General features: G+C 70.4%; 53 protein-coding genes and 1 other annotated feature (1 of these 54 cut by a window edge). Of the genes, 31 read left to right on the top strand and 22 right to left on the bottom strand.

The window, feature by feature from the left end:
• From SSMG_RS22435 to rnhA, 4 genes are all read right to left on the bottom strand, one after another.
• A protein-coding gene (locus tag SSMG_RS22435; protein WP_050788253.1) for an exo-beta-D-glucosaminidase crosses the window boundary here: on the bottom strand, positions 1-1,554 show its 5' portion. 1,086 nt of this gene lie to the left of the window's left edge; only the first 1,554 of its 2,640 coding nucleotides appear in the window; the start codon lies at positions 1,552-1,554; its stop codon lies off the left edge, out of view.
• Between the two features lie 148 nt (positions 1,555-1,702).
• A complete protein-coding gene (locus SSMG_RS22430; RefSeq protein WP_037714512.1) occupies positions 1,703-2,080 on the bottom strand; it encodes a YchJ family protein in 378 nt (125 codons plus the stop codon).
• A complete protein-coding gene (locus SSMG_RS22425) occupies positions 2,077-2,427 on the bottom strand; it encodes a DUF1801 domain-containing protein (protein WP_009079677.1) in 351 nt (116 codons plus the stop codon). Before SSMG_RS22425 ends, SSMG_RS22430 begins: the two co-directional genes overlap by 4 nt.
• A gap of 470 nt (positions 2,428-2,897) precedes the next feature.
• Complete coding sequence (gene rnhA, locus SSMG_RS22420; RefSeq protein ID WP_009079675.1) at positions 2,898-3,377, bottom strand: ribonuclease HI; 480 nt, start codon at positions 3,375-3,377, stop codon at positions 2,898-2,900.
• Positions 3,378-3,468: 91 nt separating this feature from the next.
• Here rnhA and SSMG_RS22415 point away from each other — a divergent pair, with 91 nt between their 5' ends.
• On the top strand, positions 3,469-4,254 hold the full coding sequence (locus SSMG_RS22415) for a DUF1684 domain-containing protein (RefSeq protein WP_037714509.1): 786 nt from the start codon (positions 3,469-3,471) through the stop codon (positions 4,252-4,254).
• A 9-nt stretch (positions 4,255-4,263) separates the two neighbouring features.
• On the opposite strand, the gene SSMG_RS22410 is transcribed toward SSMG_RS22415, so the two are convergent.
• Entirely contained in the window at positions 4,264-4,905 is a 642-nt protein-coding gene (locus SSMG_RS22410; protein ID WP_009079673.1) for a hypothetical protein, read from the bottom strand.
• Between the two features lie 160 nt (positions 4,906-5,065).
• On the opposite strand from SSMG_RS22410, the gene SSMG_RS22405 reads away from it, so the two are divergent.
• Positions 5,066-6,187: a hypothetical protein gene (locus tag SSMG_RS22405; protein ID WP_009079671.1), complete on the top strand. Its 1,122-nt coding sequence runs from the start codon at positions 5,066-5,068 to the stop codon at positions 6,185-6,187.
• 66 nt (positions 6,188-6,253) lie between these two features.
• Here the strand turns inward: SSMG_RS22405 and SSMG_RS22400 are convergent, their stop codons facing one another.
• Complete coding sequence (locus SSMG_RS22400; RefSeq protein ID WP_037717723.1) at positions 6,254-6,931, bottom strand: MBL fold metallo-hydrolase; 678 nt, start codon at positions 6,929-6,931, stop codon at positions 6,254-6,256.
• Positions 6,932-7,009: 78 nt separating this feature from the next.
• Here SSMG_RS22400 and SSMG_RS22395 point away from each other — a divergent pair, with 78 nt between their 5' ends.
• Entirely contained in the window at positions 7,010-7,840 is an 831-nt protein-coding gene (locus SSMG_RS22395; RefSeq protein WP_009079668.1) for a YwqG family protein, read from the top strand.
• A 297-nt stretch (positions 7,841-8,137) separates the two neighbouring features.
• Positions 8,138-8,326, top strand: a complete 189-nt coding sequence (locus SSMG_RS43680) for a DUF1963 domain-containing protein (protein WP_009079666.1) — start codon at positions 8,138-8,140, stop codon at positions 8,324-8,326.
• On the opposite strand, the gene SSMG_RS42520 is transcribed toward SSMG_RS43680, so the two are convergent.
• Positions 8,310-9,017 carry a hypothetical protein gene (locus SSMG_RS42520; RefSeq protein WP_050788252.1) on the bottom strand — a complete coding sequence of 236 codons (708 nt, stop codon included), beginning with the start codon at positions 9,015-9,017 and terminating at the stop codon, positions 8,310-8,312. The genes SSMG_RS43680 and SSMG_RS42520 overlap by 17 nt on opposite strands.
• 339 nt (positions 9,018-9,356) lie before the next feature.
• On the opposite strand from SSMG_RS42520, the gene uvrA reads away from it, so the two are divergent.
• Positions 9,357-12,218 (top strand): excinuclease ABC subunit UvrA, encoded by a 2,862-nt coding sequence (gene uvrA, locus SSMG_RS22385; protein ID WP_009079664.1) that lies wholly within the window; start codon positions 9,357-9,359, stop codon positions 12,216-12,218.
• 73 nt (positions 12,219-12,291) lie between these two features.
• On the opposite strand, the gene SSMG_RS22380 is transcribed toward uvrA, so the two are convergent.
• Positions 12,292-12,912, bottom strand: a complete 621-nt coding sequence (locus SSMG_RS22380) for a fibronectin type III domain-containing protein (RefSeq protein WP_009079659.1) — start codon at positions 12,910-12,912, stop codon at positions 12,292-12,294.
• A 115-nt stretch (positions 12,913-13,027) separates the two neighbouring features.
• Here SSMG_RS22380 and SSMG_RS22375 point away from each other — a divergent pair, with 115 nt between their 5' ends.
• Positions 13,028-13,492, top strand: a complete 465-nt coding sequence (locus tag SSMG_RS22375) for an SRPBCC family protein (RefSeq protein WP_009079657.1) — start codon at positions 13,028-13,030, stop codon at positions 13,490-13,492.
• Here SSMG_RS22375 and SSMG_RS22370 read toward each other — a convergent pair whose 3' ends face one another.
• Positions 13,493-14,929, bottom strand: a complete 1,437-nt coding sequence (locus SSMG_RS22370; RefSeq protein ID WP_037717718.1) for an MFS transporter — start codon at positions 14,927-14,929, stop codon at positions 13,493-13,495.
• Positions 14,930-15,045: 116 nt separating this feature from the next.
• Here SSMG_RS22370 and SSMG_RS22365 point away from each other — a divergent pair, with 116 nt between their 5' ends.
• Complete coding sequence (locus SSMG_RS22365) at positions 15,046-15,447, top strand: helix-turn-helix domain-containing protein (protein ID WP_009079653.1); 402 nt, start codon at positions 15,046-15,048, stop codon at positions 15,445-15,447.
• Between the two features lie 111 nt (positions 15,448-15,558).
• On the opposite strand, the gene SSMG_RS22360 is transcribed toward SSMG_RS22365, so the two are convergent.
• Positions 15,559-16,902: a cation:dicarboxylate symporter family transporter gene (locus SSMG_RS22360; RefSeq protein WP_037714504.1), complete on the bottom strand. Its 1,344-nt coding sequence runs from the start codon at positions 16,900-16,902 to the stop codon at positions 15,559-15,561.
• A 164-nt stretch (positions 16,903-17,066) separates the two neighbouring features.
• Here SSMG_RS22360 and SSMG_RS22355 point away from each other — a divergent pair, with 164 nt between their 5' ends.
• From SSMG_RS22355 to SSMG_RS22345, 3 genes are all read left to right on the top strand, one after another.
• On the top strand, positions 17,067-18,671 hold the full coding sequence (locus tag SSMG_RS22355; protein WP_037717715.1) for a sensor histidine kinase: 1,605 nt from the start codon (positions 17,067-17,069) through the stop codon (positions 18,669-18,671).
• Complete coding sequence (locus SSMG_RS22350) at positions 18,668-19,336, top strand: response regulator (RefSeq protein ID WP_009079647.1); 669 nt, start codon at positions 18,668-18,670, stop codon at positions 19,334-19,336. The genes SSMG_RS22355 and SSMG_RS22350 overlap by 4 nt, the downstream gene beginning before the upstream one ends.
• 95 nt (positions 19,337-19,431) lie before the next feature.
• Positions 19,432-20,199, top strand: coding sequence for an SDR family oxidoreductase (locus tag SSMG_RS22345; protein ID WP_009079645.1), 768 nt, complete (start codon positions 19,432-19,434; stop codon positions 20,197-20,199).
• Positions 20,200-20,267: 68 nt separating this feature from the next.
• Here the strand turns inward: SSMG_RS22345 and SSMG_RS22340 are convergent, their stop codons facing one another.
• The 8 genes from SSMG_RS22340 to SSMG_RS22305 all read right to left on the bottom strand — a co-directional run bounded on the left by SSMG_RS22340 (position 20,268) and on the right by SSMG_RS22305 (position 30,230).
• Positions 20,268-21,653: a beta-N-acetylhexosaminidase gene (locus SSMG_RS22340; RefSeq protein WP_086024989.1), complete on the bottom strand. Its 1,386-nt coding sequence runs from the start codon at positions 21,651-21,653 to the stop codon at positions 20,268-20,270.
• A 2-nt stretch (positions 21,654-21,655) separates the two neighbouring features.
• Positions 21,656-22,510, bottom strand: a complete 855-nt coding sequence (locus SSMG_RS22335; RefSeq protein ID WP_037714502.1) for a carbohydrate ABC transporter permease — start codon at positions 22,508-22,510, stop codon at positions 21,656-21,658.
• The gene (locus SSMG_RS22330) at positions 22,501-23,421 is read right to left on the bottom strand and encodes a carbohydrate ABC transporter permease (RefSeq protein WP_009079638.1); all 921 of its coding nucleotides are present in this window, start codon (positions 23,419-23,421) and stop codon (positions 22,501-22,503) included. The genes SSMG_RS22335 and SSMG_RS22330 overlap by 10 nt, the downstream gene beginning before the upstream one ends.
• 3 nt (positions 23,422-23,424) lie before the next feature.
• On the bottom strand, positions 23,425-24,708 hold the full coding sequence (locus tag SSMG_RS22325; protein WP_009079636.1) for an extracellular solute-binding protein: 1,284 nt from the start codon (positions 24,706-24,708) through the stop codon (positions 23,425-23,427).
• A gap of 75 nt (positions 24,709-24,783) precedes the next feature.
• Complete coding sequence (locus SSMG_RS22320) at positions 24,784-25,917, bottom strand: lactonase family protein (protein ID WP_009079634.1); 1,134 nt, start codon at positions 25,915-25,917, stop codon at positions 24,784-24,786.
• Between the two features lie 31 nt (positions 25,918-25,948).
• Positions 25,949-27,340: a GntP family permease gene (locus tag SSMG_RS22315; RefSeq protein WP_009079632.1), complete on the bottom strand. Its 1,392-nt coding sequence runs from the start codon at positions 27,338-27,340 to the stop codon at positions 25,949-25,951.
• Positions 27,337-28,932 carry an amidohydrolase family protein gene (locus SSMG_RS22310; protein WP_037714498.1) on the bottom strand — a complete coding sequence of 532 codons (1,596 nt, stop codon included), beginning with the start codon at positions 28,930-28,932 and terminating at the stop codon, positions 27,337-27,339. The genes SSMG_RS22315 and SSMG_RS22310 overlap by 4 nt, the downstream gene beginning before the upstream one ends.
• Entirely contained in the window at positions 28,932-30,230 is a 1,299-nt protein-coding gene (locus SSMG_RS22305; protein ID WP_009079629.1) for an amino acid deaminase, read from the bottom strand. Before SSMG_RS22305 ends, SSMG_RS22310 begins: the two co-directional genes overlap by 1 nt.
• A gap of 99 nt (positions 30,231-30,329) precedes the next feature.
• On the opposite strand from SSMG_RS22305, the gene SSMG_RS22300 reads away from it, so the two are divergent.
• Genes SSMG_RS22300 through SSMG_RS22290 form a run of 3 tightly spaced genes read left to right on the top strand, consistent with a single transcriptional unit; the run spans position 30,330 to position 32,472 of the window.
• Positions 30,330-31,334 carry a sugar kinase gene (locus SSMG_RS22300; RefSeq protein WP_286156970.1) on the top strand — a complete coding sequence of 335 codons (1,005 nt, stop codon included), beginning with the start codon at positions 30,330-30,332 and terminating at the stop codon, positions 31,332-31,334.
• Complete coding sequence (locus SSMG_RS22295; RefSeq protein WP_009079625.1) at positions 31,331-32,089, top strand: IclR family transcriptional regulator; 759 nt, start codon at positions 31,331-31,333, stop codon at positions 32,087-32,089. The genes SSMG_RS22300 and SSMG_RS22295 overlap by 4 nt, the downstream gene beginning before the upstream one ends.
• On the top strand, positions 32,089-32,472 hold the full coding sequence (locus tag SSMG_RS22290) for a RidA family protein (protein ID WP_009079624.1): 384 nt from the start codon (positions 32,089-32,091) through the stop codon (positions 32,470-32,472). Before SSMG_RS22295 ends, SSMG_RS22290 begins: the two co-directional genes overlap by 1 nt.
• A 73-nt stretch (positions 32,473-32,545) precedes the next feature.
• Here SSMG_RS22290 and SSMG_RS22285 read toward each other — a convergent pair whose 3' ends face one another.
• The 3 genes from SSMG_RS22285 to SSMG_RS22275 all read right to left on the bottom strand — a co-directional run bounded on the left by SSMG_RS22285 (position 32,546) and on the right by SSMG_RS22275 (position 34,923).
• Positions 32,546-33,544 (bottom strand): 1-aminocyclopropane-1-carboxylate deaminase, encoded by a 999-nt coding sequence (locus SSMG_RS22285; RefSeq protein ID WP_009079622.1) that lies wholly within the window; start codon positions 33,542-33,544, stop codon positions 32,546-32,548.
• Positions 33,541-34,191 carry a GntR family transcriptional regulator gene (locus tag SSMG_RS22280; protein ID WP_009079620.1) on the bottom strand — a complete coding sequence of 217 codons (651 nt, stop codon included), beginning with the start codon at positions 34,189-34,191 and terminating at the stop codon, positions 33,541-33,543. Before SSMG_RS22280 ends, SSMG_RS22285 begins: the two co-directional genes overlap by 4 nt.
• 372 nt (positions 34,192-34,563) lie before the next feature.
• On the bottom strand, positions 34,564-34,923 hold the full coding sequence (locus SSMG_RS22275; protein ID WP_009079618.1) for a DUF1844 domain-containing protein: 360 nt from the start codon (positions 34,921-34,923) through the stop codon (positions 34,564-34,566).
• 231 nt (positions 34,924-35,154) lie between these two features.
• Here SSMG_RS22275 and infC point away from each other — a divergent pair, with 231 nt between their 5' ends.
• The 6 genes from infC to pheT all read left to right on the top strand — a co-directional run bounded on the left by infC (position 35,155) and on the right by pheT (position 41,701).
• A complete protein-coding gene (gene infC, locus SSMG_RS22270; protein WP_009079616.1) occupies positions 35,155-35,760 on the top strand; it encodes a translation initiation factor IF-3 in 606 nt (201 codons plus the stop codon).
• An 80-nt stretch (positions 35,761-35,840) separates the two neighbouring features.
• The gene (rpmI, locus tag SSMG_RS22265; RefSeq protein WP_009079615.1) at positions 35,841-36,035 is read left to right on the top strand and encodes a 50S ribosomal protein L35; all 195 of its coding nucleotides are present in this window, start codon (positions 35,841-35,843) and stop codon (positions 36,033-36,035) included.
• Between the two features lie 64 nt (positions 36,036-36,099).
• A complete protein-coding gene (gene rplT / locus SSMG_RS22260) occupies positions 36,100-36,477 on the top strand; it encodes a 50S ribosomal protein L20 (protein ID WP_009079612.1) in 378 nt (125 codons plus the stop codon).
• Positions 36,474-37,274 (top strand): RNA methyltransferase, encoded by an 801-nt coding sequence (locus SSMG_RS22255; RefSeq protein ID WP_009079611.1) that lies wholly within the window; start codon positions 36,474-36,476, stop codon positions 37,272-37,274. Before rplT ends, SSMG_RS22255 begins: the two co-directional genes overlap by 4 nt.
• A gap of 801 nt (positions 37,275-38,075) precedes the next feature.
• Positions 38,076-39,131: a phenylalanine--tRNA ligase subunit alpha gene (gene pheS / locus SSMG_RS22250; RefSeq protein ID WP_009079609.1), complete on the top strand. Its 1,056-nt coding sequence runs from the start codon at positions 38,076-38,078 to the stop codon at positions 39,129-39,131.
• On the top strand, positions 39,131-41,701 hold the full coding sequence (pheT, locus tag SSMG_RS22245) for a phenylalanine--tRNA ligase subunit beta (RefSeq protein WP_009079608.1): 2,571 nt from the start codon (positions 39,131-39,133) through the stop codon (positions 41,699-41,701). The genes pheS and pheT overlap by 1 nt, the downstream gene beginning before the upstream one ends.
• 106 nt (positions 41,702-41,807) lie before the next feature.
• Here the strand turns inward: pheT and SSMG_RS22240 are convergent, their stop codons facing one another.
• Positions 41,808-42,494, bottom strand: coding sequence for a DNA alkylation repair protein (locus SSMG_RS22240; RefSeq protein ID WP_009079607.1), 687 nt, complete (start codon positions 42,492-42,494; stop codon positions 41,808-41,810).
• Between the two features lie 130 nt (positions 42,495-42,624).
• Here SSMG_RS22240 and SSMG_RS22235 point away from each other — a divergent pair, with 130 nt between their 5' ends.
• The 12 genes from SSMG_RS22235 (at position 42,625) to tyrS (ending at position 56,542) form a co-directional block, all read left to right on the top strand.
• The gene (locus SSMG_RS22235) at positions 42,625-44,226 is read left to right on the top strand and encodes an alpha/beta hydrolase (protein WP_009079605.1); all 1,602 of its coding nucleotides are present in this window, start codon (positions 42,625-42,627) and stop codon (positions 44,224-44,226) included.
• Positions 44,227-44,420: 194 nt separating this feature from the next.
• Positions 44,421-44,897, top strand: a complete 477-nt coding sequence (locus SSMG_RS22230; protein WP_037714492.1) for a hypothetical protein — start codon at positions 44,421-44,423, stop codon at positions 44,895-44,897.
• 1,480 nt (positions 44,898-46,377) lie between these two features.
• Entirely contained in the window at positions 46,378-47,406 is a 1,029-nt protein-coding gene (argC, locus tag SSMG_RS22225; protein ID WP_009079602.1) for an N-acetyl-gamma-glutamyl-phosphate reductase, read from the top strand.
• Entirely contained in the window at positions 47,403-48,563 is a 1,161-nt protein-coding gene (argJ, locus tag SSMG_RS22220) for a bifunctional glutamate N-acetyltransferase/amino-acid acetyltransferase ArgJ (protein ID WP_009079600.1), read from the top strand. Before argC ends, argJ begins: the two co-directional genes overlap by 4 nt.
• Positions 48,560-49,495 carry an acetylglutamate kinase gene (gene argB / locus SSMG_RS22215; protein ID WP_009079599.1) on the top strand — a complete coding sequence of 312 codons (936 nt, stop codon included), beginning with the start codon at positions 48,560-48,562 and terminating at the stop codon, positions 49,493-49,495. Before argJ ends, argB begins: the two co-directional genes overlap by 4 nt.
• Complete coding sequence (locus tag SSMG_RS22210; protein WP_009079598.1) at positions 49,492-50,697, top strand: acetylornithine transaminase; 1,206 nt, start codon at positions 49,492-49,494, stop codon at positions 50,695-50,697. Before argB ends, SSMG_RS22210 begins: the two co-directional genes overlap by 4 nt.
• On the top strand, positions 50,697-51,623 hold the full coding sequence (argF, locus tag SSMG_RS22205) for an ornithine carbamoyltransferase (RefSeq protein WP_009079596.1): 927 nt from the start codon (positions 50,697-50,699) through the stop codon (positions 51,621-51,623). The genes SSMG_RS22210 and argF overlap by 1 nt, the downstream gene beginning before the upstream one ends.
• Entirely contained in the window at positions 51,620-52,120 is a 501-nt protein-coding gene (locus tag SSMG_RS22200; protein WP_009079593.1) for an arginine repressor, read from the top strand. Before argF ends, SSMG_RS22200 begins: the two co-directional genes overlap by 4 nt.
• Positions 52,117-53,115 (top strand): argininosuccinate synthase domain-containing protein, encoded by a 999-nt coding sequence (locus SSMG_RS22195; protein ID WP_009079591.1) that lies wholly within the window; start codon positions 52,117-52,119, stop codon positions 53,113-53,115. The genes SSMG_RS22200 and SSMG_RS22195 overlap by 4 nt, the downstream gene beginning before the upstream one ends.
• A gap of 24 nt (positions 53,116-53,139) precedes the next feature.
• Positions 53,140-54,555, top strand: a complete 1,416-nt coding sequence (gene argH, locus SSMG_RS22190) for an argininosuccinate lyase (RefSeq protein WP_009079589.1) — start codon at positions 53,140-53,142, stop codon at positions 54,553-54,555.
• A 50-nt stretch (positions 54,556-54,605) separates the two neighbouring features.
• Positions 54,606-55,235 carry a DNA-3-methyladenine glycosylase gene (locus SSMG_RS22185; protein ID WP_199841082.1) on the top strand — a complete coding sequence of 210 codons (630 nt, stop codon included), beginning with the start codon at positions 54,606-54,608 and terminating at the stop codon, positions 55,233-55,235.
• A 32-nt stretch (positions 55,236-55,267) separates the two neighbouring features.
• Positions 55,268-56,542: a tyrosine--tRNA ligase gene (gene tyrS / locus SSMG_RS22180; protein WP_009079585.1), complete on the top strand. Its 1,275-nt coding sequence runs from the start codon at positions 55,268-55,270 to the stop codon at positions 56,540-56,542.
• 421 nt (positions 56,543-56,963) lie between these two features.
• Positions 56,964-57,230, top strand: a sequence feature (16S ribosomal RNA rRNA prediction is too short).

Raw genomic sequence — 57,230 nt, 5'->3', positions numbered from 1 at the left:
GTTCCACGCGCCGCCCGCGTCCTTGTGCGCCTTGTCGTACCAGTAGTTCGGCGGGACGTAGTCGTACGGGCCGTTCATCTTCATCCCGGACGGGCCGAGCTTCGGCGACGCCTTGGCCGAGGCCGCGGAGATCACCGCCGCGGGCCAGTCCGCCGCCGACAGCGCGTCGAGGTAGCCCTTTTCGATCCGCGCGTCGGGCGCGAAGTCGCTGCCGATGTGGAAGGACAGCACGCTCGGGTGGTCGCGCAGCCGCTCGGCCTCGGCGGTCATCGACGCCTTGGCGACCGGGTAGTCCGCCTCGGTCCACGGCTCGCCCTTCTCGTCGCCGTTGACCTGGCCTTCCCACTTGTCGCAGCATTCCCAGCCGGGCATGGTCAGCACGCCCATCCGGTCCGCGAGGTCGAAGAACGCGTCGGGTTCGATGTGGCCTTCGAGGCGCACCGTGTTGAGGCCGAGGTTCTTGACGTAGGCGAGCTTGTCCGCCGCCCGGCCCGCGTCCCAGCGCAGCAGCAGGTCGGGGGACCAGCCGCCGCCCTTGATCATCAGCGGCTTGCCGTTGACGAGGTACTGCCGTCCGCCGCTGGAGTTGAGCGGGGCCTTGACGTCGCGGATGCCGAAGCTGGAGTGGCTCGCGTCGGAAGTGGTCCCGCCGACGGTCGCGGTCAGGTCCAGCTGCTGCATCGGCTGGCCGCCCATGCCGGCCGGCCACCAGACCTGCGGCTTGTCGACGCCGATCACCGGGAACGAGACGGTCTTCTTCTCGTGCGCGGCAAGGGAAACGTCCTGGCTCACCGCTTTGCCCGCGACGGTGCCGGACACCGTGGCCCGGACCGGCGCGTCGGAGTCGTTGCGGACGTCGGCCTTCGCGGTGAGGCCGGCGTGGTCGAGCGCGGGCACGTTCAGCTTCGTGACGACGTGCGCGCCGCGGAGCGCGACCGGCCCGCTGTGCCGGACGACGATCTCGCGGGCGAGCCCCATGTTCTGGTCCGGCGGGGTCTGCGCCCAGTCGATCCAGCCCATCGAAAGGTCGTTGTTCGGGTCGTTCGGGTAGACCTTGAACGCGACGCTGTTGACGCCCTCGTGCACCTGCTTGGTCACGTCGAGGTCGTGGCGGGTGTAGGGGCCGTTGACCTCGTCCTTGGTCGCGACGCGCGTGCCGTTGACCCAGACGTCGGCCTTCGACAGCACGCCGCTGACGTCGAGGTAGGTGCGCTGCGAGGGGTCGGCGACCTTGATGTCGGCGCGGTACCACCACGGGACCTTGAAGTCCGCGGCGGGCACGTTCTTCATGTTCGTGGAGTAGAACGGGTCGGAGTAGCGGCCGTTGGCGAGCAGCCCGGCGTAGACCGTCGACTGCGAGCCGACCGGGTACCAGCCCTTCGCGTCGAAGCCGGGCTTCGACACCGAGGCGTCGTCGGGCACCTTGGCCGAGGACTGGATCAGATAGCCGGGGATCGCGGCCTGACCGGGCTCCGGCCCGGCCGAAGCGGCCCCGGCGACGCCGGGGATCAGCGCGGCGGTCAGGGCGGCGACTGCTAACAGCCGTCCGGGCATTCTTGGCCGGCGTGGGGTCACGAGCGGTCCTCCTCGGGCTCCTGGCGGCGGCGATTGTTAGTAAAGTTCCTTAACGATTGCCGGTGATGGTAGCCGCCCGGAGCGTCCGGGAACAGACCTCGGCGGGGTCTTTTCGCCCGATTTTCCCCTAGAGTTCCTCGCCGGCGTAGTACCAGCGCCCGCCCTCGCGGACGAACCGGCTGTTCTCGTGCTGGGCGTCGTCGCGGCCCTGGTAGCGGTAGTGCGCGCGGAACTCGACGGTGCCCTCGTTCTGCAGCAGCGAGCCGCCGGTCCGGCCGAGGATCTCCAGCCGGGTCCACTCCTGGGCGGGATCGAGGCGCAGCCGCTTCGGGCGGGTGTCCGGATGCCAGGTGTCGAGCAGGTATTCGGGCTCGCCGACGGCGAACGCGCAGTAGCGGGACCGCATCAGCCGCTCGGCCGTCGGGGCGTTCTGTTCGCCGCGGTGGAACCGGCCGCAGCAGTCGGCGTAGGGCTCGGGCAGCCCGCACGGGCAGGGATTCGTCACGCCGCTGATTCTGTCTCCAACGCGAGCGCCTGCCGCACCCAGGCGGTGATCTGCTTGGCGTCCACGTCTTCGGCACTGCGCAGCTTCACGTGCGCCATCTCGCGGGCGCTGGGTTCGAGGTCGCCGTCGAACAGCTGGCCGCGCCAGAACGCGAGGGTCACGTACGAGCTGTAGGCCTTCGCGAGGCAGACCGGGTTCTTGCCTGCTTTCCAGGTGGGCGCGCCGTGGTACAGCACGGCCGGGGCGGGCATCGCGTCGTCGAGGACGGGCAGGAGGGTGGCGTAGACGTCGCGGAGCGCTTCGGGCTGAGCGGCGACGTACTCGGCGACGGTCGGGAACTTCGGCATAGCCGGTCCTCTCGGCGTTCTTGGTGCTGCCGAGCTTGCCAACCGATCATTTGAATTGTCAAGACGAATTTTTTTGTCGGACGGGGTTCGACGCTGAACTTCTCCATCATGAACTGCGAGAAGAGCGGCACGGCAACTTCGCCGGACCGGCGAATCCGGTCGTCGTGGCCGGTCAGGGACCAAAGCTCGACAAGCCCCCGCCGGAACCCCTCGCCCGACGAAGGCGAGCGCACGACCACGGCCGCGATCGGCGGCTCGGCCGGGACCGGACGAGCCCCGACGACCAGTCGTGCATCGAGGTCAGCCCGGCCAGGCGGGCTCACCCTCGCAGGCGAGGACGCTGTCGACGACGTTCGCCAGAGGACAAACTCCGGATGCGCCGTCGCTGTCTGGTGAAGCCGCACGGCGGTCTCGGTTCGCGGAACCTCTTCGAACCAGTAAGGCCAAGTCCGGGATCCGCTCCGCACGGCTCAGCCGCGAGCCCGGCGCACCCCGGCCGCGGCGGCTTCCTGCGATCCCTTGACCGCGAGCTTGTCCGCGCGCTCGTTCTCCGGCAGCCCGGCGTGGCCCTTGACCCACAGCCATTCGACCTCGTGCTGCCGGCAGGCGGTGTCGAGGCGCTGCCAGAGGTCGGCGTTCTTGACCGGCTGCTTCGCCTGCGTCTGCCAGCCGTTCTTCTTCCAGCGCGGCATCCACTGGAGGATGCCGTTGCGGACGTACGTGCTGTCGGTGTAGATCCGCACCACGGACGCGCGGGTGAGGCTCTCCAGCGCGCGGATCGGGGCCATCAGCTCCATGCGGTTGTTGGTGGTGACGGTGTCCTCGGCGCCGTACAGCTCGCGCTCGTGCTTGCCGTACCGCAGCAGCGCGCCCCAGCCGCCCGGGCCGGGGTTGCCGCTGCACGCGCCGTCGGTGTAGATCTCCACCGCTTCTTCCGTCTGCTCCGCCACCCGGCGACCTTATCGTTCCCACGGGCTGGGAGCCGGAATGCCATGCCGGGGACGGTGTTGTGCCCTGCACACGGACGGAAGGGGCCCGGACATGGCAGTGGAGTTCGCGCAGGCGTGGCAGGACTGGAAGGCGGAGCGGGAAAAGACGCTGGCCGATCCGTACGGCTGGCTGGCGCTGGTGTCGCTCGACTGGCTCGAGAACGAGCCCCGCACCTACCCCGGTCTGCCCGGCCGCTGGTGGCAGGACGCCGAAGCCGCGTATGTCGATCCGGACGGCGGGGAGTTGCGGCACGAAGGCACTTTGCTGACCGACGTCCACCGCTTCGAGCTGGTGAACAGCGGCGCGGGCACCCGGGTCACGGCTGGTGCGGTGGAGATCGAGATCGCGCGCCGGTCGGGCTACTTGATCCGCGTGCACGACCCGAAAGCCCCGGTGCTGCACGACTTCCACGGGGTTCCCGCGTACGAACCCGACCCGGCGTGGGTCCTGACCGGCCGGTTCGAGCCGTTCGACGAACCGCGGCCGACGACGGTGGGTGCGGTCGTGGAAGGACTGTCGCATGTCTACACGGCGCCGGGCCGGGTCGTCTTCGAACGCGACGGAGTCGAGCACACGCTGACTGCGTTCAATGGCAAGACCGGCGGGTACAGCATTCTCTTCACTGACGCGACCAGCGGCGTGACCACTTATGCGGCCAACCGTTCCCTGCCGGTCGCGGAGGCTGCTGAGGACGGGACCGTGACGCTGGACTTCAACCGGGCGGTGAATCTGCCGTGCGCGTTCACGGACTTCGCTACCTGCCCGTTGCCGCCGGAGGGGAATCACCTGCCGTTCGCGGTGGAGGCGGGGGAGAAGATTCCTTACGAGAGGCAGTGACGTCGGCGGTCACGTGATCGGCTCGGCGGTGTCCCCGGCCAGGAGCAGCTGCGGCACTTGAGCGAGTGCCCAGCCGGACCCGACCGGGGTCAGCACCCAGACGACGTCGAACCGGTCGTCCGGCCACTTTTTCGGCGCGGTCGCGCCGAACGCGGCGGCCAGCGCCGGGATTTCCTCGTGCTGCCAGCTGATCAGCGTCGGCTCGGCGCGGCGCGAAACCTCGGCGGCGAGCTGGGATTCGCTGCCCTCGGCGTAGGTCGTGACGAGGCTTTTGCCGAGCCGTTCGGCCAGCGGCGTGACGGTTTCGCGCGGCCGGGTGCCCTCGCCGCCGTTTCCGCCCGCGGCGTAGACGGCTGTCGGCCGGGCCAGCCCGTCGCGCAGCGCGCCGGTCGACGGGGCGAACAGCTCGACGAGCGCGCCCGCCCGGGTCCAGCCCCGGACGGTCAGCGAATGCGAGTCGGCGTTGCCGTTCGCGTCGATGCCCTGCGGTCCGCCCGAACCGGCCGGTTTCTCGCCGTGCCGGATGATCATCACCCGCGCGCCCGGCAGCGGGGCGGCGGCCGCCCGGGCGCCCTGGTTCGCCGCGCAGCCGGCCACGAAGAGCGCCGCGCCGCCGAGCAGCGTCCGCCGCGACCACACCTGACTTGTCATGCCGTCTCCCCGCTCCGAAGTTGACCTCGAGGTGTCGTACCGGGTATCGCCTCTCCGGGCAATACTTCGCGGGCGACGTCGGCGAAATTCCCCTCCCGAAGCCGGGGATCTTCCGTAGCATCCCGGTCGACCGGGACGAATCGCACGGAAAGCAGGGCGGATGACAGCGGCGCACGGCGAGTTGACCCTCCGGCTCGTCCCGGCGGAATTCCTGGCCCCCGGCGACGCCACGACGCCGGAATTCGCGCCCGGCCTGTATGCCGTGCTGACGTTCGAGGTGCCGGCGGGCGCGGAGGTGGACGGCGAGTCCCTGACCCGCTCGCTCGACGATGCCCCCGGCACCCCGCTGGAGCAGGCGGAACGGAATCTGGCCGCGTTGCCGGTCGAACGGCACGAAATCGTGCACATCGCCGACGGCGGCGCCTTCCATCTGCTTTCCGGGGAATCCGGGTCCATTGCCAGCCAGGTGCTCGTTTTCGATCAGCTGTACCGGAAACTGACCGGAAAAGAGGTGCCGCCCGGCGGCTTGGTGTGCGCCATTCCCACCGACCATCATTTGCTGTTCTTCCCGCAGGCAGAGGGTTCGTACGGCACGCTCACCGGGATTGCCGAACGTGCGGCCGAACTGTTCGTCGAAGGCCCGCGCGAGCTGTCGCCGCACGTTTACCTGTGGCGTGCCGGGGAAATGACCCAGCTGACGGTTCAGCAGGGCGACGAGATCCGGTTCCGCCCGTCCGCCGAGGTCGCCGCCGACGCGACGGAAGGCCCGCTGGTCGACGACCCGTCGGTGCCGCCCGATCCGCACAATTTCGTTTTCGTGACCCGGATGCTGGGAACGGCCGCCCTGGACTACGGCGCCCTCCTGCTTTCCTCGATGCAGGAGGGAAACCAGAATCCCAACGAATTCCTGGCGAAAGGCTGGGCGGACATCGGCGCCTACCTGCCGGCCGAGCAGCGCCGCCCGCTGGACGTCCCGCACGGCCGGCTGACGGAAATCGACGGGCACCACCTGTTGTCGGTCACCTTCGCCGGAGCGATCGGACCCGCCGAGTCGTATTTCGCCGCGATCGTGCTCCCCGCCGGCTCGTCCGTCTGCCGGTTCTTCACCCTGGCGAACGACGGAGGGGGCGACGGGCGGACGGCACTGCTGGGGGAGTGGCTGGCGAGCGGGTACGTGCCTCGGCAGGAGGACATGCCGGTGGACGAGGACGCTTTCCTGCGCGGGATCGCGGATGTGCTGGGCCCGCCGAAACGCCGGGGGTTGTTCCGCCGCCGGCGGTGACTCGGTCAGGACGACTGCGAACGGGGCCGCCTCTGGGAGACAGCCCCGTTTCCGAACCCGGCTAGGTCACCAGCCGCGTTCGCGCCACTCCTTCAGGTGCGGACGCTGCTCGCCCAGCGTCGAATCGTCGCCGTGCCCCGGGTAGAACCACGTGTCGTCCGGCAGTTCGTCGAAGATCCGCTTCTCCACGTCGTCCAGCAGCGACGTGAAGTCCTCCGGCGACGAGGTCTTCCCGACCCCGCCCGGGAACAGCGAATCCCCGGTGAACAAGTGCGGGCGTCCGTTCGGGTCCCGGTACAGGAGCGCGATCGACCCGGGCGTGTGGCCGCGCAGGTGGATCACCTCCAGCGTCACCGCGCCGACCTTCAGGGTGTCTCCGTGCTCGACCAGGAAGTCCGGGGGGATCGGCAGCGGTTCCGCGTCCAGCGGGTGCGCCGCGGTGTTCGCGCCGTTCGCTCCGGCCACCGCGCCCAGCGCCTGCCAGTGGTCGGCGTGCTGGTGGGTCGTCACGACGGTGCGCAGCGCGGGACGGTCGGGCCCGTGGCCGATCAGGTCCGAGATGCGTTCCGGGTCGTTGGCCGCGTCGATCAGCAGCGCTTCGTTCTCCTCGCGGCACACGAGCAGGTACGCGTTGTTGTCCATCGGGCCAACGGAGAGCTTGGTGATGGTGAGGCCGTCCAGCGTCCGGCGGGCGGCGTCGCCGCCCGGTTCGACGTGTCCGGTGTACGTGTCGGCGATGTTCACGAGTCCCCACCGTAGCCGGATCACCCGCGCGTCGGCCACGCGGCCGTTTCTGTCGGCGCCTGCTGTCAAGATCTTCTCATGACCTCTTGGATCGACCCGCTCGCCAAGCTGGCGCGGGACAACCTTCCGCCGGACGTCGCCGAGGCGTGGGAAACCGTGTTCCGGCCCGCGGCGCGGCTGAACACCGGCGGGAACGGCGTGCGCGTCGGCTGCCTCGGCGGCAATCCCGCGCTGCCCGCGGACGTGGAATGGCCGGTCTGGCGCGGCGAGCTGCCGATGAACTTCGTCGCCTCGGTCGACTGCGCGGCGCTGCCCCGGGTGCCCGGCGGGATCGAGCTGCCCGCGTCGGGTTCGTTGCTGTTCTTCTACTGCGACGACTGGTTCGAGGCAGAAGGGCCGGTCGATCTCACCTCGCTCGGCGGGGTCGTGGTCGTTCCGGCCGGAGCCGAGACCGCGGAACGGGCCGCGCCGGAGGGCGTCGAGGTCTATCCGCGGCTGGACGTGTCCGCGGAAATCGCCGGCACCTTCCCGGGTTCGGAGCAGGAGGTGCTGCGCCGCACGCTCGCCCGAGACGGGCTTCCGCTCTCCGACCCGGCGAACTGGTCCGAGGAGTTCTTCGACCGGCTCCGGGAATCGTCGGCCGCGCCGTACCACCAGATCGGCGGCTGCTCCTGGCCGATCCAGGGCCCGCCGGAGGACGAGGTCGCGGCGGCGGTGCTGCCCGACGACGCGTCCGAATCGGACCTCGCCGACGAAGCGCTGCGCTGGGTCTTGCTCGCGCAGATCGACAGCGACGGTGACGCGGGCCTCTCCTGGGGTGATGTCGGTGTCTTGTACTGGCTGATCCGTGAGGACGATCTCGCCGAGGGACGGTTCGACCGGGTCCGGTGCGTCATGCAGAGCGGGTGAGGCGGCTGCGCGTATTCCGGTCCGGCCACTTGCCCGGTGGGGCAGGCTGGGTACGGGCGGCCGGGTTCTCGGCCGTCGGCCCGCGTTGCGCTGGGCGTTGCTCGTAGATCGAAGCCGTGGCGACGCGAGCCTCGCCTGGAGCGACGTGGGCGTCGTGCATTGGTTGATCGGCGAGGACGACGTCGCCGTGGGCCGGTTCGAGCGGGGTCGGCTGTCCGCCCGCGTTGCGCTGGATCGGCAGCGACGGCGACTCGGGTCTCGCCCGGGGCGGCGTCGGTGTCGTGCATTGGTTGATCCGTGAGGACGACGTTGCGGTGGGCCGGTTCGAGCGGGGTCGGCTGTCCGCCCGCGTTGCGCTGGATCGGCAGCGACGGCGACACAGGCCTCGCCTGGGGCGGCGTCGGTGTCCTGCACTGGCTGATCCGTGCGGACGACCTCGCCGTGGGCCGCTTCGACCGGGTCCGGTGCGTCATGCAGAGCGGGTGAGACGCCCGCGCCGATGCCAGCGCAGCCACTCCGGCGTGCAGCAGTGCTCGCACGGCGCGAGTTCGCCGGGGATCACCGACGCCCAGGCGATCCGGACGATCTCGTGCGTGTTGCGGCCCATCCGCTCCGACCGCTGCTGGCCCCTGCGCAGCCAGTAGCAGTCGGCGTCGTTGTGGTAGGCGCTGCCGCCCGCCGTGCGGTAGCCGGTGGGCAGCACTCCCGCGTCGAGCTGGCGGCAGTCGGCGCAGTAGGCCTCCGTCATGCCGTGGCGGCACTCGTCGTCCTCCGGCAGCGCGGGCGGTCGTCCGGTGGGGCGCGCCGCGGCCGCGAGGTCGGCCAGTTCGGCGAGCTGGGTGCGGGCATCCGGGTCGTCGGCCGTCTGCCAGGCGATCTGGTGGCGGTCGGCGCAGGCGCGGAGCCGGGAGAGGAGGTCGTCGCATCCCGGGGCGTCCAGCGCGGTGCGGAGATGCTCGCTGCAAAGCCGCACGCGGACGGGCCTTTTCAGGCTTTCGAGCGCTTCCGCCGCCGCGGTCAGCGCCATGCGGGCGGCGGTCGTCTCCGCCGCCCCGCCGGTGAGGGTTTTCCGATGGCCGCCGTAGGCCAGCAGCGCGGCCCAGCCGCCCGGTCCTGGGCTGTCGCCGCCTTTCCCCGCCGCGTAGATCCGCACCGCTCCGGCTTCGTCGCTCGCCACCCCGCGAACGTATCGGCAGGGACCGACAGTTTCCGCGAAACCCGGCGGAAGGCCGGGCTCCGCGCCGGTTCCCGGGGGCGTGCACCCGGGCCGGGCGGCCTTCGCCGACCTGTATCGTGGAACCGGGCCAGCCCGCGCATCCGCTCTGCCGCGCGGGGCCTCCGACAGCGTCCGGCGACCCCGCCGCGGGCCGCTTCCCCCGGTCCCCGGAGAGCGGAAAAGCCCAGGCAGAACACGTGCGGTCCGGTTTTTGTCGGTGGTCGTCCCTACCCTGGGCACGTCCGCCGGCACCGGATCTCCCGGCGGGCCACCGAGCAGAACGACGGAAGGAACGAAGGCGTGGCTGATCGCCTCGTTGTTCGCGGAGCGCGCGAGCACAACCTCCGCGGCGTGGATCTCGATCTGCCCCGCGACAGCATGATCGTGTTCACCGGCCTGTCCGGGTCGGGCAAGTCGAGCCTGGCCTTCGACACGATCTTCGCCGAGGGACAGCGGCGGTACGTGGAGTCGCTGTCGGCGTACGCGCGGCAGTTCCTCGGGCAGATGGACAAGCCGGACGTCGACTTCATCGAGGGCCTCTCGCCCGCGGTGTCGATCGACCAGAAGTCGACCTCGCGCAACCCGCGGTCGACCGTCGGCACCATCACCGAGGTCTACGACTACCTGCGGCTGCTCTACGCCCGCGCCGGCAAGGCGCACTGCCCCAAGTGCGGCGAGGCGATCAGCAAGCAGACGCCGCAGCAGATCGTCGACCAGGTGCTGGAGATGACCGAGGGCACCCGGTTCCAGGTGCTCGCGCCGGTCGTGCGCGGGCGCAAGGGCGAGTACCTCGACCTGTTCCAGAACCTGCAGCAGCAGGGCTACGCGCGCGTGGTCGTCGACGGCACGGTGCACCCGCTCACCGACCCGCCGAAGCTGAAGAAGCAGGAAAAGCACCAGATCGGCGTGGTGATCGACCGGCTCGCGGTCAAGACCAGCGCGCGCCAGCGGCTCACCGACTCGGTGGAGACGGCGCTGCGGCTGGCCGACGGCCTGGTCGAGCTGGAATTCGTCGACCTCGACGAGAACGACCCGCACCGCGTGCGCGGCTTCTCCGAGAACCTGGCCTGCCCCAACGGCCACCCGCTGGCGATCGAGGACCTCGAACCCCGGTCGTTCTCCTTCAACTCGCCCTACGGCGCGTGCCCCGAGTGCACCGGCATCGGCATCCGCAAGGAGGTCGACCCGGAACTGGTGGTGCCGGACGACGAGCTGTCGCTCGCCGAGGGGGCCATCGCGCCGTGGGCGGGCGGGCAGAGCGCCGACTACTTCCTGCGGCTGCTGGAATCGCTGTCGGAGGCGGTCGGGTTCCGCATGGACACGCCGTGGCGGCGGCTGCCCGCCCGCGTGCAGAAGGCGGTGCTGCACGGCGTCGACGAGCAGGTGCACGTCCGCTACCGCAACCGGTACGGCAGGCAGCGCTCGTACTACGCGGCCTTCGAGGGCGTCATCCCGTTCCTGGAGCGGCGCCTCGAGCAGACCGACTCGGAGTACATGCGCGAGCGGTACGAGGGCTACATGCGCGAGGTGCCGTGCCCGGCGTGCCAGGGCACGCGGCTCAAGCCGGAGATCCTCGCGGTCACGCTGGAGCACGCGACGCAGGGCGACCGGTCGATCGCCGAGGTCTGCGCGCTGTCCATCGCGGAGGCGTCGGAATTCCTCGACGAGCTGGTGCTCGGCCCGCGCGAGGCGATGATCGCGGGCGCGGTGCTGAAGGAGATCCAGGCGCGCCTGCGCTTCCTGCTCGACGTCGGCCTCACCTACCTGTCGCTCGACCGCGCGTCCGGCACGCTGTCCGGCGGCGAGGCGCAGCGCATCCGGCTGGCGACGCAGATCGGCTCCGGCCTGGTGGGCGTGCTGTACGTGCTGGACGAGCCGTCGATCGGCCTGCACCAGCGCGACAACCACCGGCTGATCGAGACGCTGACCCGGCTGCGCAACCTCGGCAACACGCTGATCGTGGTCGAGCACGACGAGGACACCATCCGGGCCAGCGACTGGGTGGTCGACATCGGCCCGGGCGCGGGCGAGCACGGCGGGCACATCGTGCACAGCGGCCCGTACAAGAAGATCCTGAAGAACAAGGATTCGATCACCGGGGCGTACCTGTCCGGGCGGCGGCGGATCGAGGTGCCGGCGATCCGGCGGCCGGTCGACAAGAAGCGGCAGCTCACCGTAGTGGGCGCGCGCGAGCACAACCTGCGCGGCATCGACGTGTCGTTCCCGCTCGGCTGCCTCGTGTCGGTCACCGGCGTGTCCGGGTCGGGCAAGTCGACGCTGGTCAACGACATCCTCGCGCAGGTGCTGGCGAACAAGCTGAACGGCGCGCGCCAGGTCCCGGGCCGCCACACCCGGGTCAACGGCCTCGGCAACGTCGACAAGCTGGTGCGCGTCGACCAGTCGCCGATCGGCCGCACGCCGCGCTCCAACCCGGCCACCTACACCGGCGTGTGGGACCACGTGCGCAAGCTGTTCGCGGCCACCACCGAGGCGAAGGTCCGCGGGTACCAGCAGGGCCGCTTCTCGTTCAACGTCAAGGGCGGCCGCTGCGAGGCGTGCGCCGGCGACGGCACGATCAAGATCGAGATGAACTTCCTGCCCGACGTCTACGTCCCGTGCGAGGTGTGCAAGGGCGCCCGGTACAACCGGGAGACGCTCGAGGTGCACTACAAGGGCAAGACGGTGTCCGACGTGCTGGACATGCCGATCGAGGAGGCGGCCGAGTTCTTCGAGCCGATCAAGGCGATCCACCGGCACCTGCAGACCCTCGTCGACGTCGGCCTCGGCTACGTCCGCCTGGGCCAGCCCGCCCCGACCCTGTCCGGCGGCGAGGCGCAGCGCGTGAAGCTGGCGAGCGAACTGCAGAAGCGCTCCACCGGCAAGACCGTCTACATCCTCGACGAGCCGACCACCGGGCTGCACTTCGAAGACATCAGCAAGTTGATCGGCGTGATCAACGGCCTGGTGGACAAGGGCAACACGGTGATCGTGATCGAGCACAACCTCGACGTGATCAAGACGTCCGACTGGATCATCGACATGGGCCCGGAAGGCGGCTCCGGCGGCGGCATGGTGGTCGCCGAGGGAACGCCCGAACAGGTCGCGGCCACCGAAGGCAGCTACACCGGCGAGTTCCTCACACAGGTGCTCAACCCGGCCTGACCCGCTCGAACCCGAGCCAGCAAGAGCCGTCCGGTCTCCGCGCCGGGCGGCTTTTCGCTGCGCGGAGGGCGGGTCAGTCCTTGCCCGTGGTGCGTTCGACGACAGGGGAGAGCGGGCCGTAGGACAGGGCGCGGACCCGGAAAGCCGAACCTTGTTCGCCGGGCAGGAGGGACAGCGCGCAGCGCGTCGTGTCGGGGTCGGTCACCTCGACCGGGGCGAAATCCGGCGTGCCGGGGCGGCGGATTTCCAGGAGGAAACCGGCTTCGTCGGCGGACCGGTCGGTCCAGGCGAAGTGCACGCTCTGGTCTGCAGCGGGCGTCGCGGTGAGATTGGCCGGGGCGGACGGCGGGACAGCGGCCTCGGAAGGAGACGCGCTGCCCGGCGTGACGGTCGCCGACACTGGACCTGCGAAAGAGCGGATTCGGTAGTAGAACGGCGTTTCCGGGATCAGGTTCGGGTGGGTATAAGAAGTCTGACCGCGCGGGAGGTACTGCAGCGCGGTCCACGGGCCGTCGGCGGCGTTGGCGTACTCGAGGAGGTAGCCCGCCGCGGCCGGGTCGGCAGGCCAGTGCAGGACGACGTTCGTGGGAGAGGTGAGGGTCGCGGTGAAGGCGGGTGCGGGCGGGGAGGACCCGCAGCCGGCGAGCGTCGCGGCCAGCAGCGCGGCCAGGGCGGTTCGCGCGATGATCGGCACGGCAGGCCTCCTCGAAGGTTCAGGCGGCGGCGTACCCAAGGAGTGGCCAGCCTAGGAAACGGCGGTCAAGATCGACAAGCGCGCGTTCCGCTGACCGGGAGAGGGAGGGGCGACTGTGGTCCTCGAGAACAAGAGGGACGCCGAATACGCGTTCCGCAGCGAATGGTGGCTGCCGACCGTCCCCGGGCGGGTGTTCGACGCGATCGTCGACCTCGAGTCGTACCCGCGGTGGTGGCCGGACGTCCGGTCGGTGCGCCAGGTCGACGACGACACCGCCCAGATCGTCTGCCGGTCCCGGCTGCCGTACCGGCTCGTCGTCGCGATGCACCGGGAGCAGCAGGACGCGGCGGGGCTGCGGGTGCGCGTCCGGCTGAGCGGGGACCTCGACGGGGTGCTCGCCGGGGCGATCCACGCTGAGACCGGGGGCTCCCGGCTGGAGATCACGCAGCGCGTCCAGGTGCGGAAACCGTTGCTGCGCAGGCTGGACGCGGTGGCCCGGCCGTTCTTCCGCGCCAATCACGCGTGGATGATGCGGCGGGGCCACCACGGGCTGGCCGGTTACCTCGCGGCCTCGAGGTGACTAGCGCGCGACCGGTTCGGCCGCGGCGGCCGGAGCGGCGGCGGCTCGGCGGCCCAGGAGCACCGCGGCGAGGATCGCGGCGAGCGCGGTCAGCCCGGCGCTGAATCCGTAGGCCACCCGGAAGCCGGACGCCAGAGCCTCCTTCTCCGGAGCGCCCGCGCTCAGCATCTCGGCCGTCCGGATCGCGGCGGCGGTGGCCAGCACGGCCGTGCCCAGCGCTCCGCCGACCTGCTGCGTGGTGGTGATCAAGCCGGACGTCACGCCGGAGTCGGCGGGCGTCGCGGCGGACATCGCCAACCCCATCAGCGCCGGGATCGCCATTCCCGCTCCGGCGCCCATCAGGATCAGCGACGGCAGCACGTGCGACGCGTAGCCGCCGGAGGTCTGGACTTGGGTCAGGTAAAGGAAAGCGACCGACGTCGTCAGCAACCCGGAGACCAGGACCGCGCGCGGGGAAAAGCGGGTGTTCAGCCAATCGGCCAGGCCGAGCGAGAAAGCGGCGATCACGACCGGGGTCGGGACGAAGGCGAAACCCGTGGTGAGAGCGTCGAAACCGAGCACCTGCTGCAGGTACAGCGCGGTGACGAACTGGAATCCCAGGAACCCGGCGACCATCACCACCATGGTCAGGTTGGCGCCGCTGATCGCGCGCACCCGGAGCAATCGCAGTGGCAGCAACGGAGTTCGCGTCCGGGCCTGGCGCACCAGGAACAGCACGAGCAGGACGACCGCCAGGACGAGCGTGCCGACGGTCAGGAAGGTCCAGCCGGCGTCGCCTGCTTGCACGATCCCCAGCACCAGCAGCATCACTCCGGCGGTGACCAGAAGTGCGCCCAGGACGTCGATGCCGGTGCGCAGGCCGAGCCCGCGATCGGAGGCGACGACCATCGGAGTCAGGACGAGCGCGGCGACGCCGATGGGCAGGTTGATGTAGAAGGTCCAGTGCCAGTCCAGGCCTTGGGTGAGCGCGCCGCCCGCGACCAGGCCGATCGACGCGCCCGCGGCTTGCGTGAAGCTGTAAACGCCGATCGCGCGGACGCGGGCGCGCGGCTCGGGATAGAGCGTCACGATCATGCCCAAGACGACCGCTGACGTCAGGGCCCCGCCGACGCCTTGGATGAAGCGCGCGACGACCAGCGTGGTGGCGTTCGGCGAGAGACCGGCGGCGAACGAAGCGGCGGTGAAGACGACGAGACCGATGAGGAACACCCGCCGCCGGCCGACCAGGTCGCCGAGGCGGCCGGACAGCAGGAGCAGGCCGCCGAACGCGACGAGGTAGGCGTTGACCACCCAGGCCAGCCCGGGCGCGCTGAAGCCCAGGTCGGTCTGGATCACCGGCAGGGCGACCGCGACGATCGAGCTGTCGAGCACCACCATCAGCGAGGCGGCGGACAGCACGGCGAGCGCCGCACCGCGATGCCGAGCGGTTTCGGGCATGACAAGGTCCTCCATAACCGGCACAGGGGAGAGTTTCCGCTGGTCGAAGCCAGGGCATCTCTTGTAACAGTGCCCATCATGTGTGACCATGGAGGATCGCGGAAGGAGGCACTTTCATGTCCCAGGGGAACATCGCTGTGACCGACGAGGCCACGGACTTCGACCCGGCGAAATTCGCGGTGTGCACGGTGATGGAGGTCGTGAACCGGATCAGCGGGAAATGGGTGATCGGCATCCTGCTGGAGGCGACGCGCGGTCCGGTGCGGTTCACCGAACTCGAACGCTCGGTGCAGGGGATCAGCCGCCGCATGCTCACGCTCACCCTGCGGAACCTCGAACGCGACGGCCTGCTCAAGCGCACGGTCTACCCGACGGTCCCGCCGCGGGTCGAGTACGAGGCCACCGAAATGGCGCGCGAGCTGTACGACTCGCTGTCCGGGCTGGTCGACTGGGCGGAACGGCACCGCGAGGCGATCGCGGTTTCGCGGCAGGGCTACGACGGTCGCAGTGCTTGCTGAAATGGACTGAAAATGGAAAGGCGCCGCAGCCGTGCGCACGGGGGACGCGCACGGCCGCGGCGCCGAAACAGTCCGCGCCCGGAGGGAAGGGACCCGGGCCCGGACTGGGTCTCAGGCGTTCGCCGGGACTGGCTGAGCGGGCTCGGCCGGTGTGTCGTCGAGCAGGGTGGCCTCGTCGAACGGCGCCTGGCCGGTGAACACCTGCCGCGAGCGTTCCCGGTCGAATTCCTTCATCCACGATCCGATGAGGACGGTCGCGACCGCGTTGCCGGCGAAGTTCGTCAGGGCTCGGGCCTCGGACATGAAGCGGTCGATGCCGAGGATGAAGCCGACGCCGTCGACGAGTTCCGGGCGGTGCGACTGCAGGCCGCTGGCCAGCGTCGCGATGCCGGCGCCGCTCACGCCCGCCGCGCCCTTCGACGCGATGATCATGAACAGCAGCAACGTGATCTGCTCGCCGAGCGCGAGAGGCTGGTCCTGTGCGGTGGCGATGAACAGCGTCGCCATCGTCAGGTAGATCGCGGTGCCGTCGAGGTTGAACGAGTACCCGGTGGGCACCGTGATGCCGACGACCGGCTTGCTGACCCCGAGGTGCTCCATCTTCGCGATCAGCCGCGGCAGCGCGGATTCCGAGGAGGACGTCGAGAGGATCAGCAGGAACTCGCGGCCGAGATACCGCAGCAGGCTGAAGATGTTGACCCGCGCGCCGAGCCACAGCACCGCGCCGAGGACGCCGAACACGAACACCAGGCAGGTCAGGTAGAAGCCGAGCATGATCACCAGCAGGCTGCGCAGCGCGCCCCAGCCGGTCGCGCCGACCACCGCGGCGATCGCGCCGAACGCGCCCACCGGGGCGGCCCACATGATCATCGACAGGATGCGGAACACGAGCCGCTGGAGGTGCTCGATGCCGCGCAGGATCGGCTCGCCGCGCTTGCCGAGCTTCTGCAGCGCGAACCCGGCCAGCAGCGCCACGAGCAGCGTCTGCAGCACCTGGCCCTCGGTGAACGCGGACACGAAGGTCTTCGGGATGATGCCGAGCAGGAAGTCGACGCCGCCCTCGCCCTTGGCCTGCTGGTGCACCTTCGACACGTCGGCCGGGTTGAGGTGCAGGCCGGTGCCCGGGTGCAGCAGGTTGCCGACGACGAGCCCGATCGCGAGCGCGAACGTCGACATCACGATGAAGTAGACCAGCGCGGTGACGCCGACCTTGCCGACCTTCGCCGCCTTCGCGACCGAGCCGATGCCCAGCACGATGGTGCAGAAGATGATCGGGGAGATCATCATCTTGATCAGGTTGACGAAGCCGGTGCCCAGCGGGGCGAGGCTCTTGCCGACGGACGGCCAGAGCAGCCCGACCGCGACGCCGAGCACGACGGCGGCGATCACGGCCAGGTACAGGTAACGCGTGCGGTCGCGCTTGGGCGCGGCCGCTTCGGGGGTCGGTGTAGGCACCGTTGCCTCCAGCTCGGTGGGGGGGAACGCGGGTCACTATGCGGGGCGATATGACCGGCGTCACCGTTGTGTTCATTGAGTTCGCGGCGGGAGGAGTCCGGTGTGGACTTCCCGGCAGCGGCGCCGGAGTGCCGCCGGACCCGCGCGTGTGCTGGTATGAGCGGGTGCCCCCGACACCTCGGATCCGGACGAGCCGCTGGAGCCTGGCCCGGCAGCTGCTGGTGCTGCAGCTGGCGATCCTGCTCGTGCTGGTCTCCGGCGGCATCACTATCGCCTATCTCGACGCCCGCCGCACGACGACCGACCGGGCCGGGGAGCAGTCGCTCGCGGTGGCCCGTTCGATCGCCGACGCGCCGGACGTCGCGCGCGCCGCGGCGAGTGCCGATCCGACCGCGACGCTGCAGCCGTACGCGCAGCGGGTGCTCGCGGACACGCGCGTGGACTTCGTGACGATCATGTCGCCGCGGGGAATCCGTTACACGCACCCGAATCCGGCGTTGATCGGCCAGCGGTTCCTCGGGCACATCGAAGCGGCGCAGCAAGGCGGCGTCGTGTCGGAGACCTACACCGGTTCGCTCGGCCCGTCGGTGCGCGTGGTGGTGCCGGTGTTCGACGCGAACCATCGGGTGGTCGCGCTCGTCGCGGTGGGCATCACGATCGCGGCGATTTCGGCTGAGGTGCAGGAGCGCGTCTGGCCGCTGCTCGGCGTCGCGGCGGCAGTATTGCTAGTGGGCGCCTGCGGGGGCTGGCTCGTGAGCGCGCGGCTGAAGCGGCAGACGCGCGGCATCGCGCCGGCCGAGCTGAGCAATCTGTTCGAGTACCACGAAGCGGTGCTGCATTCGGTCCGCGAGGGCGTGCTGCTGGTGGACCGCGACGGCCGGGTCGGGCTGTGCAACGACGGCGCCCGCATGCTCCTCGGGCTGAGCGGCGACCCGGTCGGGCAGTCGCTCGCCGATCTGGGGTTGTCGCCCGAACTGGCGGCGGCCTTCACCGCGCCGGAAAACCGCACTGAAGAACTGCACCTGACCGACTCGCGGGTGCTGGTCGTGAGCACGACGCTCGTCAGCTCCGGCGGTCGCGCGCAGGGCACCGTGGTGATCCTGCGCGACCACACCGAACTCCAGACGCTGACCGGCGAGCTGACCACCGCGCGCAGCCTCGCCGAAGCGTTGCGTTCGCAGGCGCACGAAGCCGCGAACCGGCTGCACACGGTCGTGTCGCTGGTGGAGCTGGGCCGTCCCGAGGACGCCGTGGAGTTCGCGACCGCCGAACTCGCGCTGGCGCAGGAACTCACCGACCGCGTGATGACGGCGGTCGCCGAACCGGTGCTGGCCGCGTTGCTGCTCGGCAAGGCCGCGGAGGCGAGCGAACGCGGCGTGGAGCTCACCATCACGCCGGACACGATGATCGACGACCTCGGTCCTGGCGTCGCCGGACGGGATCTGGTGACGATTCTCGGCAACCTCATCGACAACGGAATCGACGCGGTGGTGCGGGAATCCGTCGCGCGGCCGTCGGTGGTCGTCACCGCCCGGTCCGAAGAGGACGGTCTGCTGCTGCGCGTCGCGGACAACGGCCCGGGCGTGCCGGAGGAAGCGGTGGGGGAGATGTTCCGCCGGGGCTGGTCGACGAAGGCCGGGGACGAGCACGGTCTCGGGCTGGCGTTGGTGGTGCAGGCCGTCCGGCGTTACGGCGGCACCATTGACGTCGGACGCGACGGCGGCGCGGTGTTCACCGTGCGGCTGCCAAGGCAGGAGGTTTCGGCGTGATCCGCGTGCTGGTGGTGGAAGACGAGCCGGTGGCGGCCGAGGCGCATCGGCTGTACGTCGAGCGGCTGCCGGGATTCGTCGTCGCCGGGGTGGTGCATTCCGGCGGCGAGGCGCTGCGGTTCTGCGAGCGCGAACCCGTCGACCTCGTCCTGCTGGACTTCTACCTGCCGGACACGCACGGCCTCGCGGTCTGCCGGTCGCTGCGCGCGGCCGGGCTGCCGATCGACGTCATCGCGGTGACGTCCGCGCGCGACCTCGCGCTGGTCAAGGCGGCGGTCTCGGTCGGGGTCGTGCAGTACCTGCTCAAGCCGTTCACCTTCGCGTCGCTGCGGGACAAGCTGGAGCGTTACGCGTCGTTCCGCGAGGCGTCCGGCGAGGTCACCGGGCAAGCGGAGATCGATCGCGCGCTCGGCACGCTGCGCACCACCGAGGCCGCGCCGCTGCCGAAGGGCATGAGCGCGGAGACGCTGGACGCGATCACCGACGCGCTCGCCGGCGCCGGCGAAGGCCTGTCCGCCGGTACCGCGGCCAGCGCGATCGGGGCGTCCCGGGTCACCGCGCGGCGATACCTGGAGTACTTGGCGGACAACGGATTGGCCCAGCGAGAACCGCGATACGGGCAGGTCGGGCGGCCGGAGGTCTGGTACCGGCTGAAGCCTGGCTGAGCGCTGACCGGCACCGTCAGCGCTTCGTGCGCGCCCGGTAAGCGGACCCCTCGAAAGTGTGGACATCGAAGTTCACCACTCAAGGGGAGCAAGAAATGACGAAGAAGATCGCCCTGGTCACCGGCGGCGGCAAGGGCATCGGCCGGGCCATCGCGCAGCGGCTGGCGAACGACGGCGCGCTGGTCGCCGTGCACTACGGCAGCGACGAAGCGGCGGCCAAGGAGACCGTCGCGGCGATTGAGGCAAGCGGTGGGCAGGCGTTCGCGGTGCAGGCGACGCTGGGGGTCGACGGGGACGCGAAGACGCTGGTCGAGCGTCTGTCTGCGGAGCTGCGCGAACGCACCGGCGAGGCCGCGCTCGACATCCTGGTCAACAACGCGGCGACCGGCGCGGGCTCGATCACCACAGCGACGCCGGAGGAGTTCGACCGGGTGTTCGCGGTGAACGTCAAGGCGCCGTTTTTCTTGGTGCAGCAACTGTTGCCGGTGTTGCGGGACGGCGGCCGGATTGTCAACATCTCGTCGGCGGACACGCGCATCGCGCTGCCGTTCGAGCTGGCGTACAGCATGACGAAGGGCGCGCTCGACGTGTTCACCCGCAGTCTGGCGCAGGAGCTCGGCCAGCGGGGGATCACGGTGAACGGCGTGGCTCCCGGCCCGACGCCGACCGACCGCACCGCGCACATGTTCGCCGACGAGCGGATGCGCGCGGGGACGGCGGCCGCGTCCGCGCTCCGACGGGTCGCTGAGGCGGCCGATATCGCCGACGTGGTCGCGTTCTTGGCCTCGGCGGACTCGCGCTGGGTCACCGGACAGGTCGTCGACGCTACCGGTGGAACCTTCCTCGGCCCGGCTGGCGTATAACGACCTATACGGCTCGGCTTCGGGCACACCGAAGCCGAGCCGCTTCGCGGAGACAGAAACCGCAGGGATCAGCGCGGGCGGCCCGGTGCGTCCGGCCGGGTCTGCCACGGACGCGGCCCGTCCAACGGCCGGTACTCCACGCCGAGCGCGTCCAGCCGCGGCAGGTGATGGTCGCGCAGCCGGGGCAGGAATTCCGCGTAGTCGCGCGGTCCGCTGCTCCACGCGACCTCGGCGAACGCCGACAGCCGCGGGAAGGCCGCGTAATCCGTCCGCCGCACGGTGTCCAGGTGCTCGGACCACAGCTGCGCCTGGATCCCGCGCACCCCCGGTCCGGACTCGGGCTCGAATCCGTAGAAATGCTCGAGATCCTGCAGGTACCCGACCGGGATCGGTTCGTCCGGGTGGTCGCTCTGCCGGTGGTCGAGGTACACGCCGTCCTCGGGGCAGAGCACCACCTCGTGGCCGCCCTTCAGCGCCAGCGCGGCGCGTTCGCGGTCCTGCCACACGCCGATCACCATGGCCGGCAGGTCGCCGCCGTCGAGGACCTCGTCCCAGCCCATCGGCGTGCGGCCGCGCGCGACGAGATGGTCGGCGATCGCCCGGACGAACCGGTGGTGTGCCTCGGTGCCGCCGGGCACCTCGTCGCCGCCGAGGGCGATCACCGGGGACGGGAAGAGGTCCAGCACGTGGTCGAAGACTTTCCGGAAGAAGTCCAAAGTGGACTCGGACGGATGCAGCAGCGAGGTGCTGATTCCCCAGGAAGTCCAGACCTCCCAAGGGGTTTCGCTGGGCGGACCGAGTTCCGGGTAGGCCGTGATGGCGGCTCGGGCGTGCCCGGGAATGTCCACTTCGGGCACCACGGTGATCGCCCGGGTCGCCGCGTAGGCCACGATCTCGCGCAGATCGTCCACCGTGTAGTAACCGCCGTGTGGGCGGCCGTCGCGTTCCGGGCCGTCGTGCCTGCCGACCATCGACGATTTCCGCCAGCCGCCGACGGACGTGAGCCGGGGGCACTCCGGCGTTTCGATCCGCCAGCCCTGGTCGTCGGTGAGGTGCAAGTTCAGCACGTTCAGCTTGTGCGCGGCCAGCAGATCGACGAACCGGAGCACCTCGGCTTTCGTCCGGAAATGCCGGGCCACGTCGTAAAGGCAGCCGCGCCAGGCGAAACGCGGATAGTCGGTGACCGTCCCGCACGGCAGCTCGACCGGTCCATGATGGATCGGCACGGCACGGAACGCGTCCGGACCGGCCAGCTGGCGCAGGGTCTGGCGGCCGTAGAACTCGCCCGCGGCGTCGGCTGCTTCGAGCGCGACGCCGTCGGGCGCGATCGTGAGCCGGTAGCCCTCGGCGGGGAGATCCGCGGTCCGCACCTCCACCGGAGCGGGCCACGGACAGGTGCCGGGCGCGGGTTCCGCGGACACCGGACGGGGGAGGAGAGCGGCGAAACCGGACATGGTCATCCCTTCACGGCCCCGGCCGTCCCGCCGACGAGCTTCCGTTGCACCAGCACGAAAAACACCAGCACCGGAATGGTCATCAGGGTGGACGAGGCCATCACGGCGCCCCAGTCGGTGTCCTCCGGTTTGAAGAACACCAGGATCGCCTGCGGCAGAGTCTGGTTCTCGGTCTTGGAGATGATGAACGTCTTGGCGAACAGGAAGTCGTTCCACGCGTGGATGAACGCGAGCACGCTCACCGCCACGAGCCCGGGGGCGACGAGCGGGAACAGGATCTGCCAGGTGAACCGCATCCGCGACGCACCGTCCAAAGTGGCCGCTTCCTCGAGTTCGGCGGGCACCGCGGCGACGAACCCGCGCAGCATCCAGATCGCGAACGGCAGGCTGAACGCCAGGTGCACCAGCACGAGCGAGCCCAGTTCGTTGAGCCCGAACGCGGGCACCGTGCCGCCGACCGAGCGCATCAGGAAGAACAGCGGGATGGTCAAGGCTTCCACCGGCACCATCTGCGCCACCAGCAGCATCACCAGCAGCACTCCGCGGCCACGGAACCGGAAGCGCGTGAGCGCCACCGCGGACAGGAACGAGAACACCAGGGACAGCAGCACCACGACGACCGCGACCACGAGGCTGTTCAGGAAGTACCGGCCGAATCCGGACACCGTGAGCACTCGCTGGAAACTGTCCAGCGAGGGCGCGAACGTCCACGGTTTCGGGTGTGCGGACTGGATTTCGCCGGCCGGTTTGAACGCCGACAGCACCATCCAGTACAGCGGGAACGCGACGATCCCGGCGATCACCACGGTCACGATTTCGGCGACGAGCCGCGCGGGGCGGCGGACTTTCACAGCCATGCGGCACTCCGGCGCTGGGACCGGACGTACAGCCCGGTGATCGACAGCAGCAGCAAGGTCATCACGACCCCGATGGCCGAGCCGAGCCCGTACTCCTGCCCGGCGAACGCCTGCTGGTAGGCGTAGACGTTGAGGATCAGGTTCCGCCCGGCGATGCCGCCGCCGTTGGTCATCACGTAGATCTGGGTGAACACCTTGAAGTCCCAGATGATCGACTGCACGGTCGCGATGGTCAGCAGCGGCCGCACCGCGGGCAGGACCACCGACCACGAGGTGCGCCAGACCGACGCGCCGTCGAGCGCGGCGGCCTCCAGCGTCTCCTTCGGCACCCCGCTGATCCCGGCGTACATAGTGACCATGACGAACGGGAACGAGCACCAGATCACCTCGGCGGCGACCAGCCCGAACGTGCCGAAGGTGCCGAACGCCCAGGAATGGTGCTCCATCCCGCTGAACCCGAGGCCCGCGAGCACCTCGTTGACCAGGCCGAAATCGGTGTCGAAGAGGAACAGCCAGACGTACGAGCCGGCGATCGCCGGGGTCGCCCACGCGCCGAGCGCCGCCAGGAACAGCAGCGTGCGCGGGAACGCGCGGACCCGGCTCGCCAGCACGGCCAGCGCCGTGCCGACGACCAGGCTGCCGACGACGCAGGCGGCGGCGAACCCGACCGTCTTGCCCAGCACCGTCCAGAACTGGACGTCGGCGAGCAGGGCGGCGTAGTTGTCGAGGCCGAGGAACACCAGCGGGGCCGCGCCCGCCGCCTGCGGCTGGCCGTAGTCGTAGAGCGAGATCACGACCAGCTGGTAGATCGGGTACACCAGCAGCGCGCCGAGCAGGATCCCGGCGGGCAGCAGGTAGCGAAGGGCCGCGCGGCCGTCGCGGCGGACGGTCGCGGAACGGACTGCGGCCACGGGTCAGCCGAAGTTCTTGTTCATCGCCGCGGCCGCGTCGGCCAGCGCGGCGTTCGCGTCCTTGCCGCCGGTGGCGATCTGCTGCACGGCGGTGGGCAGGACGTTCTGGCTGTCGATCTTGGACCAAGCCGGGGTGCTCGGCACGAACTTCGTGCCCGCGCTGAGCGTGTCCACGAAGGCCTTCAGCGTCGGGTCGCTGGCGGCGAGCTTCTTCTGCACCGACGCGAGGGTGGGCAGGTTGCCCATCGCCGCGTACATCTTCTCCTGGTACTTGATGCCGGCCAGCAGTTCGGCGAACTGCACCGCGAGACCGTGGCGCTGGCTCGCGCCGAACACGCCGAGCAGGTTGCCGCCGGCGAACGCGGGCGCGACCGAACCCGGGGTCGTGCCGGGCAGCGGCATGATCGCGTACTTGCCCTTCACCGCGCCCTTTTCGACGGCCTTGCGGTTGAAGTCGCCGCCGATCACCATGCCCGCTTTCCCGCCGGCGAACGCGGTGACGCTCTGCGTCCCGGTGAGGTTGGCGCAGGCGGCGGGCGGGCAGATGTCGTCCTTGATCAGGTTCGCGTACGCGGCGACCCCGGCCTTGGCCTGCGGTGAGTCCACAGTGGACGTCCACTTGCCGTTGTCCTGTTTGGCCAGGTCGCCGCCGTTGGCCCAGATGAACGGCAGCATCGCGTAGGTGTATTTGCCGCCGGTGGCGATGCCGTACAGGTCGGGCTTCTTCTCGCGGATCTTTCGCGCGTCGTCGGTCAGTTCGGCCAGCGTCGCCGGCGGCTTGAGGCCGAGTTCGGCGAACACGTCGGTGCGGTAGTACAACGCGCGGATGCCGGTGTACCAGGGAATGCCGTAGATCTTGCCGTTCGCCTTCGCGGTGTCCACCACCGACGGCAGCAGGTCCTTGCCGTCCGACCAGTTCGAGAGGTCCTTGGTCAGGTCGGACAGCGCGCCGGTCTGCGCGTAGCTGGAGACGTCGGTGTTGCCGAACTCGGCGACGTCGGGGGCGTTGGACGGGTCGTTGAACGCGCCGGAGAACTTGTCGGCGCGGCCTTCGACCGGGACCCACTGCACGTCGACCTTCACCCCGGCGTGACTGGCCTCGAATTCGGTGATCGCTTCCTTGACCGCGGCCTCCTTCGGGGCGCGGTTGGCTTCGTCGAACAGCCAGACCCGCAGCGTGCCGTCGGTCTGGTTTCCGCCGGCGGCGGCCGGTCCGGATTGGGTGGGCGCGCACGCGGCGAGCAACGCCAGCGCGGCGGCGACGGGCAGGACAGAACGCAGCTTCATCGATGACTCCTGTCGCGGGGACCGGTCGGAGACCGGGAAAGACGGGGCTGTGCGGCGTGCCAGCCCCGGTTTTTCTCAGACGAAGAAGACAGAGTTGACGTTCGGGACGGCGAGCGAACCCGCCGACTTGCCGGGCAGGCCGGTGGCCGGGTCGCGCGGCAGCCAAGCGATGGTGCCGGAGCGCTGGTTGGAGACGTAGAACCACTTCTCGTCCGGGTCCAGCGCGAGATGCCGCGGCCAGTTGCCGCCGGACGGCGCCGAGGAGACCAAGGTGAGCTTGGCTCCGCCGTCGGCGACGGTGAAGGTGGCGATGGTGTTGGGGCCGCGGACGGTGGCGTAGACGAACTTCCCGTCGCGCGACACAGTGATCTCGCCGGGGAACAGTTCGCCGGTGCTGCCCGGCGGGACCGCGGGCACCACGGCGATCGGCTTGAACGTGCCGGTGGCGGCGTCCCAGCTGGCGACCGTGACCTCCGGCCGCAGTTCCTGGGCGACGTAAGCGAATTTGCCGTTCGGGTGGAACGCGAGGTGCCGCGGTCCCGCACCGGCCGGGAGGGTGATCTGCTTGTGCAGCTTCAGCTTTCCCTTGGCGGTGTCGAACGAGTAGACGTACACCGAGTCGGTGCCGAGGTCGACCGCGAGCACCCACTTGCCGGACGGATCGGTGACCACCTGGTGCGCGTGCGGCTCCTTGCCCTGGTGCTGCTGGAGGTCGGTGGCCGCGCCGAGCTTGCCGCCGGGCTTGATCGGCAGCACCACGACGCTGCCGGAGTCGTAATTGGCGGCCAGCACGTACTTCTGGCTCGGGTGCACCGAAAGATGCGTGGGCGAACCGCCCTTCGAGGACACCGACCCGAGCAGCTTCGGCCGGGCCGGGTCGGAGATGTCCAGCGCGGACACCGTGCCGGTCTCCGCGCCTTCGTTTTCGTTGGTGACGTACAGGATCCGGCCGTCGCGAGTCCGGTCGAACCAGGAGACGTCGGTGAGCTTTCCGACCGTGCGCACCGGCGTGAGCGCGGGGCTGCCCGCCGCTCGCTCGGTGACGTCCAGTCCGTGGCCGGCCGGCGCGCTGTTGGTGTAGCTGCCCACGTACACCGTCGTGGCCGCGCGCGGACGGGGCGCTGCCGTGGCGAGCTGTGCGCCCGCCACGGCGGCGGCCCCGGCCGCGCCGACCGCTCCGACGAACGTGCGACGGGAAATCTCGGTCATCGAATACCCCCGGAACGTGTGCCGATGTGGTTCAGACCAATGCCATCGCCAATGCTGCCACACCGAAACCGCTCAGGGAAAGGACTGTTTCCAAAGCCGTCCAGGTTTTCAGCGTCTGGGTCACGGTGAGGCCGAAATACCGCGACACGATCCAGAATCCGCCGTCGTTCACGTGCGAGGCGATGATCGACCCGGCCGAGATCGCGACCACCAGAAGGGCCAATTGTGCTTGCGAATAATGCAGTTCCATCACCGTGGGCGCGACGATGCCGCTCGTGGTCACGATCGCGACCGTCGCGGAACCCTGGGCGATGCGCATGCCGCAGCTGATGATGTAGGCCGCCAGCAGCACCGGAAGCCCGGCGTCGCCCAGCGAACCGGCGACCGCCTTGCCGATGCCGGTGGCGGACAGCACCGCGCCGAAGAACGAACCCGCGCCGACCACGAGGAGAATCATCGCGACCGGGCGCAGCGCGCTGGCGGAAAGCTGGGCCAGGTCCGCGCCGCTCATCCCGCGGCGGCGGCCGAGCAGCCACGACGCGAGCAGGGTCGCGATGGTCAGCGCGATGGCGGGCGTGCCGAGGAACGCCGCGATACCGGCGCCGGTGGAGCCCTTGGGCAGCAGGATGCTGCCGAACGTGCCCACGAGGATCAGCACCAGCGGCACCGCGATGATCCCGCTGACCAGCTTGAGCGACGGCGCGGGGCCTTCCTGCTCTCCGTCTTCCCCGGCGAGCTGCGCGAAGTCCTCGGCCAGCGGCACGTTCACGCGCTTGCCGATCCACGTCGAGTACAGGATGCCGCCGATGAACCAGGCCGGGATGCCGCAGACCGCGCCCATCAGGATCAGCCAGCCGAGATCGACGTGCAGCAGCCCGGCCGCGGCGACCGGACCCGGGTGCGGCGGGATGAAGGCGTGCGTGATGGAAAGCCCGGCCAGCAACGGCATCGCGTACAGCACGATCGACCGGCCGCCCTGTTTCGCCGCCGCGTAAACCAGCGGCGCGAGCACGAAAATGCCGATGTCGAAGAACACCGGAATGCCGAAGATCAGCCCGGAAAGCCCCATCGCGAGCGGTGCGCGTTTCTCGCCGAACGTCCGCAGCAATGCCGAGGTGAGCACGCGCGCGCCGCCGGATTTCTCCAGGATCGAACCGAGCAGCGTGCCCAGCCCGATGATCGCCGCGATGTGCCCGAGAATGCTGCCGAAGCCCTTCTCCAGCAGCGAATCGGACGTCTTCTGCGCGGTGCCGACCAGGGTGCCGACCGGCACGCCCGCGGCCAGCGCGGTGAGCAGGCCCACCACGATCAAGGCGATGAACGGTTCGACCTTCACCTTGATGATGAGGAAAAGCAGCACCGCGATGGACACCGCGGCCAGCGTGAGCAGACCGGCCGTGCTGGTCTGCAGCCAGTGAATCATCGTCGACTCCCGGGATGGCGAAGGGAATGCCCGGCGAGCGCGCCGGTGGGGGACCCGTCTTCGAGCGCGGCGACGCCGTTGACGAAGACGTGGGAGAGACCCGCGGCGGGCTGCCGAGGGTTGTCGAACGTCGCGGTGTCGGCGACCGTGTCCGGGTCGAACAGCACCAGATCGGCTGCGAAACCGGGACGGACGAGGCCCCGGTCGGACAGCCCCAGCCGCCGTGCCGCGCGCCCGGTGAGGTGCGCGACGCAGTCGGCCAGTTCGAGAACGCCCAGTTCGCGGACGTAGCGGGCGAGGTACCGCGGGAAGGTGCCCCAGGCCCGGGGATGCGGCCGCGCGCCGACCAGCAGGCCGTCCGAGCCGCCGGTGTGCGTGCGGTGCCGCATGATGGCTTGCACGTTCTCCTCGTGCCCCACGTGCATGAGGCAGGACGTGCCGAGCTTTTCGTCGATCAGCGTGTCGAAATACAGGTCTGCCGGGGGTTTCCCGGCGGCGCGCGCGGAGGCGAGGACGCTGTGTCCCACCAACGCGGCGTTTTCCTCGCGGCGGACACCGTTGATTTCGATGGCGTCCCAATCGATGGGCACGCCGTGCGCACCGTCCGAACCGGACTCTTCGATCTCGGCGCGGATGCGTTCGTGAGTGTCCGGATCGGACAGCCGGGCGAGCGTCGGCTCCAGACCGCCTTCGGTGGACCAGCTCGGCAGCAGCGCGGACAGATAGGTCGCGCCGGGCAGGTACGGGTAGGTGTCGAGCGTGATGTCGCAGCCGTCGTCGAGCGCGTTGTCCAGCAGCCGCAGCAGATCCGGCGCTTTGCCCTTGTTGACCGAGAAGTTCATCGTCGCGTGCGCGAGGTGCAGCGGACAGCCGGAGTGCCGGGAGACGTCGACCATCTCCGCGAACGCCTCCAGCGCGCCCGCGCCGTAGCTGCGGTGGTGCGGGCTGTAGTAGCCGCCGCGCTCGCCGACCACGCGGCACAGCTCGACCAGTTCCTCGGTGGTCGCGTACATCCCGGGCGTGTAGGTGAGCCCGGACGACAGCCCGAACGCGCCTTCCTCCAACCCGGTCGCGATCAGTTCCTGCATTCGCGCCAGCTCAGTGTCGGTGGCGGGCCGGTCTTCCCAGCCCACCACCAGCATCCGCACCGTGCCCTGCGGGACGAGGTACGCGGCGTTCGTCGCGATGCCCTGGTCGAGCCGGTCCAGGTATTCGCCGACCGAACGCCAGTTCCAGTCGAAGCCCGCCGGGTCGTCGTTCCATCCGGCCAGCTGCTGGCGCAGGCTCGCGAGCACCTCGTCGTCGACCGGCGCGTAGGACAGGCCGTCCTGGCCCAGCACCTCGGTGGTCACGCCCTGGCTGATCTTCGCCAGGTGCTCCGGGTTGGCGAGCACCTGCAGGTCGGAATGCGAGTGCATGTCGACGAAGCCGGGGGAGAGGACCAGCCCGGTCGCGTCGAGCACGCGCGGCGCGGTCAGCTCTCCCGGCGCTGCGACGTCGGCGATGCGGTCGCCGGCGATCCCGACGTCGCGGATTTCCAGCGGGGCCCCGGTTCCGTCGGCGACTCGGGCGCCGCGGATCACGAGATCCATCAGAACCACGTCCGCACGAAATCGACCACCGTCTCGCCGTCGGCATCCACGACCGGCAGCAGCGACCACTTGTCGAACGTCGTGCACGGATGCGACAACCCGAGTCGCACCCAGTCACCGACCTCGACCGGCGAGCCTTCGGGCAGTTCGAGGAACGCGTGCTGGTCGTTGAGCTTCAGGACGGCGTGCCCGGTCAGTTCGGTGACCACGCCGTCCTTGCGCAGCAGCTGCGGCTCCGGCATGCCTTCGTCGTACGGCAGATCGCGCTTGCCCGCGGTGAGCAGCGCCAGCTCCGGCGTCGGCTTCGACGTGACCTGCGCCCACGCGTGCAGCGCCGGACGGAAGCTGTCGACGCCCGCGATGCGCGGGTGTTCGCCGAGCGGCGAGATCTCGCGGTAGAAGCCGTCGTCGTGGGTCAGGTACGCGCCGCTGCGCAGGATCGGGACCACTTCGAGACCGTCCGGCCACGGCTTGGTCAGCTCGTCCACGACGCGGTCGAAGTACGCGCTGCCGCCCGCGGTGACGTACACCGGACCGTCGGCGAGCAAACCCTTTTCCGCGAAGGTGATCGTCGCGTCGCGCAGAGTGTCCACATAGGAACTGATCTTCGCCAGCGCCGCTTCGTCGGTGTGGTGCGAGAGCGCACCTTCGTAGCCGCCCGTGCCCCTTAGCCGCAGCACTGGGCTCTTCGCCGCGGCCTCGGCAACGGCAAGCGCGGTCGCGGCGTCGCGGACACCGGTGCGGCCGCCTTCGCCGCCCAGTTCCACCAGCACGTCGACCGGCCGCTCGGCGCCGGCGAGCGCTTCGGTCATCAGCTCGACGCTGCGCACCGAGTCGACCCAGCAGACGAACTCGAAGTCCGGATCCGCCGCCAGCTCGCCGGCGAGCCAGCGCAGCGCGGACGGGTCCACGAGCTGGTTCGCCAGCAGGATCCGCGGCACGCCGAACGCGCGGTAGATCCGCACGTGCCCGGCGTTCGCCGCGGTGATGCCCCACGAGCCGTGCTCCAGCTGCCGCGCGAACAGCTCCGGAGCCATCGTCGTCTTGCCGTGCGGCGCGAGCGCGATCCCGCGTTCGGCGCACCAGCGGGCCATGGTGGCGAGGTTGTGCTCCAGCGCGTCCGCGTCGAGCACCACGAACGGACCGAAGAAGCCGTCGTCGAAGAGCTTCGCGCGGCGGGCCGCGGCTTCGTCGAGCGTGAGCCCGGACAGGGCCGGGGGGAGGGCGCGGAAGCGCCAGTCGATCCGTTCGCCGCGCCCGGCTCGGACGGCGGCGGTGAGAGCGGCGTTGCTGTTCATCTGGGACCTCGGTTGCGTATCTTGCAACGGACGTTGCGCAAAATGCGTTGCCTAGGTGTAGCATCCGGGTGGCCACAGGTCAACGGGGAAGGAACGTCAGTGACCAGCAGTCCGACAGCGTCGCCTGGAATACCGCCTGAAGTGCTCTGCATCGGCGAGTCGATGGCGTTGTTCGTGCCCGCCGAACCCGGCCCGCCGGACGAGGTGCGCACCTGGCTGCGCACCGTCGGCGGCGCGGAGTCGAACGTCGCGTGCCACCTGCCCGCCCTCGGCGTGCGCAGCGGTTGGGTGAGCGCGGTCGGCGACGACCCGTTCGGCCGCGCGCTCGTCCGTGAGATCGCGGCGGCGGGCGTGGACGTCCGCGGCGTCGTGGTCGACCCGACCCGCCCGACCGGGCTGTATGTCAAGGAAAGCGGCGCGGGCGGCAGTCCGGTCCGCTACTACCGCACGGGGTCCGCCGCGTCCGGCATGGGCCCGGAGCTGGTGTCCACATTGGACTTCTCCGGCGTTCGCGTGCTGCACCTTTCCGGGATCACGCCCGCGCTTTCGGACAGCTGCCTCGCCCTCGTCCGCGCACTGCTCGACCGTCCGCGCGGCGACCTGCTCGTGTCCTTCGACGTCAACCACCGCCCCGCGCTGTGGACCGGACGCGACCAGTCGGTCCTCGCCGAACTCGCCGGGAAGGCCGATCTGGTGCTGACCGGCGACGACGAGGCCGAACGTGTGTGGGGCACCGGCGATCCGGCAGAGCTGCGCGCCCTCCTGCCCGGCCCGCGCACGCTGGTGGTCAAGCACGGCGAACGCGGCGCGACTCTTGTCGAGGGCGCGGCCGAACCACTTTTTTCGCCCGCGCTCCGGGTGGACGTTGTCGAGCCGGTCGGCGCGGGCGACGCCTTCGCGGCTGGCTTCCTGGCCGCGACATTGCGCGGAGCCGACCCGTTGACGAGGCTCCGGCGCGGGCACCTGCAAGCTGCCGCGACCCTGTTGACTCAAGACGACGTCGGCGTGCCGCTGGCCGAGGCCGTCGTGACGGAACTGGTGCGGGCGGACGCCGACAGCTGGGGTTCGGTCCGGCTCACCGGAGAGGGAGTGGTGGCCACGTGAGCCAAAGTCTCGACCGCGCGCTGACACTGCTGAGCGGCCTCGCCCGCGGGGGCAAGACACTCGACGAACTGGCCGAAGAGATCGGCGTGCACAAGACGACCGTGCTGCGGCTCCTGCGCACCCTCGAAGCGCACCATTTCGTGCGCCGCGAAGGGACCCGGCACTACCGGCTCGGCAGCGCGCTTTTCGACCTCGCCAACCAGGCGCTGGAAGACCGCGACGTCCGGCGCAGCGCGCACGACGCGCTGGCCGCGCTGAACTCGCGCACCGGGCACACCGTGCACTTGGCGTCCTATGAGGACGGTGAGGTGGTGTACATCGACAAGTTCGAGGGACACCACGCGGTCCGGATGTATTCGCGGGTCGGCAAACGCGCGCCGCTGCACTGCACCGCGGTCGGCAAGGTGCTGGTCGCGGCGATGCCGAGGGCGAAACGCGAGGAGATCGCCCGCTCGATCGACTACGTGGTGCTCACCGCCAACACGATCACCACGCCCGAGGCGTATCTGGCCGAGCTGGACCAGGTCGCTGAGCGCGGGTACGCCGTGGACAACGCCGAGCACGAGGACTTCATCCACTGCATTTCCGCGCCGGTGCGCGGCGCGGGCGGCGAAGTGCTCGCCGCGGCCTCTATGTCGGTGCCGAAAGTCCTGCTTGACTATGAAGGGCTGCTGGCGCTCGTGCCCGAGCTGCTGGCCGCCGCCGAAGAAGCTTCCGTCCACAGTGGATGGACGGGGAACGGAAAGGGGCAATGATGGGCAAGACGGCGATCACCAGCGAGAACGCGCCGAAGCCGCCGGCGAACTTCTCGCAGGCCGTCCGCAAGGGGAACATCCTGCAGATCGCCGGCTCGGTCGCGTTCGACCCGGCCACCGGCGCGATCGTCGGCGACGACATCGCGAGCCAGACCCGGCAGGTGTTCAAGAACCTGACCGCGCTGCTCGAAGAAGCGGGCTCGAGCTTCGCGGACGCGGTGATGGTGCGCGTGTACCTCACCGACACCAGCCACTTCGCCGCGTTCAACGAGGTCTACAACGAACTGATCGGCGAAGCCCCGTACGCGGCCCGCACCACGGTGTACGTCGGGCTGCCCGCCGGGCTGCTCGTCGAGATCGACGTGCTCGCGGTCCTCGACTGACGGTGCTCGTGGTCCGTGAAGGGCTCCTTGAGGGAATCAGATTCCCCCAAGGAGCCCTTCACGGACAGTCAGGTCAGCCGAGCACGCTCGTGTACGCGTTGATCGCGGGTTGGCCGCCGAGGTGCGCGTACAGCACGTTCGAGTCCTTCGCGATCTCGCCGGTGCGCACGAGATCGATCAGCCCGGCCATCGACTTGCCCTCGTACACCGGGTCGGTGATCATGCCTTCCAGCCGCGCGGCGGTCCGGATCGCGTCGAGCGTCCGCTCGTCCGGAATCCCGTAGACGCCCGCGTGGTAACGCTCGTCGAGTTCTGGTTCTTCGACCGGCCCGGCCTCGATCAGCTCCGCCGTGCGCTTCGCGATCCGCCCGATCTGCTCGCGCGTCTCCTCAGGCTTCGCCGACGCGTCGATCCCCAGGATCCGCCGCGGCTTCCCGCTTACGGCCGCGCCGGCGATCATCCCCGCCTGCGTGCTGCCGGTGACCGAGCACACCACGACGGTGTCGAAGAAAACGCCGAGTTCGCGTTCCTGCTCTTCCAGTTCCAGCACCCAGTTCGCGAACCCGAGGCCGCCGAGCCGGTGGTCCGAGGCCCCGGCCGGGATCGCGTACGGCGTGCCGCCGTTCTCCTCGACCTCCGCCAGCGCGCGCTCCCAGCTTTCCTTGAAGCCGATGCCGAACCCGGCGTCGACGAGCCGGACGTCCGCGCCGAGGATGCGCGACAGCTGGATGTTGCCGACCTTGTCGTGCAGCGGATCGTTCCAGTCGACCCAGCTTTCCTGCACCAGCACGGCTTTCATCCCGGCCCGCGCCGCCGCGGCCGCGACCTGCCGCGTGTGGTTCGACTGGACGCCGCCGATCGAGACGAGCGTGTCCGCGCCCTTGGCGAGCGCGTCGGCGACGAGGTATTCGAGCTTGCGCGTCTTGTTGCCGCCGTAGGCGAGGCCGGAGTTGAGGTCCTCGCGCTTGGCCCAGACGGCCGCGCCGCCGAGGTGTTCGGTCAGCCGCTCCAGCCGGTGCACCGGGGAAGGCCCGACGAGCAACGGGAAACGGGGGAAATCAACCAGGGTCACGCGTCCTCCAGGAGGGCTTCGAGGTCGGTCCAAATCGTTGAAGTGAGCTGCGCGGCGGCCGCTTCGTCGCCGGCTTCGAGCGCGGCGATGAGTTCCTCGTGCCGGGCGACCGAACGATGCGCGGGCAGCGAGCTGAACCGCGCGTATTCGAGCCGGCGCAGCAACGGCGTGTACCGGTCGAGCGTCGCCGCGACCGCCCGGTTGCCGCACGCGCGCACCGGGATGTCGTGCAGTTCGTCGTCCGCTTCGATCGCCTTGCCGACGTCTCCCTCGGCGACGGCCGCGCGGAACCGGTCGTTGGCCTCGCGCATTTCCGCGAACTGCCGCGGGCCGAGCCGGGCTTCGCGCACGGCCAGCTCGTGCAACGCCCGGACGAGCCGCACCGCGTCGCGAACGTCGCCCGCGTCGAACTCGGCGACCCTCGTGTAGCTCTGCGGCTTCGACACGACCAGCCGGTCCTCGGCCAGCCGCAGCAACGCCTGCCGGACCGGGGCGCGGGACAACCCGAGCTGCTCGGCGAGGTCGGCGTCGCGCAGGGGAGTGCCCGGCGGGAGGCTGCCGTCGATGATGGCGTGCCGGATCCGCTCGTACGCCTCGTCGCGCAGCAGCGGCCGGGAGACCTTGGGGAGTGCACTCACATCTAACATGTTAGATGTCGGCGGTCGGCGGGGGCAACCACTCGGAGCCGCTGAGATCCGCTGGTTCCCCTGGGGCTCCGTTCGGGCGGCTGTGCTGTGTCCGGGTTTCCTCGGCGGCCGTAGAAGTCCGTGAAGGACTCCTTGAGGGAATCCAATTCCCTCAAGGAGTCCTTCACGACCGCTGGTCCCCGCGGGGTCTCTCGCGACCAGCCGCCGGTTCGGGAGGGTCGCCTTCGCGGACTCTGATTCCTCAGGGCGGCCTGCACCGGCTTTCGGGGAAGCGGGTCGGCGGCCCGGGTCGCTGTGTCCGTTTCTCCGAAACGGCGAAGACCCGCCCGGCGATGCCGCGGGACGGGTCTTCGGACAGCTCTCGGAGGCGGGTCAGTAAACCGGCCCGGTGTACTTCTCGCCCGGCCCCTGGCCCGGCGGGTCCGGCACGACCGACGCCTCGCGGAACGCCTTCTGCAGCGACTGCAGCCCGTCGCGAAGGGGCCCGGCGTGCAGGCCGAGGTACTCGGCGGAGGCGGTCACGAGCCCGGCGAGCGCGGTGATGAGGCGGCGCGCCTCGTCGAGGTCGCGGTGCGGCGAGTTCTCCGGGTCGGCGTGGGAGAGGCCGAGGCGTTCGGCCCCCGCGGACAGCAGCATGACGGCGGCGCGGCTGATCACCTCGACGCTCGGGATCTCCTCGAGCCTGCGGTCGTCGGGGGAATACGGGGGCGGTGGCGAAGGTTGTTCAGACACGTCTGGTACCCTTCCATGTGCGACCAGCTCCCGAGCGATCGGGGGCGGCAAGTGGAGCCCCGCTCCCACCCGCGTCACCGCCTGAGGTGTCCGGGTCCGGTCTCGCCGAAGTGGTGCACTGCCGTCCGGGCAGCGTACTGCGGAGGCGAAGCGTTCGGCCGTCCGGCCGGGCGCGATCGGAGACAGAGCGGGCCCCGTGCACCGGCAGCAGCCGGCGACGGGGCCTGAATCGTGTGGGCACCAGGTCGAACGAGAAAACATCACTCGGACCAAGGAGGCCCCATCAGCTCCGAGACACGCATCAACGACCGCATCCGGGTGCCGGAAGTCCGGCTCGTCGGCCCCAACGGCGAGCAGGTCGGCATCGTCCGGATCGAGGATGCACTGCGGCTGGCGCAGGAGGCGGACCTCGACCTCGTCGAGGTGGCCCCGCAGGCCCGCCCGCCGGTGGCCAAGCTCATGGACTTCGGCAAGTTCAAGTACGAGAGCGCCCAGAAGGCCCGCGACTCCCGCCGCAACCAGCATCTGACCGTCATCAAGGAACAGAAGCTGCGGCCGAAGATCGACCAGCACGACTACGAGACCAAGAAGGGTCACGTGTCGCGGTTCCTGGCGGCGGGCAACAAGGTCAAGGTCACGATCATGTTCCGCGGTCGCGAGCAGTCCCGGCCGGAGCTCGGCTTCCGGCTCCTGCAGAAGCTCGCCGACGACGTCACCGAGCTCGGCTTCGTGGAATCGTCGCCGAAGCAGGACGGACGCAACATGATCATGGTGCTGGCCCCGCACAAGAACGTGAAGCCGAAGGCCGCGAAGGCCGAACCGGCTCCCGAGGCGTAGCGCGCCCCGGCGCCGACCAGCACAGTCAGCGGCACACCGGGTTTTCCGGTGTGCCGCCGCACGGAAGAGGACGAACAACCATGCCGAAGATGAAGACGCACAAGGGCACGTCGAAGCGGGTCCGCATCACCGGTTCGGGCAAGCTGCGCCGCCAGAAGGCCGGCCGCCGCCACCTGATGGAGAAGAAGTCCAACCGCCTCACCCGTCGTCTCGAGGGCACCACCGAGGTCGCCCAGAACGACGTCAGCCGAGTGAAGCGCCTGCTCGGCCGCTGAGGCCCGCACCCTTTCCCGACCACCCCGGGGTCCCCGCACCCCCCGAATTCGACAGGATGGACCAGTGGCACGCGTCAAGCGGGCGGTCAACGCCCAGAAGAAGCGTCGCGCGACTCTCGAACTGGCCAGCGGTTACCGCGGCCAGCGTTCGCGGCTGTACCGCAAGGCCAAGGAGCAGACGCTCCACTCGCTCAACTACGCCTACCGCGACCGCCGCGCGCGCAAGGGTGACTTCCGCCAGCTGTGGATCACCCGCATCAACGCGGCCGCTCGCGCCAACGGCGTCACCTACAACCGGTTCATCCAGGGCCTGAAGGCCGCCGGTGTCGAGGTGGACCGCAAGATCCTCGCGGACCTCGCGGTCAACGACGCCGCCGCCTTCACCGCGCTCGCCGAGCTCGCCAAGGCGAACGTCACGACCGGCGAAGCGAAGTCGGCCTGACCGGCAGCATTTTCCGGCCCGGGGCGGATCCGTTCACCGAACGGACCCCCCGGGTCGTTGCTGCGCGCAAACTGACCCGGCGCGCAGAACGAGAGAAAACCGGCCGTTTCCTGGCCGAAGGGGTCAACGCGGTCACGTCGGCCCTGGCGCACGGCACGGTCCACGAACTCTTCGTGACCGAACGCGCCGCCGCCGCGCACCCGTCCTTGGTCGAAGCGGCCCCCCGCGTGTCGCCGATCACCGAACGCGCCGCCGCGGGCCTGTCGGAAACCGTGACCCCGCAAGGCATCGTCGCGGTCTGCTCGCTGGTCGACCGTCCACTGGAGACAGTTCTCGCCTCGGCCCGCCTGGTCGTGGTCCTGGTCGACGTCGCCGAACCCGGCAACGCGGGCACCGTGATCCGGGTAGCCGACGCCGCCGGCGCCGACGCGGTCGTCCTGGCCGGCGACACGGTCGACCCGCACAACGGAAAAAGCGTCCGCGCCGCCGCGGGATCGACGTTCCACGTCCCGCTGGCCCGCGCCCGCAACATCCCGGCAGTCCTGACCGCCCTCCGTGCGGCGGGCCTGCGCACCCTCGCCGCCCACGGTTACGCGTCGGCCTCGCTGGAGACCGTGCGCTTCGGAGACCCGGTGGCGTGGATCTTCGGCAACGAGGCACACGGCCTGCCCGAGGACGTCCTCTCGTCGGTCGACGAAGCAGTCCGGATCCCGTTGTACGGCAAGGCGGAAAGCCTCAACCTGGCCACCGCCGCCGCGGTCTGCGTCTACACCGCTGCGATGGCCGCGCACCGCTGATCCGGCTGGTTCTCCGGCACGCCTGCCGGACCGGCGGCCACCCCAACTGACGGCTCCCTGCATGGATACGCGCCACCCGGGTTCGCCGGTCGCGTCTCGCTCGGAGAGGATCCGCTGTGGTCCGGGCCAGGGCTTCGAGCTGATCGTCGAAGACCTCCCGGCATTGCCGGTCCCGCCGCGCGATGCGATGGCCCCGCAAGGTGGTGGCGCTGGCGGCCCCCGTTGCAAGGCAGCCGCGCATCTTCGATGGCTTCCGGCTGCTGCCACACCGGCTGGCTGACGCGGACCAGGACGCCTGGCTTCCCCCGCCGTCGGGGTTCCGCCTTGTCACTGCAGAAAGCCGCACCGGGAGAGGGTTTTCGGGCGCGCCGGGCTTGGTGTCGTCGGCACTCGCCGAATCACCGCCCACCCTCGGCCGCCGAACGAGCCGCACCGCGCTTCCCGCCCGTCGATCCTCACACTCCGCGGTCCTCTCGCCGATCACTTCGGGCGTCGTCCAGCCCAGCGCAGTCCGTCACGCGCAACGGCACCCATCCCAGCCCTCCTTCGCAGGCACCCGGAAGCGCCTTCGCCGCAAGCCGGTCGCGCGGCAGCACTCACCTGATTCGCTGACCACCGTTCGGGTCCTCGGCGACGGTCGGTCGTGATCACGGGGCGGATCCGGCGCGGGCGCTCCGGAAGCGGAGGGTGAGCGGCCAGGCCCGGCACCCGATCCCCTAGACTGAGCTGCCCGATGTGCACGTGCGGCGGCATGCCCGCGTGCCGCCGACAACACCAGTCCCAGCGGGACGCCGAGGAGTCATGTCCGGAGCCACAGAACAGCCGGTCGACGTGCTCGCACCGGAGACCCTGCGCGCGGCGATCAAGGCGGCCGAGGACGCCTTCGCCGGCGCGGCCGACCTGGACGCGCTCGCCGCCGTCAAACCGGCCCATCTCGGGGACCAGTCGCCGGTGCTGCTGGCGCGCCGCGAGATCGCCGCGCTGCCGAAGCAGGAGAAGGCCGACGCGGGCAAGCGCGTCAACGAGGCCCGCCAGGCGGTGCAGTCCGCGTTCGACGCGCGCCGCGCCGCGTTGCAGGCCGAGCGCGACGAGCGCGTGCTCCGCGAGGAGGCCGTCGACGTCACGCTGCCGTGGGACCAGGTCCCGCGCGGAGCCCGGCACCCGATCAGCACGCTGTCCGAGCGCATCGCCGACGTCTTCGTCGCCATGGGCTACGAGGTCGCCGAAGGGCCCGAGCTCGAGGCGGAGTGGTTCAATTTCGACGCGCTCAACTTCGGCAAGGACCACCCGGCGCGCCAGTTGCAGGACACGTTCTACGTCGGCGAGGAAGGCTCCGGCTTGGTGCTGCGCACGCACACCTCGCCGGTGCAGGCCCGCAGCCTGCTGCACCGCGACCTGCCGGTGTACGTCGTGTGCCCGGGCCGCACCTACCGCACCGACGAACTCGATTCCACGCACACGCCGGTGTTCACCCAGGTCGAGGGCCTCGCCGTCGACAAGGGCCTCACCATGGCGCACCTCAAGGGCACGCTCGACGCGTTCGCCCGCGCGATGTTCGGCGAGAGCTCCAAGACGCGGCTGCGCCCGCACTTCTTCCCGTTCACCGAGCCGTCGGCGGAGGTCGACGTCTGGTTCGAGGAGAAGAAGGGCGGCCCCGGCTGGGTCGAATGGGGCGGCTGCGGCATGGTCAACCCGAACGTCCTGCGCGCGTGCGGCGTCGACCCGGAGGTCTACTCCGGCTTCGCGTTCGGCATGGGCATCGAGCGGACCCTGCAGTTCCGCAACGGCATCCCGGACATGCGCGACATGGTCGAAGGCGACGTCCGGTTCACCCTTCCCTTCGGAACGGAGGCGTAGTGCGAGTCCCGGTGAGCTGGCTGACCGAGCATCTCGAGGTGGATGCCGACGTCACGCCGCAGGACCTGGCCGACGCCTTCGTGCGGATCGGGATCGAGGTCGACGAGCTGAGCGAGCTCGGCCCGGTGACCGGCCCGCTCGTGGTCGGCCGCGTCGCGGAGATCGAGGAGCTGACCGGCTTCAAGAAGCCGGTGCGGTTCTGCCGCGTCGAGGTCGGCGAGGAACCCGACCCGGAGCCCGACGACGCGGAACTGTCCGAAGAGGACGAAGACGAGGACGACGGCCCGCTCGAGAACGAGGGCCCGCACGGCATCAAGACGCGCGGCATCGTCTGCGGCGCGAGCAACTTCGCCGAGGGCGACCTCGTCGTGGTCGCCCTGCCGGGCGTGGTCCTGCCGGGCGATTTCGAGATCGCCGCGCGCAAGACGTACGGCAAGATCAGCGACGGCATGATCTGCTCGGCGGCCGAACTCGGCCTCGGCGACGACCACAGCGGCATCCTCGTGCTGCCGCCGGGCACCGCGAGCCCGGGCGACGACGCGAAGGAACTGCTCGGCCTAGACGACACCGTCATCGAGGTCACGCCGACCCCGGACCGCGGCTACGCGTTGTCGATCCGCGGCCTGGCGCGCGAACTGTCGAACGCGCTCGACGTGCCCTTCGGCGACCCGGCGATGCTCGACAACTTCCCGGAAGCCGAGGGCGAGGCGTGGCCGGTCCGGGTCGAGGACCCCGAGGGCTGCCCGCGGTTCGTGCTCCGCCGCGTCACCGGTCTCGACGCGACCGCGCCGACGCCGTGGCGGATCCGCCGCCGCCTGATGCTGGCCGGCATCCGGTCCATCTCGCTCGCGGTCGACGTCACCAACTACGTCATGCTCGAACTCGGCCACCCGCTGCACGCGTTCGCGACCGGCTCCATCCAGGGCGACCTGGTGGTCCGCCGCGCGAAGGCGGGGGAGAAGCTCACGACGCTCGACGACGTGGAGCGCACCCTCGACGCGGACGACATCGTGATCGCCGACGACAGCGGCGTCATCTCCCTCGCCGGCACGATGGGCGGCGCCAGCACGGAGATCACGCCGGAGAGCACGGACGTGCTTCTCGAGGCGGCGCACTGGAACCCGGCGTCGATCAGCCGCACCGCGCGCCGGCACAAGCTGTTCTCCGAGGCGGCGAAGCGGTTCGAGCGCTACACCGACCCGGCGCTGTGCGCGGCCGCGGTGGAACTCGCCGCGCGGCTGCTGCGCCAGTACGGCGACGGCGCGATCCGCCCGGGCCGCACCGACGTCGGCGGCGTCGCCCCGCACGCCCCGGTCACCATGCCGATCAACCTGCCCGACCAGGTCGCCGGCGTCCGCTACGAACGCGGCGTCACGGTCCGGCGGCTCGGCCAGATCGGCTGCAAGGTCCAGCTCAGCACGAGCGACCAGGGCGTCGGCCTCGTGACCGCGACCCCGCCGAGCTGGCGCGGCGACCTCGTGCAGCCCGCCGACCTCGTCGAGGAGGTCCTGCGGCTCGAGGGCTACGACAGCATCCCGTCGGTCCTGCCCGCCGCGCCCGCGGGCCGCGGTCTCACCGACGTGCAGCGCCGCCGCCGCGCGGTGTCCGGCGCGCTCGCCGAGGCGGGCTACGTCGAGGTGCGCCCGTTCCCGTTCATCGGCGACGCGGTGTGGGACGCCTTCGGCCTGCCCGAGGACGACATCCGCCGCACCACCGTGCGCGTGCGTAACCCGCTCGAAGCCGACCACGACCGGATGGCGACCACCCTCCTGCCGGGCCTGCTGGAGACGTTGCAGCGCAACGTTTCCCGCGGCCTGAAGGACGTGTCGCTGTTCCACGTCGGCCAGGTCGTGCTGCCGAAGCCGAACCAGCTCAAGGTCCCGGACCTCGGCGTCGAGCACCGCCCGAGCGACGAGGACCTCGCCGTGCTGGAGGCCGCCGTGCCCGCGCAGCCGGTGCACGTCGCCGTCGTCCTCAGCGGCCAGCGCCCGCGCGCCGGCTGGTGGGGCAAGGGCGACCAGGCCGGCTGGGCCGACGCCGTGCAGGCCGCGCGCCTGGTGGCCGAGGCCTCCGGCGTGCAGCTCACGGTGCAGGCCGCCGACCTGCTGCCCTGGCATCCGGGCCGCTGCGCCCAGCTGCGCGTGGGCGACTGGCCGGTCGGCCACGCGGGCGAACTGCACCCGAAGGTCGTCGAGGCCCTCGGCCTGCCGCCGCGCACGGTCGCCATGGAACTCGACCTGGACGCGATCCCGCTGCCCGACTCCCGTCCGGCGCCCAACATCTCGGCCTACCCGCCGGTGCTGCTGGACGTCGCCCTGGTCGCCGGCACGGACGTCCCGTCCGCCGACCTCGCCGACGTGCTCCGCGAAGGCGCCGGCGAACTGCTCGAGGAGATCACCCTCTTCGACGTCTACACCGGCGAGCAGCTCGGCGAAGGCAAGCGTTCCCTGGCGTACAAGCTCCGCTTCCGCGCCGCGGACCGCACCCTCACCGTCGACGAGGCCACCAAGGCCCGCGACGCCGCGGTCGCCGCCGCCGGCGAGCGCTTCGGAGCGACGCTCCGCGCCTGATCCGATGCTGTCCCCGCCCCGCGCTCCGGCCACCGGCCGGTCAGCCGGGGCGGGGGAGCGCTGGTGTCATGGCATCCCTCCTTTCTGGTGCCGCGATTTCACTTCACTAGAGGTGCTTCATCGCCTCCCGGGTGGACAACGGGGACAGCCCCGGGTGCGCCCGGACGAACGCGCGGACCCACTCCGGCTCGGCACGCGCGTGATCCCGCAACGCCCAGCCGATCCCCTTGCGCAGAAAGAAATCCCGATCGTCGAGGTTCGCCTCGATCGCGTCCGCGAGCAGCTTCTGGTCCACCTCGCCCTTCGCGCTGACCTGACAGATCACGGCCGTTCGCCGGCGCCAGCGATCGGCGTCTGTCATCCAACGCCGCAGAACCGGCGTGACCGCCGCCCGGTGCTCGCGCAGGATAGGCCCGACCCGGCGGATCGCGACCTCGTCGACGTAGTCCCACCACGCCCCGGTGACGATCAGCTCGTCGTACATCTCCAGCAGCTCCGGGTCCTGCCACTGTCGATAGGCGCGGTGCCCCGAGAGGTCGATCGCCGCGTACCGCTCCTCGCGATACTCCGCCTCCCGCCACAACGCGAGCACGGTCTCGGCGTACGTCACTCGATCGGGCAAAACATGCTCGGCCAGAACCGCCTTCATGAGCTTGCCGCGCGGCGGTTTCGGCACGCCGCGGAACGGCATCGCGGACTTCATGTACGCCTGCATTTCCGCTGCTTTGACCGGGTCCGCCAGCTCGGCCAGCCCGGTTCGGACCGCCGTGCGCAACGCTTCGCCCGCCTCCATCGAGGACCACCTCCGTCGTCTCGGATCCCGACGATCGGGGGACAGCGCGGCTCGTGTCGGGAAACGAGATTCTGCCGCGCAGCCGGTAGCTTCGACGAGCCCTGGTTGCCGTCGGACGCAAAGGACCACTGTGAGGAAAATCGTCACCGCGCTGGCCGCCGCCGCTGTCGCGGCCGGAACGCTGGCTGTCGCACCCGCCGCCACCGCGGCGCCGCCCGAAGGGGCGGACTACGCGCCGCCGCCGATCAAGTGGGGACCGTGTTCCGCACCGGGCCTCGCCAAGGCGGGAGCCGAGTGCGGGTTCCTCGTGGTCCCGATGGACTACGTGCAGCCGTCGGGCCAGACGGTGCAGATCGCCGTCTCCCGGGTGAAGCACAAGACCGCGAAGTACCAGGGCGTGCTGCTGGTGAACCCGGGCGGCCCCGGAGGTTCCGGGCTCGGTCTTTCGGTGCTCGGCCGGAACGTGCCCAAGCACGCCGGCGACAGCTACGACTGGATCGGCTTCGACCCGCGCGGCGTCGGCTCCAGCAAACCGGCTCTCACGTGCGACGGGAACTACTTCGCACCGGTCCGCCCGGCTTACGTGCCGAAGACGCCGCAACTGGAGAGCACCTGGCGTGCCCGCACGAAGGGCTACGCGGAGGCCTGCGCGAAGAACGGTCCGCTGCTGGAGCACGTCAAGACCACCGACGTCGCGCAGGACATGGAAAGCCTTCGCAAGGCGCTGGGCCAGCAGCAAATCAACTACTACGGCTTCTCGTACGGCACTTACCTCGGGCAGGTGTACAGCACGCTGTACCCGGACCGCATGCGCCGGATGGTGCTCGACGGGAACGTCGACCCGCGCAAGGTCTGGTACGACGCCAACCTGGACCAGGACGTCGCCTTCGACCGCAACATCAAGATCTACTTCGACTGGCTCGCGAAGTACGACGACGTCTACCACCTCGGCAAGACCGGCTCGGCCGTCGAGCAGCTCTGGTACGCGCAGCAGCGCAAGCTCGACCGCGCCCCGGCGGGCGGCGTGCTCGGCGGCGACGAGTGGACCGACATCTTCCTGCAGGCCGGCTACTACGTGTTCGGCTGGGAAGACATGGCCAAGGCGTTCGACGGATGGGTGCACCGCGGCGACTGGCAGACGCTGAAAGCGTTGTACGACAAGTCGAACGCGCCCGGCGACGACAACGGCTACGCGGTTTACAACGCGGTGCAGTGCACCGACGCGCAGTGGCCGCAGGACTGGGACCGCTGGCGCCGCGACGCCTGGGCCACCCACTCCCGCGCGCCCTTCGAGACCTGGAGCAACACCTGGTACAACGCCACCTGCCTGAACTGGCCCGCGAAGGCGGGCAAGCCGGTGGAGGTCGACGGGTCGAAGGCGAGCGGCGCGCTGCTGATCAGCGAGGAACTCGACGCGGCCACGCCGTACTCGGGGAGCCTCGAAGTGCGCAAGCGCTACCCGCGTTCGAGCCTCATCAGCGCGCCTGGCGGGACCACGCACGCCGGATCGCTGTCCGGCGTTTCGTGCGTGGACGACCGGGTCGCTGACTACCTCGCCACCGGCGCGTTGCCGAAGCGGGTGCGCGCCGACCGCTCTGACGTCCAATGCGCTCCGGTGCCGCAGCCGGTTCCGTCTCCGGTCGCCTCCGGCGCGCAGCAGAAGGCCGATGCTCAGGCGAAGGCCGCGGCGGAGGAGAAGCAGGGCCTGCTTGCCGGTCTGCTGCGCTTCTGAGTCGTTCTTCGCGATGCCCCGGCCTGCTCTGTCAGGCCGGGGCATCGTTCTTTTCCGCTGGTCCACCGATCCCCCTCGGTTGCTTTTCGGGTCGCCGGGGACGCTACGGCGGGGGTCTGACAATTTCGGACCGCAGTCACCCGATCGCGTTAAGTGATCGAAAATTGTCGGGGGTCGCGGATACCTTCGCGGCCATGACGATCATTCAGGAGCACCGGACCGAGGTCCGGTCAGGAGATGTCCAGTACCAGGTCGCCGTCGTCACCCGCACCGAAGACGGCGAGCCGGAGCGAGTCACCGTCACGGTCGGCGGAGAACGGCCGGACGGCGAACCCGTCGTCGAAGGCAGACTCGAACTCGACGTGGCGTCCGTGGCGACCGTCGCGGAACTGCTCGACACGAGCCTGCGCACCTTCGCGGGCGGCGGTTCGCGGCGAAGATCGCGCGGACGTCCGGCACAGCAGGGGCGGCCGTGGACCGACGAGATGGACGCGGACCTGGAGGCCCGCTGGCTCGCCGGGGATACGGTGGCCGAGCTGGCCCGCCATTTCGCGCGCACACCCGGCGGGATCCGGGCCCGCTTGCCCCGGGTCGGCTGCGATCCGGAGCATCCCGGAAACCATCTGCCGACACCGCCGAGTCTCCGCGAAGCGGAGGAGGGAGTGGACTGACGAGTGCCCGCCGGGTTCGCATGCCGAGGCGGGCCCGGCGTGGCGGTGACTTGCGCGCCGGATTGGCTACTGGGTGCTGGGCGGTCACGGCGGCTTTGCCTTGCGTGAATGGCGGTTCGGGCCTGGAGGCTTGGGTGCTCGGGTGAAGGGCGCGTGCCGGATTCGTGGTTGAGGCTGGCGGGCTGCTGGCTTGCCTTGCGTGATGCGGGGTTCGGGCCTGGGGCTTTGGGTGCCGAGGTGAAGGGCGTGTGCCGGACTCGTGGTTGAGGCTGGGCGAGTTGCTGGCTTGCCTTGTGCGGGTGCCGGGTTCGGGCCTGGAGCTTTGGGCGCCGGGGTCAACGGCGTGTGCCGGACCTGCGGTTGAGATTCCGCGGGTTGCCGGTTTGCCTCGCGCGAGTGGCAGGCCTCCGAGCCCAAGCCTTGCACTCCGAGGCTCATGGCGGGTGCCGGACTGGCGGTTGGGTGGCTGGGCTGGTGGGCGGCTGGGCTCGCGCGAGTGGCGGGTTCGGGCCCGGAGGTTTGGGCACCGCAGCGAACGGCGTTTGCCGGACTTGCGGTTGAGGCTGGGCGGGTTTGCGGCTTGGCTCGGGCGAATACCCGACCTCGGGCGTGGGCTCCGCGGCGAACGGTGTCGGTGCGGATTTGCGGCTTCGTTCCCGGCTGGGCGGCGTGCTCCGGGCTAGTGGCGTGGGACGGGCACGGAGGCGTGGGCTCCGGGGCGAGCGGTGTGCGCGTTGGATCGGCGGTTGTGGTCAGGCGAGTTAGCGGATTGCCCCGGCAGGCGGGCGCTGGGCCAGCGGGTCGGGCTTCGACGCGGCGTGCGCGCTGGACCGGCGTCTGGGTGGCGGACGGCCGGTGCGCTGGCTTGATGGCTTGGCGGAGGAAGGTGCGTGGTCTGCGTCGCCGGGGCAACCCGGCGAGCTGAGTGCTTGGGCGACCGAGGGCAGTGGGCGAAGTGCGGCTAGAGGGTTGGGAAGGGGAGGTGAAGTCGGAGACTCTGGAGGGTGGGTGAGGCCCAAGCGGGTGGTTGGATAGACGTGCGGTTGGTGGCCTGCGCCGACTCAGGTGGCGGGTGGCTCGGCGGCCGGATGGCCTGAGGTCGAGCGACTGGCGCGGTCGGACGACCCTGCAGCGCGGTGGTTAAACGGCCGGTGCGGCCGGAGAGTCCATGCGCTGGAGCGGCTCGGTGGTGGACTCGCTCGGTGGCAGGGGCATTGCTGCGCCCTGACGGTTCGGTGCCGAGCGGTTGCCAATGGGCGGGTGCCCGCGGCAGAAGGGTGCTGCGTCAGCAACCGCAGCACCGGAAGTCCGGTCATCGCGACCAGCGCAGACACTCCGGCGACCGGGCTGGGCTCGGCCTGCCGAGGCGGTGGAAACCGCCTGTGAAACGTACAGAATCCGCGGAAGTCCTGGGGAGGGGACGGCCAGGGTGAGCAAACCCTCTTTGTTTGAGCTTGCACGCTCGTGCATAATCATTCGTATGACGGTGAAGATCGCGGTAGCCGGTGCCAGCGGGTACGCGGGCGGCGAACTGCTGCGCCTGCTCCTGACCCATCCAGAGGTCGAGATCGGCGCTCTCACGGCGGCGAGCAGTGCGGGGACCACGCTGGGCACGCACCAGCCGCACCTTGTTCCGCTGGCCGGCCGGGTGTTGCTCGAGACGAACGCGGAGACGCTCGCGGGCCATGACGTCGTGTTCCTTGCTCTGCCGCACGGCCATTCGGCCGGGATCGCGGCTCAGCTCGGGCCGGACGTGCTCGTGGTCGACCTCGGGGCCGACCACCGGCTCGCGGACGCGGCGGACTGGCGACGGTGGTACTCCGGAGAGCACGCGGGACAGTGGCCGTACGGGATGCCCGAACTGCCGGGCGCGCGCGAGAAACTGGTGGGAACCAAGAGGATCGCGGTTCCCGGCTGTTTCCCGACTGGCGGATCGCTGGCGTTGGCGCCCGCGTTGGCGGCGGGGCTGGTCGAGCCCGCGGTCACGGTGGTGTCGGTGACGGGGACGTCGGGTGCGGGCAAGAGCCTGCGGCCGAATCTGCTCGGGTCCGAGGTCATGGGCAACGCGAGCGCTTACGGCGTCGCCGGGGCGCATCGGCACACGCCGGAGTTCGTGCAGAACCTCTCCGCGGCGGCGGGCAAGCCCGTCACGGTTTCGTTCACGCCGGTGCTCGCGCCGATGCCGCGCGGCATTCTCACGACGGCCAGCGCTCAGCTCGCGGGCGACGTCGACGAGGCCGCCGTGCGCGCGGTGTACGAGAAGGCTTACGGCGCCGAACCGTTCGTCCAGGTGCTGCCCGAAGGGACCTGGCCGACGACCGCCGCGACGGTCGGTTCGAACAACGTCCAGCTGCAGCTCGGAATCGACGCCGACGCGGGAAGGCTGGTCGTCGTCACGTCGATCGACAACCTCACCAAGGGCACCGCGGGCGGTGCCGTCCAATCGATGAACCTGGCGCTCGGTTTCCCCGAGGCCACCGGACTTTCCACCGTGGGAGTGGCACCGTGACCGTCACCGGACCGAAGGGTTTCCGCGCCGCGGGCGTGGCCGCCGGCATCAAAGCCTCCGGCGCGCTCGACCTCGCGCTGGTCGTCAACGACGGCCCGCTCGACGTCGCGGCGGGGGTGTTCACCCGGAACGTGATCAAGGCCGCGCCGGTGCTGTGGTCGCAGGAAGTGCTGAAGCAGCAGAAGCTGAAGGCCGTCGTGCTCAACTCCGGCGGAGCGAACGCGGCGACCGGGCCGGGCGGCTTCCAGGACACGCACGCCACGGCGGAGAAGGTCGCCGAGGTGCTCGGCGCCGGGGCGATCGAGGTCGCGGTGTGCTCCACCGGGCTGATCGGCGAGCGGCTGCCGATGGCCGCCGTTCTGTCCGGTGTGGACAGTGCGGTCAAGGCGCTGGACGCGAGCCCGGAAGCGGCGCTCAACGCGGCCACCGGCGTGATGACCACCGACACCAAGCCGAAGCAGGCGTTCGCCCAGCACGAATCCGGATGGAGCGTCGGCGGGTTCGCCAAGGGCGCTGGCATGCTCGCGCCGAATCTGGCGACGATGCTGTCCGTGCTGACCACGGATGCCGTGGCGGACAAGGAAACTCTCGACCGTGCGCTGCGCGCCGCTACGCACGTCACGTTCGATCGGCTCGACGTGGACGGCGGGACGTCGACCAACGACACGGTCCTCGTGCTCGCGTCGGGTGCGAGCGGGGTGGAGCCGACGGAAGCCGAGCTGACCGAGTTGCTCACCAAGGTCAGCCACGACCTGGTGCTGCAGCTGCGCGCCGATTCCGAAGGCGCCACCAAGGACGTCGACGTCACGGTGAAGGGCGCCGCGTCCGAGGACGACGCGATTGTCGTGGCCCGGACGATCGCCGAGGACAACCTGGTCAAGACCGCGTTGTTCGGCTCCGACCCCAACTGGGGCCGGATCGCGATGGCGCTCGGCCGCGCCCCGGCGCGGATCGACCCGGAGACGGTGTCGATCGCCATCAACGGCGTCACCTTGTTCGCGGGCGGCACGACGGCGGAGGACCGGTCGGCGGCCGACCTGTCCGGGCGGGCGATCGACGTCGTCGTGGATCTCGGGGTCGGGTCCGGCGAGGCCACGATCTACACCACGGACCTGTCGCACGCGTACGTCGAAGAGAACAGCGCGTACTCGTCATGACGGATACCGGAAGGCTCGTCTCCGCCGACGAACGGCTCGCCAGCGCGGCCGAGAAGGCCGGGGTGCTGATCGAGGCTCTGCCGTGGCTGCAGCGGTTCCACGGCGCGACCGTCGTGGTCAAGTACGGCGGCAACGCGATGATCGACGACCAGCTGAAGGCCGCGTTCGCCGAGGACATGGTGTTCCTGCGGCTGGCCGGGCTGCATCCGGTCGTCGTGCACGGCGGCGGCCCGCAGATCAGCGCGATGCTGTCCCGGCTCGGCGTGCCGGGGGAGTTCAAGGGCGGGCTGCGAGTCACCACGCCGGAGACGATGGACATCGTGCGGATGGTGCTGGTCGGCCAGGTCAGCCGCGAGCTGGTCGGCCTGATCAACGCGCACGGCCCGTACGCGGTCGGCATCTCCGGCGAGGACGCGCGGCTGTTCACCGCCGAGCGCAAACAGGCCACTGTGGACGGTGAGCAGGTGGACATCGGCCTCGTCGGCGAGGTCGCCGAGGTGAACCCGGACGCGGTGCTCGACATCGTCAACGCCGGCCGCATCCCGGTGGTGTCCACGGTGGCCCCCGACGTCGACGGCGTGGTGCACAACGTCAACGCCGACACCGCCGCGGGCGCGCTCGCCGCGGCGCTCGGCGCGGAAAAGCTCGTGGTGCTCACCGACGTCGAAGGTCTTTACGCCAACTGGCCGGACCGGTCCTCGCTGATCGACCGGATCCCCGTCGACCGTCTCGAACGCATGCTGCCCGGCCTCGCCAGCGGCATGATCCCGAAGATGGAGGCGTGCGTGCGCGCGGTGCGCGGCGGCGTGCGCGGCGCCCACGTCATCGACGGCAGGCTCGCCCATTCGGTGCTGCTCGAGGTCTTCACCTCGCGCGGCATCGGGACCATGGTGCTGCCCGAGGCAGCGCCCTCCGGAACGGAGCACGCGTGACTACCCTCAAGTCCAATGCGGACGGTCAGCAGCACTGGCAGTCGGCCGTCATGGACAACTACGGAACCCCCGGCCTGACCCTGGTGCGCGGCGAAGGCGCGCGAGTGTGGGACGCGGACGGCGCCGAGTACGTCGACCTGGTCGGCGGCATCGCGGTGAACGCGCTCGGCCACGCCCACCCGGAGGTGGTGCGCGCGGTCACCGAGCAGATCTCGAAGCTGGGGCACACGTCGAACCTGTACGTGAACCCGGTCGCGGTCGAACTCGCCGAAACGCTGCTCGACGTCGCGGGCCTGACCGGGCAGGGCAAGGTCCTGTTCGTCAACTCCGGCGCGGAGGCCAACGAGGCCGCGCTGAAGATCACCCGGCTCACCGGCCGCCGGAAGATCGTCGCGGCGGAGGGCGCGTTCCACGGCCGCACCATGGGCGCGCTGTCGCTCACCGGGCAGCCGTCGAAGCGCGAGGCGTTCGAGCCGCTTGTCCCGGGCGTCACGCATGTTCCCTACGGCGACGTCGAAGCGTTGCGGGCCGCCGTGGACGGCGAGACCGCTGCGGTCTTCCTGGAGCCGGTGCTCGGCGAAGCCGGGGTGATTCCTGCTCCGGACGGCTACCTGCAGGCCGCGCGCGAGATCACCAAGGCCGCCGGTGCGCTGCTCGTCCTCGACGAGGTGCAGACCGGGATCGGGCGGCTCGGCACCTGGTTCGGCTTCCAGCAGGCCGGGATCGTGCCGGACGTGATCACGCTCGCGAAGGGCCTCGGCGGCGGGCTTCCGCTCGGCGCAGTGATCGGCGTCGGCGCGGCCGGCGACCTGCTCAAGCCGGGCCAGCACGGCACGACCTTCGGCGGCAACCCGGTGTGCTGCGCGGCCGGGCTGGCGGTACTGCGCACGATCGTCCGCGACGACCTGCTCGACCATGTTTCGGCGCTCGGCAAGGACATCGCGGCCGGCGTCGAAGCGCTCGGCCACCCGCTCGTCTCCGGCGTCCGCGGCGCGGGGCTGCTGCTCGGCATCGGCCTGCGGGGACCCGTTTCCGCGGCCGTCGCGAAGGCCGCGCAGGAGGCGGGCTATCTCGTCAACCCGGTCGCCCCGGACACCGTCCGGCTCGCCCCGCCGCTCGTGCTCGACGAGCAGCAGGCGCACGGCTTCCTCTCCGCCCTCCCGGGCGCGCTCGACTCCACCACCACGAAGGATTCCGACTGATGCCCCGCCACTTCCTCCGCGACGACGACGTCACCCCCGCCGAGCAGGCCGCTCTGCTCGACCTGGCCGACCAGCTGAAAGCCGACCCGCTCGGCACGAAGGCGCTGACCGGGCGCACGGTGGCCGCGATCTTCGAGAAGAACTCCACGCGCACCCGGTTCTCGTTCGAGGTCGGCATCAGCCAGCTCGGCGGGCATCCGGTGATCGTCGACGGCCGTTCGATGCAGCTCGGCCGCGAGGAAACCATCGAGGACACCTCGCGCGTGCTGTCCCGCTACGTCGACGCCGTCGTGTGGCGCACCTTCGCGCAGAAGCGCATCGACTCGATGGCGTCCGTCGCGTCCATCCCGATCATCAACGCGCTGACCGACGAGTTCCACCCGTGCCAGGTGCTCACGGACCTCATGACCATCCGCGAGCGCAAGGGCAAGCTCGCCGGGCTCACGCTCACCTACCTCGGCGACGGAGCCAACAACATGGCGCATTCGCTGCTGCTCGGCGGGACCACGGCAGGGATGAACGTGCGCGTCGTGTCTCCGGAAGGGTTCCAGCCCGACCAGCAGGTGATGCTCGACGCCAAGCAGCGCGGCACGGAAACCGGCGGCAGCGCGACGGTCTACACCGACGCGCACGAGGCCGTCGAGGGTTCGGACGTGCTGGTCACCGACACCTGGACGTCGATGGGGCAGGAGAACGACGGCCTCGACCGGGTCGGCCCGTTCCGCGCCCTGCAGATCAACGCCGGACTGCTGAAGCGCGCCGCCGACGAGGCGATCGTGCTGCACTGCCTGCCCGCGCACCGCGGCTGGGAGATCACCGACGAGGTGCTCGACGGCCCGGCCAGCGCGGTGTGGGACGAGGCGGAGAACCGGCTGCACGCGCAGAAGGCGCTGCTGGTCTGGCTGTTCGGGCAGAACGGCCGATGACCAGCAGCCGGGTCGGGCGCCAGGCGCGGATCACCGAACTGGTGTCCACGATGGCCATCCGCAGCCAGACGGAGCTGGCGCGGCTGCTGGCCGCCGAGGGAATCGAGGTCACGCAGGCGACGCTGTCGCGCGACCTCGACGAACTCGGCGCGGTCAAGCTGCGCGGAGCCGACTCGGGCGCGCCGGTCTACGTCATCCCCGAGGACGGCAGCCCCGTTCGCGGGGTGCAGGGCGGTACTTCACGGCTGTCGCGGCTGCTCGCCGAACTGCTGGTGTCGGCGGATTCGTCGGGCAATCTCACCGTGTTGCGCACGCCGCCGGGCGCCGCGCAGTTCCTCGCGAGCGCGATCGACCGGGCCGCGCTGGAAGAGGTCGTCGGCTCGATCGCGGGCGACGACACGGTCGCGGTCATCGCGCGCGAGCCGCTGACCGGACGCGACCTCGCCGAGCGGTTCACCGCGCTCGCGCAAGGTTCGGCGGAAGGGGACGAGCCGTGACCCGGCGGGTCGTGCTCGCCTGTCCGGGCGGGCACGGCTCCTCTGCCGCGCTGGATCTCCTTGCCGGACAAGGCGAAGTGGTCGCCGTCGCGGTGGATTTCGGCGCCGGGGACGTCGATTTGTGCGCGCTCCGGCGGCAGGCGGCGGCCGACGGGGCCACCGAGATCGTGGTCGCGGACGTCCGCGAGGAATTCGCGAACGACTACTGTTTGCCTGCCCTGCAAGCGAATGCGCTGATCCTCGACCGGCACCCGCTGGTCGAGGCTCTGGCCCGGCCGCTGCTGGCGAGCCAGCTCGTCGCGACCGCGAAGGACCGCAACGCGTCAGTCATCGCGCACGGCGGCGGATACACATTGTCCAGCATGATCGCGGCACTCGCGCCGGACCTGGAGATCGTCGAACTCGGCGTCCGAGGCGGGCAGGAGTTGTCGACGAGCCGGACTTTGTGGGGCCGGGCCGCGAACGACGGTTACCGCTGTACCGAGGACGCGGTGGTGAACCTCGGCATGCCGGACGAAGTCGTCGTCACCTTCGAACAGGGCGTACCGGTCGCGGTCGACGGCGAAACCGTCAGCGTGGCCGAGGCGGTGCAGCGGCTCGGGCACCGGGCCGGAGCGCACGGCATCGGCCGGTTCGAGTTGGCTGGCGGCTACGACGCACCGGGCGCGGCAGTGCTGGTCACCGCGCACCAGGAGCTGGAATCGGTCGCCCTCGACCGGGATCTGGCGAGGTTCAAGCACGGCGTCGACCGCCGGTGGGCCGAGCTGGTCCAAGACGGGTTGTGGTTCTCGCCGCTGCGCGAGCCGCTGGACGCGTTCGTCCGGCGGGCGCAGGAGCGCGTGTCCGGCGAGGTGCGGCTGGTGCTGCACGCGGGCAGCGCGACCGTCGCCGGCCTCCCCGGGAGGCGGCTTCGCCCGGTCGGACGGCGGTACCGTCCGGGCACCGGGCAGACTCCGCTGGGGAGCACCCAGCATCCGACCACCCAGGCGTCCTGAGACGCCGGACGAGAGAGGCAGAACGTGAGCGGGAAAGACCAGCCGGTGCAGCTGTGGGGCGGCCGGTTCGCCAGCGGGCCGGCCGAGGCGATGGCGGCGCTGAGCGCCTCGACCCACTTCGACTGGCGCCTGGCGCCCTACGACATCGCCGGATCGCGCGCGCACGCCCGCGTGCTGAACAAGGCGGGTCTGCTCACCGAAGCGGAACTGGCCGGGATGCTGGAGGCGCTCGACACCTTGGCGCAGGACGTCGCGTCCGGGGCGTTCACGCCGACGGTCGCCGACGAGGACGTGCACACCGCGCTCGAACGCGGCCTGCTCGAACGCGCCGGCGCCGAGCTCGGCGGCAAGCTGCGCGCCGGCCGTTCCCGCAACGACCAGGTCGCGACGCTGTTCCGGATGTGGCTGCGCGACGCCGCGCGCCGGGTGGTCGCGGGCACGCTCGACGTGATCGACGCGCTGGTCTCGCAGGCGTCCCGGCACCCGGACGCGATCCTGCCCGGCCGCACCCACCTGCAGCACGCGCAGCCGGTTCTGCTGGCGCACCACCTGATGGCGCACGGCCAGTCGCTGCTGCGCGACGTCTCCCGCCTGCGCGACTGGGACGCTCGCACCGCGGAGTCGCCGTACGGCTCGGGCGCGCTCGCCGGTTCGTCGCTCGGCCTCGACCCGGAAGCGGTGGCCGCCGAACTGGGCTTCGACACCAGCGTGGAGAACTCGATCGACGGCACCGCCTCGCGCGATTTCGTCGCGGAGTTCGCGTTCGCCGTCGCGATGCTCGCGGTGAACCTGTCGCGGATCGCCGAAGAGGTGATCATCTGGAACACCGCCGAGTTCGGCTACGTGACGCTGGACGACGCGTGGGCCACCGGCAGCTCGATCATGCCGCAGAAGAAGAACCCGGACGTCGCGGAGCTGACCCGCGGCAAGGCCGGCCGCCTGATCGGCAACCTCACCGGCCTGCTCGCCACGCTCAAGGCGCAGCCGCTCGCGTACAACCGCGACCTGCAGGAGGACAAGGAGCCGGTCTTCGATTCGGTCGAACAGCTGGAACTGCTCTTCCCGGCGATCGCGGGCATGCTCGGCACGCTCACGTTCCACACCGACCGGCTCGCCGAACTCGCTCCGGCCGGGTTCACGCTGGCCACCGACATCGCCGAATGGCTGGTGCGCCAGGGCGTGCCGTTCCGCGTCGCGCACGAGGCGGCGGGGGAGAGCGTGCGGGTCGCCGAGTCGCGCGGGGTCGGGCTCGACGAGCTGACCGACGAGGAGTTCCAGGCCATCAACCCGGCGCTCACGCCCGCGGTGCGCGAGGTCCTGACCGTCGAAGGTTCGGTGCGTTCGCGCGACGCCCGCGGCGGCACCGCGCCGGACCGGGTCGCCGAGCAGCGGGAACGCCTGGTCGAGCGCGTCGCGGCGCATCGGCAGTGGCTGAAATGATCTGCCGTCGGGCCGCTCGTTAGGCTGGCGGCCTGACGAGGGGAGTGCGTGTGGACCGGTTGTTCCGGCGCGAAGAACTGGCACTGGACCCGGTCGACCTGGCTCGGCTGCTGCTCGGTGCCGTCCTCGAGGCGGACGCGCCCGAGGGCCGGGTCGGGGTGCGGCTCGTCGAGGTCGAGGCCTACCGCGGGCTCGACGATCCCGCTTCGCACTGCTACCGCGGGAAAACCCCGCGCAACGCGGTGATGTGGGGTCCGGCCGGGCACCTCTACGTGTACTTCGTCTACGGCATGCACTTCTGCGCGAACGTCGTGGGCACCGAGGACGGCCAGCCGGGCGCGGTGCTGCTGCGCGCCGGCGAGGTCGTCGAGGGCGCGGACATCGTGCGGAAGCGCCGGCCGAACGCGCGCGGCAACGGCGAACTCGCCAAGGGCCCGGCCATCCTCACGTCGGTGCTGGGCCTCGCGCGCGAGCAGAACGGCGCCGATCTCACCGACCCCGGCTCGCCGGTGCGGCTGCTCGTCGGCGAGCGCGTGCCCGCGGACAACGTGCGCACCGGCCCGCGCGTCGGCGTCGCGATGGCGATGGACACGCCGTGGCGGTTCTGGATCGACGGCTCACCAGCCGTCTCGACCTACCGCCGCGGCGGGAAACGCCGGCAGGTGCGACCCGCGGGATAGTCGTTTGACCTGGTGGGGGATCATCTACAGGTGTGAGTGAGCACATCCTTGACGAGTTGTCCTGGCGCGGCCTGATCGCGCAATCCACCGACATCGACGCCCTGCGCCGAGAACTCGACCGCGGCCCGCTCACGCTCTATTGCGGCTTCGACCCGACCGCGCCCAGCCTGCACGCCGGCAACCTCGTCCCGCTGCTGATGCTCAAGCGGTTCCAGCGCGCCGGGCACCGGCCGATCGTGCTGGCCGGCGGCGCCACCGGGATGATCGGCGACCCCCGCGACAACGGGGAGCGCACGCTGAACACCCTGGACGTCGTCGCCGACTGGGCCGGGCGGATCCGCGGCCAGCTGGAGCGGTTCGTGGACTTCGACGATTCGCCGACCGGCGCGATCGTCGAGAACAACCTCGACTGGACCGGGAAGCAGAACACGCTGGAGTTCCTGCGGGACGTCGGCAAGCACTTCTCGGTCAACGTCATGCTGAACCGGGAGACGGTGAAGCGGCGGCTCGAAGGCGACGGCATGTCCTACACCGAATTCAGCTACCTGCTGCTGCAGTCGCAGGACTACCTGGAGCTGTACCGCAAGCACGGCTGCAAGCTGCAGGTCGGCGGCTCGGACCAGTGGGGCAACCTCGTCGGCGGCGTCGACCTGATCCGCCGGGTCGAGGGCGGCGCCGCGCACGCGCTGACCGCGCCGCTGGTCACCGACGCCGAGGGCCGCAAGTTCGGCAAGTCCACCGGCGGCGGCAACGTGTGGCTCGACCCGGAGCTGACCTCGCCGTACGCCTGGTACCAGTACTTCGTGAACGTCGGCGACGCCGACGTGCTCCGCTACCTGCGCCTGTTCACCTTCCTCGACCAGGAGGAGATCGACGCGCTGGCGAAGGACACCGAGGAGCGCCCGCACCTGCGCGCCGCGCAGAAGCGGCTGGCCGAGGAGTTCACGAACCTGGTGCACGGCGAGGACCAGACGCGCCAGGTCATCGCGGCGAGCCAGGCCCTGTTCGGCCGCGGCGAGCTGACCGGCCTGGACGGCCCGACGCTCGACGCGGCGATGGCCGAGGTCCCGAACGGCAAGGTCGAGCCGGCCGGCGACGCGACGATCGTCGACCTGCTGCTCGCCGGGGGACTCGTGGACAGCAAGGGCGCGGCCCGGCGCACGGTCAAGGAGGGCGGCGCGTACGTGAACAACGTGAAGATCGCCGACGAGGAGTGGAAGCCCTCGGCTTCCGACGCGCTCCACGGCCGCTGGCTCGTGGTCCGCAAGGGCAAGCGCAACGTCGCCGGAGTCCGGGTCGGGGGCTGATCGCCGCCCAGGCCCGAAACAGGGGCTCTGACCTGCGGGAACGCAGTTAAGGGACCCCCCTGCTTCGGGCCCTTCCGGGGGGTGTAAAGTTCTTCAAGTCGCCAGGGAGACCGGGCGGCCGCCGGGACACGAACCAAGCTCTCGCCTCTAAGGTGATTGAGTGGGTGTCCCACCAAAAACTGCTAGGAATGACCGCTTCGGTCAGGCTCGCCCTCATGGGGTCGGGTTTGATGTGGGGTGTGTTGCTTGAGAACTCAACAGTGTGCTAGTGAACTAAGCCAGTAGAGCTTATATGAAACCCCCTCGTCGGGGTTTCCTTTGAGATTGATTGATTGAGAGTAGTCTCGATCGAACTTGAAGACATTGTTGGAGAGTTTGATCCTGGCTCAGGACGAACGCTGGCGGCGTGCTTAACACATGCAAGTCGAACGCTGAACCGGTTTCGGCCGGGGATGAGTGGCGAACGGGTGAGTAACACGTGGGTAATCTGCCCTGTACTCTGGGATAAGCCTGGGAAACTGGGTCTAATACCGGATACGACCACTGCAGGCATCTGTGGTGGTGGAAAGTTCCGGCGGTATGGGATGAACCCGCGGCCTATCAGCTTGTTGGTGGGGTAATGGCCTACCAAGGCGACGACGGGTAGCCGGCCTGAGAGGGTGACCGGCCACACTGGGACTGAGACACG

Origin of the sequence: Streptomyces sp. AA4 (genome assembly GCF_000158875.1) — a bacterium.
Classification (GTDB): Bacteria; Actinomycetota; Actinomycetes; order Mycobacteriales; family Pseudonocardiaceae; genus Amycolatopsis.
The sequence above is the reverse complement of the archived record's forward strand: the minus strand, read 5'-3'. Positions and strand labels throughout refer to the sequence as shown.

What these genes read in the sequence shown, in the direction of transcription:
- SSMG_RS22415 (WP_037714509.1), top strand. Translation starts at nt 3,469, where the DNA reads ATGGCAGTGGAGTTCGCGCAGGCGTGGCAGGACTGGAAGGCGGAGCGG.
- SSMG_RS22365 (WP_009079653.1), top strand. Translation starts at nt 15,046, where the DNA reads ATGTCCCAGGGGAACATCGCTGTGACCGACGAGGCCACGGACTTCGAC.
- SSMG_RS22395 (WP_009079668.1), top strand. Translation starts at nt 7,010, where the DNA reads ATGACCTCTTGGATCGACCCGCTCGCCAAGCTGGCGCGGGACAACCTT.
- SSMG_RS22230 (WP_037714492.1), top strand. Translation starts at nt 44,421, where the DNA reads ATGACGATCATTCAGGAGCACCGGACCGAGGTCCGGTCAGGAGATGTC.
- rpmI (WP_009079615.1), top strand. Translation starts at nt 35,841, where the DNA reads ATGCCGAAGATGAAGACGCACAAGGGCACGTCGAAGCGGGTCCGCATC.
- SSMG_RS22310 (WP_037714498.1), bottom strand. Translation starts at nt 28,932, where the DNA reads ATGGATCTCGTGATCCGCGGCGCCCGAGTCGCCGACGGAACCGGGGCC.
- SSMG_RS22345 (WP_009079645.1), top strand. Translation starts at nt 19,432, where the DNA reads ATGACGAAGAAGATCGCCCTGGTCACCGGCGGCGGCAAGGGCATCGGC.
- argB (WP_009079599.1), top strand. Translation starts at nt 48,560, where the DNA reads ATGACGGATACCGGAAGGCTCGTCTCCGCCGACGAACGGCTCGCCAGC.
- SSMG_RS22240 (WP_009079607.1), bottom strand. Translation starts at nt 42,494, where the DNA reads ATGGAGGCGGGCGAAGCGTTGCGCACGGCGGTCCGAACCGGGCTGGCC.
- pheS (WP_009079609.1), top strand. Translation starts at nt 38,076, where the DNA reads ATGTCCGGAGCCACAGAACAGCCGGTCGACGTGCTCGCACCGGAGACC.
- SSMG_RS22335 (WP_037714502.1), bottom strand. Translation starts at nt 22,510, where the DNA reads ATGGCTGTGAAAGTCCGCCGCCCCGCGCGGCTCGTCGCCGAAATCGTG.
- argC (WP_009079602.1), top strand. Translation starts at nt 46,378, where the DNA reads ATGACGGTGAAGATCGCGGTAGCCGGTGCCAGCGGGTACGCGGGCGGC.
- SSMG_RS22305 (WP_009079629.1), bottom strand. Translation starts at nt 30,230, where the DNA reads ATGAACAGCAACGCCGCTCTCACCGCCGCCGTCCGAGCCGGGCGCGGC.
- SSMG_RS22370 (WP_037717718.1), bottom strand. Translation starts at nt 14,929, where the DNA reads ATGCCCGAAACCGCTCGGCATCGCGGTGCGGCGCTCGCCGTGCTGTCC.
- SSMG_RS22325 (WP_009079636.1), bottom strand. Translation starts at nt 24,708, where the DNA reads ATGAAGCTGCGTTCTGTCCTGCCCGTCGCCGCCGCGCTGGCGTTGCTC.
- SSMG_RS22315 (WP_009079632.1), bottom strand. Translation starts at nt 27,340, where the DNA reads ATGATTCACTGGCTGCAGACCAGCACGGCCGGTCTGCTCACGCTGGCC.
- argF (WP_009079596.1), top strand. Translation starts at nt 50,697, where the DNA reads ATGCCCCGCCACTTCCTCCGCGACGACGACGTCACCCCCGCCGAGCAG.
- SSMG_RS22320 (WP_009079634.1), bottom strand. Translation starts at nt 25,917, where the DNA reads ATGACCGAGATTTCCCGTCGCACGTTCGTCGGAGCGGTCGGCGCGGCC.
- SSMG_RS22410 (WP_009079673.1), bottom strand. Translation starts at nt 4,905, where the DNA reads ATGACAAGTCAGGTGTGGTCGCGGCGGACGCTGCTCGGCGGCGCGGCG.
- SSMG_RS22200 (WP_009079593.1), top strand. Translation starts at nt 51,620, where the DNA reads ATGACCAGCAGCCGGGTCGGGCGCCAGGCGCGGATCACCGAACTGGTG.
- SSMG_RS22425 (WP_009079677.1), bottom strand. Translation starts at nt 2,427, where the DNA reads ATGCCGAAGTTCCCGACCGTCGCCGAGTACGTCGCCGCTCAGCCCGAA.
- SSMG_RS22405 (WP_009079671.1), top strand. Translation starts at nt 5,066, where the DNA reads ATGACAGCGGCGCACGGCGAGTTGACCCTCCGGCTCGTCCCGGCGGAA.
- SSMG_RS22290 (WP_009079624.1), top strand. Translation starts at nt 32,089, where the DNA reads ATGGGCAAGACGGCGATCACCAGCGAGAACGCGCCGAAGCCGCCGGCG.
- SSMG_RS22280 (WP_009079620.1), bottom strand. Translation starts at nt 34,191, where the DNA reads ATGTTAGATGTGAGTGCACTCCCCAAGGTCTCCCGGCCGCTGCTGCGC.
- SSMG_RS22340 (WP_086024989.1), bottom strand. Translation starts at nt 21,653, where the DNA reads ATGTCCGGTTTCGCCGCTCTCCTCCCCCGTCCGGTGTCCGCGGAACCC.